Here is a 57,671-nt window from a genome sequence, read left to right as displayed (position 1 = left end):
GCTCGAGCTTGGTGCCGTGCGCCGACGCGCCGCCGACCGGTCGCATGCACCTGCCGAACACGCGCACCGTCCCGTCGATGGCGAAGGTCCACCGCTGAGCGTCGCTGTTGTCGCACCGCGACATGTGGATCGGGTTGCCGTTGCTGGTGAGGCTCGCGTAGTCGTGCAGGCAGAAGCCCCGTTGCACGAGGGCTCCGGTCGCGGACCGCCCCGCCGTGTCCGGTCGAGCGACCGCGGGGTCGGAGGCGGCTGGGCCGGCGCCGGGACGCCGCGACACATCGGTCGGCGAGCCGGTGGGCCGGGGGGAGGGGCCGCCTGATCGCGCGCCGGGCGGCGTCGTCCCGACGCTCGGGCTGGCGCTGTTGGTCGCCGGTCCGGTGACCACGGCGCCCGTGATCCCGATCGCCGTGGCGAGCAGGATCGATCCGCTGGCGATGACGACCTTCGCCACGATTCCGCGTGGCCCCCATCCGGCCCGATCCAGCAGGCCGCGGGTGCCGCCGGTGGGGGGAGGTGCCGACGGGGAGCCAGGCCGCCCCCGACGTGCTGCCCGCGGGGCGCGCCGGCTCTGATCGGACTGCGGCGGCGGCGAATCCGGCAGGCCGTCGCCACGCGCCGGCCAGTCGTCGGGACGGCGGTCGGGCCGCGACCCCGAGGGGGAGTCCTTGGAGTAGAGGTCCGGAAAGTTGACGAAGTTGCGGACCAGCGCCGCACCGCGGAACTCGTCCTCGCCCACGCAGTGCAGGCAGACATCATCGGCCAGCGCCCGGCCGCATCGCGGACACAGCCCGGCGCGCAGCGTCGGCTCCGCGTCGTCGCGGGGGACGTCCGCCTCCCGGCGGTCGTCACCGGTGGAGCTCGTCACGTGGTCCTCGGTGGCCGGGCGCCGTGGTCCGTCGTCACGCACGGGACCGTGGGGGTGTACGCGTCCTCGCTGATCGCGTGATTCGCGGCGCCGCAGTGGTCGGGGGTCGTAACGGTGACGGCGGCGGCTGCCGCGAGGATGGAGCTGCGCACGGTTAGGTGCACGCTGACCTCCGGTGGGTGCCGGGTAGCGGGCCAGCGAATAGTAAGTCGTTGTCATGGCGGTATCAAGATCGCTTGCTGCAAATTATGAAAGTGTCAAAAGCCGTTTGATCGGCACAATCCAAAAAGGTTAAACGCGTCCAGGCGTGCGGATCCCGTGACGACGCCCGACGGCAACGGCCGGGTGTCCAGTGGACAGACGGAAACCGGGTAAGGTCCGCCCGGCTGGACCGAAACAGTTTTCATGCGGCCGAAAAGAAGTTGTTGGTCATCGGCGAGCTGGGTCCTACGGTGGGTTGTCGTGAGCGTGTTCGATGCGGTGGAGTGGGACAGACGCCCGGTTGGCCGGTACCGCGGCCTGCACGGCGGGCCCGACGGGCTGCGCCTGACCGTGACATATTTACTGATTTCACTGGCAGGTATCGCGGTATATCCACTCCTGTCCGACACCGCGAAGATGGTCGATTACCTCGCCTTGTCGTTCGCGCCTGTGCCGGCAGTCATGATCGGGCTCAACCGCACCCCCGTCGGCGACCGGAAACCGTTCTGGTTCCTGCTCGCGGCGCTGGTCAGCTTCAACGCCGGCAACGTGGCGTGGTACTGGTACGTCTTCGCCATGGGCCTGCCCACGGGCGACGGCACGATCGCCGGCATTTTCGCCGCCCTGGGCCAGATCTTCATGTTCTGCGGGGCGATCACCATCGTGGCCCGACGCGGACGCAACGACGTCGGGGGGATGATCGACAGCACCATCATGTCGATGGCCCTCGGCGGGGTTATCTGGGACTTCGTGCTCCTGCCCCACATGCAGGACGTCGGCACCCCGCAGATGACGCAGATCGCGACCTGCGTGACCGTGTTCATGCTGACCGGCGTGCTCGGGTGTATGGCCCGACTGGTGTTGACCGCCAAGGAGTTCATCCCCGCGATGTGGCTGCTGGTGGCGGCCATGTCCTGCTCGCTCTCCGGCGTGCTCACCGTTTCGCTGGTGGTCGCCCCCGGCACGAGCGGACGGCCGGCGTACACCGACATGATCTATCTCGTGGGTTTCACCGCGCTCGGGTTGTGCGCGCTGGCCCGGTCGGTCGTCCGGCTGCTGCAGCCCGGCCCCGCGCCGAAGGACGATCTGACCAAAGGACGACTGGCGTTCCTCGGGTTCGCGCTCTGCGTCATGCCGGCCGTGGGCGGCGCGCGCGAGTTGTTCGGGCAGCCCGTCGACGTCGCGTTGCTTGCGGTCGGTACGGCCGCAGTCACGCCCCTGGTCATGGTGCGTATCTGGCGGGTGTGGTCCGAACGCGTCCGGGTCCTGCGGTACCAGGCCAGCCATGACCCCGTCACGGACCTGCCCAACCGTCATGAGTTCGCGAGCCGCCTCAATGCCGCGCTCGGTGGTGGCGTCCCGCTGGTGGTGCTGCTGTGCGAACTGGACGGGTTCAAGGCCGTCAATGACCGGTTCGGTCATGCCGGCGGCGATCAGCTACTGGTGCAGGTGGCCGAGCGGCTGGTCAGCTGCACGCGTGAGGACGACACGGTGAGCCGGTTCGGCACGGACGAGTTCGCCATCCTCTGCGTCGACGCGGAGCACGCCGACGCGCCGGAGCTGCGCCGGCGTATCGAACGGCTGTTCCGCGAGGCGTTCACGGTCGATGGCGAGCCGGTGTCGATGGGGGCGAGCGTCGGCGTCGTTTGCGATGACCGCGTCGAGGCGGGCGAGCAGTTGATCCAGCGCGTCAGCGACGCCGTGTCCGCGGCCAAGCGGGAGCGGCACGAGATGCCCGGCATCCCGAGGGGTTCGTCCTGACCGGTCGAGCGTGACCTCCGTCCGCGGATTCAAGGTTCATCGAAGGTCTACGCAATGGTTGGCGGCCACGCTTGGCCCAGGTATCGGTGTCAACCCGGAAGGAGGAGCGCCATGAACGCTCTCCGGCGGTGCCTGGCAATGCTGGCCCTGTTCGCCGTCGCCGCGGCGGCGAACCAGTTCGTGACCGCATCCCCGGCCCAGGCCTTTCCCAAGGCGACCTACTACCACGGCAACGACATGGGCGTCGTGCAACACTACGCCACCTACGACTCGCGCATCCTCTGGGACCCGGACGGGTCGGGCTACCGCGCCGGCACCATCACGTTCCAGGAGTACTACTCCGACGGCAACTACCCGGCGCAGTACATCGAGTTCGTCTTCGTCTGCGAAAACCGTAAGGGCTGCAACGGCCCCTATTACAACGGCGACTGGTCGTAGCGTCCCATCGCGAAGCGGCCGCGCCCGGCACCCGGGCGCGGCCGTTTCCGGTCGTCAGGACCGTTCTCCGTCGAGCTGCCGGAGCTTGTCGCGGATCCGGTCGGCGTCCGGATGCCCGAGCGCCTCGAGAATGTCGAGCGCCTGCCGCCAGGCCGTACGCGCATGGTGCCGCACCGGGGCGGGTCGCGGCGAACGCCCTGTATTCCAGCCGCTGGTGACACGACGTCGGCAGAGAAAGCGCGGGGGCCGGCCACGGAGGCCGGTCCCCGCTGGGCGGATGAACCGCCCCTATCCGCCGGACAGGAGCTGGTCGAAGGGGGTCGGATTGTCGAACGGGTCAGCTGGCGCCGGCTGCTCGCGTGCCGCGATGAGCGCGGACAACTCGCCGCCCGCCCGGTCGATCCGGTCGGCGAGCCCGCGGCTGGACGCCCCGTCGCCGGTGCCCCAGTCCTCCGCGGCCGCGAACACCCCGGTCGGCACGACGAGCGCCCGCAGGTAGGCGAACATCGGCCGAAGCGCGTGGTCCAGTGCCAGCGAGTGCCGCGCGGTCCCCGCGGTCGCGGCGATCAGCACGGGCTTGCCGACCAGGGCATCCTTCCCGAGCACGTCGAAGAAGGTCTTGAACAGGCCGCTGTAGGAGCCGGTGAAGATCGGCGTCACGGCGATGAGGCCGTCGGCGCGGACCACGGTGTCGATCGCCGCGCCCAGCGCGGGACTCGGAAAGCCGGTCAGCAGGTTGTCGGTGAGATCGTGGGCGTGGTCGCGCAGCTCGATGATGGTGACGTCCAGCGTTACGCCCAGGTCCCGTGACGCGCGCTCGGTCGCGGCGGCCAGCCGGTCGGCCAGCAGGCGTGTCGCCGACGGCTGGCTCAGGCCGGCGGTGACGACCGCCAGCGTACGGTTCGTCACCGGCTCCGCCCTTCCGTCGTCGCGTCGCCCGCCGCTGCTGCGGCCGCGACCAGGGTGGCGTGCGTGGGTGCCTCCGGTACGTGGGCCGGTCGCAGCGCGTCGAACTCCTTGCGGAGGACCGGCACGACCTCCTCGCCGAGGAGGTCGAGTTGCTCGAGCACCGTCTTCAGCGGAAGGCCCGCGTGGTCCATCAGGAACAGTTGGCGCTGGTAGTCGCCGACGTGTTGCCGGAAGCCGAGCGTGCGGTCGATGACCTGCTGCGGACTGCCGACCGTGAGCGGCGTCTGGGCGCTGAAGTCCTCGAGGGAGGGGCCGTGGCCGTATACCGGCGCGTTGTCGAAGTAGGGACGGAACTCGCGTACCGCGTCCTGCGAGTTCCTCCGCATGAACACCTGTCCGCCCAGCCCGACGATCGCCTGGTCGGCCTGTCCGTGCCCGTAGTGCTGGAAGCGTCGGCGGTAGAGCTCGACCATCCGCCGGGTGTGGTCCATCGGCCAGAAGATGTTGTTGTGGAAGAAGCCGTCGCCGTAGTACGCGGCCTGCTCGGCGATCTCCGGACTGCGGATCGACCCGTGCCACACGAACGGGGGCACGCCGTCGAGCGGCCGGGGCGTCGAGGTGAAGCTCTGCAGCGGCGTGCGGAATTTGCCCTCCCAGTCGACGACGTCCTCGCGCCACAGCCGACGCAGCAGCGCGTAGTTGTCGATGGCCAGCGGGATGCCGTTGCGGATGTCCTGGCCGAACCACGGGTAGACGGGGCCGGTGTTGCCACGCCCCATCATCAGGTCGACCCGGCCGTCGGCCAGGTGCTGCAGCATCGCGTAGTCCTCGGCGATCTTCACCGGGTCGTTGGTGGTGATCAGCGTCGTGGACGTCGACAGGATCAGGCGCTGCGTGCGGGCGGCGATGTACCCGAGCATCGTCGTGGGGGACGACGGGACGAACGGAGGGTTGTGGTGCTCACCCGTGGCGAAGACGTCGAGGCCGACCTCCTCGGCCTTCAGCGCGAGCCTCACCATCGCCTTGATCCGTTCCGCCTCGGTCGGTGTGCGACCGTTCGTCGGATCGGTGGTGACATCGCCGACGGTGAAGATCCCGAACTGCATGTGCGCTCCTTGACTTTCCTCGCGACAGGTTAGTTGACGCGGCAACTACTGCTGCAACACACCGTCTACAAGATCTATGCCCGCTGCGGCTGCCCGGAAACGACCGCGCCCCGGCCCGACGTACGGGTCCGGGGCGGGGTCGCTGTGGCTGGGCGCCCGGGAGGCGTGCGCATAGCGACGCTGCGGCCACGGCGCACCGCCCGCGCGCCGTTCCGACCGATACCTGCGACTCAGGTCGGTTCCGGTGCGGGGGTGGGGCGAGGCACGGAGCGACGCATGGCCCACCCGAAGAACATCAGGAGCGCGGCGGCGCCGGTGGCCGCGACGACCGGAATCGTCACCCGTGGGGCGCCATCCGAATGGCTCGCCCACGCGTCCAGTGCCATCGGCGCCAGGGTCTGTGCCGCCAGGACCAGCGCGGCGACACCGAGCGTCAGGGTGCCGGCGCGGTCAGCCGTGCCCGGCGGGGGCGTCTCGGGTTGCGCTGCGTCGGCGTGGAGCAGAGCCCGAGCGAACCCGAAGCTCAGGGCAAGCGGCAGGCCGAGAGCGACGAGTAACGCGTGCGCCGTCACCGTCCAGTCGTACTCCTGCCCCATCACCTCGGTTTTGAGCATCATCCCGCCGACGGCCACGCAGACGCCGAGTACGTCCCAGGGAAGGAGGCGATCGGCGTAGCGGGCGAGACCCGTCCCCACGATCGCGGCCAGCACCGCGACAACCCCGGCGAGGACGGCGTCGATCGGCCGGTACGCGACGACGACCGGCAGCCAGCCGATGGTGACGCCACCAACCGTGAACCCGAGCACCACCCATCGCGCGGCGGGGGCGCGGCCCCGGTGGTAGGCGTACAAGGTCAGCACGACGGCGACCACGACAGCGATCGCGATCATCGAGTAACGGGAGAGCAGTTCGACGGCTTCGCGGCGCGGTAGTCCCTCGAGGCCATCCGGGCCCGGTCCGACTTCTCGGATGATGACCCGGCGCAGGACTCCACCGATCACCGGCAGGATCGCGAGCAGAGCCACGACGAGCACCGGGCCCAGCCCAGTCCGGACGATCGCCGGGGACTGCGCCCGCTCGCGTCCGCGGGTGAGCACGGCGGCCGTGGCCACGACGACGGTCGCCGTGCCGAGTGGCAGCGTCGTAGGGGAGATCACCGCCGCCGGGTCGGGGCCCAGCACGGCGGTGACCAGCTCGGTGGTGAACGGGCCCAACAGCATGCCCGCGGCCAGGCCGCCCGCGATCCCGAGGCGGGCCGGTGCGGTGGCGTGGGCGGCCACGAGTACGGCACCACCGAGCGCGAACCCCACCCCGGCGGCCAGGAGCATCCCCGCCGAGGCGCATGCCAAAGAGCCGTCAAAGGCCGAGGCGCATGCCAAAGAGTCGTCAAAGGCAAGGCTGCCCAGGATCCCGGGGATGGGGAGCTGCGTCGCCACGACGGTGACGGCCAGTCCGATCGCAGCGACAAGCCATCCACCCAGCCGGGCGAGCGTGCCGACGAGGGCGACCGCGACCGCGAGCACGGCAGGCGCGAACGCGGCGTAGCGCTGTGGCAGGCCGCCGGGCAGCATTTCCATCAAACCCGACCAGGCGATTAGCGGCCACCCCGCGCTGGTGAAGGCGATCCCCACCGCGACCGCGGCCACCCCGTCGATCACCCATCGACGTGTGTCCTGCTCGCGCCGCGAAGCACTCTCGGTAACGACGTCATCAACCACGAAAGCTCCCCCGTGCCCAGGTCGGGTGCCGATGGTGCCACAGTGGTCGGCGCTCCACCGCCCCGCGCCGCTTCGCGCGGGGCGTGCGGCGCAGCGGGACGAACCCGGCGAACCGTTCATCGCAACGTTCATGCCGCTCATCGCCTGACCACGAACCTGAACCTCAACACACGAGGCTGCTCCTGGCAGGGTCGAGCGCACCCACCCCTGACGTTGGGAGGCGCGCCGATGCGTGACAGCGATGATTTCCGCAGCACGGCAGAGAATCCCGCCCCGTGGAGCCTCACCCGCCGCCGGGCGCTCCAGCTCGGCGGGCTGGCCGCCGGCACCGGCCTGACCGTCGGCGCGCAGCGCGCCGGCGCGGCGCAGGCTTCCGCCCCGTCGGGCTCCGCGGAGCTCACCGAGGGCACGAACATGATGGTGGCGGTGTCGCCGGACGGCCGGCGACTGGTCCTCGACCTGGTCACCGCTATCTGGGTGCTCGACGCCCGTGGCGGCGACGCCCGCCGACTCACCGACGACCTGCAGGATGCGACGCGACCACGCTGGTCGCCCGACGGCAGCGACATCGTGTTCCAGTCCTACCGGGACGGCAACTACCACCTCTGGGCGATCCGACCGGACGGGTCGGGCCTCCGGCAGCTCACCTCGGGCCGGTACGACCACCGCGAGCCGCACTTCACCCCCGACGGGCGCGGCCTGGTGTTCTCCTCGGATCGCGGCGGCACCGGCAGCTACGGGATCCACCGTCTGGACCTGCGCACGGGGGCCATCACGGCGGTCACGGACGCGGCCGCGGAAGAGGCCGAGCCCACCGTGTCGGCCGACGGTCGGCGGGTCGCGTTCACCGTCGACGCGACCTCCATCGACGAGGTCGACCTCGCCACCGGCCAACGCCGCACCCTGGTCCCGGCGCAGACCGGCGCCACCGTCTACGGGCCGGCGTACTCGCCGCAGACGTCGACCCTCGCCTACGTACGGCTGGCCGGCCCCCGCTGCGATCTGATCGTCGGCGACAGGACGGTCACCGTGGGGAAGGACGTCTTCGCGCTCCCGCCCGCCTGGGCGTCCGAGACCGAGCTCTACTACACCGCGGACGGCACGATCGTGCGTCAGCGCCTCGGCGGCACCGGCAGTCCGGTGCCGTTCGCCGCGATCGTGCCGGTCACTTCGCGGCGTCCGCGTCCGCGCAAGCCCGACATCGAGTCGACCGGGCCCCGTCCGGTGCTGGGCATCGCGAGCCCGACCGTGTCGCGGGACGGGCGGCAGTTGGCGTTCCGCGCGCTGAACGCACTCTGGCTCGCCGACCCGACCGCCCGGTCCCGGCCGCGGCGACTGGTCGCCGACGGCTACTTCAACTCCGACCCCGACTTCTCCCCGGACGGCCGCAGTCTGCTCTACGCGAGCGACCGTGCCGGCACGGCCGACCTGTGGCTGCGTGACCTGCGCACCGGAGCGGACCGACGGTTGAGCGGACTTCCGGGCGCGCAGACCGCGCCGCGGTTCTCGCCGGACGGAAACCGGGTCGCCTACCAGGACCAGGACGGCACCGCCTGGGTGCTCGATCTGCGGTCCGGGCAGGTCCGCCAGGTGACACCGACGTTGTTCCAGCCCGGCCGGGTCAGCTGGTCGCCCGACGGCCGGACCCTCGTGCTCGCCGCGGTGAAGCCCGTCTCGAAGCGGTTCCGCGAGGGCACCAGCCAGCTGCTGTACGTCGACGTCGCCTCCGCCGAACTCGAGTACGTCGAACCGATGCCGTCCCGGTCGCTGTCGACCCGCGGCGACGACGGCCCCGTCTTCTCCCCGGACGGCAGCCATCTCGCCTTCGTCGTCGAGAGCCTGCTCCACGTCGTCCCCGTCGACCGGGCCGGACGGTTCACCGGCGAGCCACGGGCGGTCACGTCCGAGGTCACCGACTCACCCGTGTGGCAGGACGCGCGCACCCTGCTCTACCTGAGCAACGGCCGGCTGCGCCGTACCGACCTGGCCGGTTCCCGGCCTCAGACGATCCGGCTCGACCTGAGCTGGCGGCGGGCCCAGGTCCGTGAGCACGTGACCATCCACGCCGGCGCGGTGTGGGACGGTCGCTCGACCACGCTGCGTCGCGATGTGGAACTCGTCCTGGAGGGTTCGACGATCGCGCAGATCCGTCCGCACCGCGGCGGGCGGGTCAACGTGGACGCCTCCGAGCTGACCGTGATGCCCGGCCTGATCGACGCGCACAACCACTGGCATCTGCGCGGTCGCGCGTGGGGGAGCCGGCAGGGTCCGCTCTGGCTGAGCTACGGCATCACCTCGACGCGCTCACCGGGCGACCCCGTCTACCAGATGCAGGAGACCCGTGAGGCGCTCGCGGCCGGCGCACTGGTCGGCCCGCGCTACTTCGCCACCGGCGAGGCGATCGACGGATCCCGGGTGTTCTACAACTTCATGCGCCCGACCCTCTCGGTCGAGCAGCTCGGGCGGGAGCTCGACCGGGTGGAGGGGCTCGCCTACGACCTGGTGAAGACGTACGTGCGGCTCCCGGTCGAGTTGCAGCGTCGGGTGGTCGCCGCCGTGCACCGGCTCGGGTTGCAGTTGTCCTCGCACTACCTGTACCCCGCGGAGCACCTCGGCATGGACGGGATGGAGCACACCGGCGCGACCAACCGGCTCGGCTACTCGCACACCGTGAGTCGGCTGGGCCGCGCCTACGCCGACGTCGTCACGCTCTTCACCCGCTCCGGCATGTCGGTGACGCCGACGCTGTTCAACTCGACCATGGCGCACGTCGACGATCCGTCGCTGCTGACGGATCGACGCACGACGGCGCTCTTCCCCGCCTGGGAACAGGCGATGCTGCGCAGCGAGGTGGCGGCGGCGTCGGGGCCGGCCGGTGAGACCACCCGGGCGCTGCTCGCCGGCAACGTGGACATGGTGCTGCGGATTCACCGCGGCGGCGGCCTGGTGATCGCCGGCACCGACGCGCCGCTGGACAACGTCGCGGTGTCGCTGCACGCCAACCTGCGGTCGATGGTCGCGGGCGGTTTCACACCGTACGAGGCGTTGGTCACCGCGACCGCCAACCCCGCGCGCTGGCTCAATCTGGCCGGCAAGCTCGGCGTTGTCGCGCCGGGGGCGCAGGCGGACCTGGCCTTCGTCCGGGGCAACCCACTGAGCGACATCCGGGCGGCCGCCGACGTCGCGCAGGTGATGGTGGGCGGCCGGCTCTGGACGGTCGACGAGCTGCTGGAGCCGTTCTCGTCCGCGCACGCGGCGGACGCGCCGCGACCGTCCGTCACGGCCGTCGGCCCGGCACCGTTGACCGCGGCCGCCGCGCACGCGCACGACGGCGAGCACTGGTGGCACGAACCGGAGTGGCTGCGCCGCGTCTGCTGCGAGGGCTGAGCGTCCGCCGCGAGCCGGGCGCGGGTCCGGTGCGGAACCAGGGTCAACCCGACGGAGGTCTCGGCGACAGCGTGGTCACGCCGGCGAGTCGGCGAACTCGGCCGGATTGAGATTGAGGGTGGCGAGGATGCCCGAGTGCTGGGCGGTGTCAATGCGCTCGGGCAGCTCCCGCTCGGCCCAATCCGCCCGGCTGTGCTGGCCGCGCTGGCGCAGAGCCTCAACGATCTTACTTTTGTCGATCTTCATCTTCTATGTCCGTTCTCTTCGCGTGCGATCTCCGATGCGGCCGGGCCCGTCGCGGCGGTGCCGCGCGCCGTTGGACGCGTCGCTGAACGGCGCCGACGGGGGAAACGCTGAGCGGTCAGCGCGATGCGTCTAGTTTGTCGGCTGCCGGAAGCCGGCGGCGCGAAACGCGGTCGTCACGGTCGGTCCTCGGGGCGCCCAACGACAACGTACCCACGCGTGTGCCCTTGCACCCTGTCCCCGCCGCGCCCGGCAGAGTTGTCCGGCGTACGACGCCGTGGCCGTGTCGTCCGGCCGCGCCGGTCGTCCACCTGGTCGCGTCGTGGTTTGAGCACGCTCGTCAGGTGGTGCTGCGCGTCTTCCGGAGCGCTACTCAGCGGCACCTGGTAGGTCGCGACCGGCTCGAGCCAGTCATGGGGCAGGTGGCCCCGGTCCGGATCGCCGACGAGGACCCGACCACCCTTCGCCGCGACGCGGGCGAGGAACGGCAGCATCCGGGTCGCCACGGACGGGTGGTAGAGCGCGTCGCCGGCCAACACCACATCCACGCCGGCACCGTCTCCGTCGAGCAGGTCGCTCGACGACACGATCAGGTCGACGCCGTTGGCGTCGGCGTTGGCGTTGATCGCCGCGACCGAGTAGGGATCGATGTCGTTGGCGGTGACCGTGGCGGCGCCGGCGATCGCCGCGGCGATGGCGACCAGTCCGGAGCCGGAGGCGACGTCGAGGACGTGGCGACCGGTGACGGTGTCCGGGTGATCGAGGATGTACCGCGCCAGCGCCTGCCCGCCGGTCCAGGCCGACGCCCAGTACGGCGCGGGAAGGACGTGCCCGGCCGCGGCTTCGAGCCGGGCCCACAGGACGATCGCGTCCTCCGCGAGGACCAGTCGCACCTCCGGCACCAGCGGCACCGGAGTCAGCCGGAGCCGGTCCAGGCTCGCGATATCGGGGGCGCTTCCGAGGGCGGAGAGCGCGTACAACACCAGCGGTTCGAGGCCGGGGACCGCGCCGTCGGACGGGACCGGTGTTCGCCGGGTCGTTGTCTCGGCCATCGCCGTGGCGACGGGCGAGGCCTCGTCGCCACGGCTTGGCGGAGTCAACGTCAGACCGGGCGGATGTTGGCGGCCTGGAGGCCCTTCTGGCCCTGCTCGACGTCGAACTCGACGCGCTGGTTCTCGTCGAGGCTGCGGTACCCGCTCGATGAGATGGCGGAGAAGTGGGCGAAGACGTCAGCCCCGCCGTCATCCTGTGTGATGAAGCCGAAACCCTTGTCCGCGTTGAACCACTTGACGGTGCCGAGTGCCATGTCTTCTCCTCTGAGTAGCTGATGGGGCCCCGTATGGACCCCTGGTTGTCGCCGCTGCTCGTCCGGAGGAACCGGCAGAACAAAAAGCGCCTGGCGGGTTAGATACCCACCAGGCGCTGGCAAAGTATGCGACAAACCAAAGCTTTTGACCCGGTCAGGCTAACACGGGCGCGCGGCCCGCGTGGTGTCAGCGCTGACCGCGTCGGCTGCCGACCCGGGTGCCGGAGGAGAACGCCGCCGCGCTGCGTGGCGCCGACGGGGTTTCCGCGACACCCGCCCGGCGACCTTCCGAGCCTCTTCCGCGGGAGGCGCCGGACGCTGACCCGCGCGTGCCGGGGGTCGTCCCGCTCGTGGTGGTGCGGTGCCCCGTACGCCCGGGGGCGCTGCGGTCCCGTCCGTTGTCCGGCGCCGCCGTTGTCACCGGAGGCGCCACGAAGAGGCGCTCGCCCGGGGCGAGCTCGGTGAGCAGCGAGTCGCCCGGCCCCAGCCGCGTGACCGTCGGCTTGATGCCGGCCTGGCGGGTGAGGTCACGCACGTCGTTGACCTGGTCGTCGGTCATCAAGGTGACGACCGTGCCGCTCGCGCCGGCGCGAGCGGTCCGCCCCGAGCGGTGCAGGTAGGCCTTGTGCTCGGCGGGCGGGTCGGCGTGGATCACGAGAGTCACATCGTCGACGTGGATACCTCGCGCCGCGATGTCGGTGGCGACCAGCGTCCGGGCGTCGCCGGTGGAGAACGCCGCCAGGTTGCGGGTACGGGCGTTCTGCGCCAGGTTGCCGTGCAGTTCGACCGCCGGCACGCCCGAAGCGACCAGTTGGCTGGTCAACTTCTTCGCGCCCCTCTTGGTGCGGGTGAACACGAGCGTGCGACCAGGGGCGGCCGCCAGGTCGATCAGGACGGGTAGCCGGTCGTCGTGACGCACCTGGAGCACGTGGTGGGTCATCGCGGCGACCGGGGACGCGGCGGAGTCGACGCTGTGGGTGACCGGGTTGGAGAGGTAGCGCCGCACGAGGACGTCGACGCCGGCGTCGAGGGTCGCGGAGAAGAGCAGCCGCTGCGAGCGGGCCGGGGTCTTGTCCAGGAGTCGTCGGACGACCGGCAGGAAGCCCAGGTCGGCCATGTGGTCGGCCTCGTCGAGCACGGTGATCTCGACGGCGTCGAGGATCGCGTGGCCGGTCGACACGTGGTCGGCGAGCCGACCGGGGCAGGCGATGAGGATGTCGACGCCGGCACGGAGCGCGCTCATCTGGGGCCGCGCGCTCACCCCGCCGAAGATCGTCAGGGTGCGCAGCGACAGGGCGGCGGCCAGCGGCGCGATCGTCGCTTCGATCTGGGTCGCCAGCTCGCGGGTGGGCGCCAGGATGAGCGAGCGCGGGCGCCCGGGCTGCCGCGGCGACGATGCGGCCGAGAGCCGGGCGAGGACCGGAAGCGCGAACGCGTACGTCTTGCCCGATCCCGTCCGGCCCCGACCGAGCACGTCGCGCCCGGCGAGTGAGTCCGGGAGCGTCGCGGCCTGGATCGGGAACGGCGTGCTGATGCCGGCCTTGTCGAGCGCGGCGACCAGGCGGCCGGGCACGCCGAGTTCGGCGAAGGAGGTGGGGATGGCAAGGGGTGTGTTGCTGGGGCGGCGTGCCGCCATGGAGGGTCTCCGAACGTGGAAGGGGTCGCCCTGCACGGCGCTGACCGATCGGTCGCGGCGCGTGGTGGTCGACGTCAGACGCAGGCCGTGGTGGGAACCGGCGGCCTTCTTGATCGATTCTACCCGGACTCGGGCCCAGGACGTACACTATGGCGGTTTTTGGCGTTAGGGTTGGCGCGCGGAGCGCAATGCCGCCCCCGCGAGCGGCCGGATCCACCCCGCTCGCTTTCCGCACCCGGCCCGCATGTGCGGGCGGTGAGCCGCGCATTGGCGCGCAAACTTTGGAGCAGTTGTTGACTGATGTAACCGCGCATGACTCGAGTCCATTCCGCGCGGGGCCGAGCGTCGATTCGCCCTCGGATGAGCAGCCTGCCGTCGACGTGAGTTCGGCGGCGATGAGCCGGCTGCGCACCCCGTTCGCTCCCGACGACGACGCCCCCCGGAAGCCGGCGACCGCGCCGGTCGGCGCCCGCTAAGCCTCTCGGATCCGACCGCCGCGACCCGTACCCTGAAGGTGCGCCGCTAAACGGCGTTCCGTCGCGATCACCGCACGGTGTGCGTGCTGCGCGTCGCGCGGCGGCCGATCACCACGTCTCCACGATCTGATCGCCCGATGGGGCCATGCCGGTGGGCCGCCGCTGGGCCTTGCCCGCGTACATCGTGGCATCGGCCAGCCCGATCAAGGTGTCCCGGTCGAGGGCGCTGCCGGGACCCGCGACCGCGCCGCCCATCGTGACCCCGACGCTGACCACGGTGCCGGGTAGCTGCACCGGCGCTTCCAGTACCGTTGCGATCCGGTGCCGCAGCTCGGGCAGCGCGCGCTCCGGTTCGCCCCGGCAGAGGATCAGAAACTCGTCGCCGCCCAGCCTGCCGACCACGTCGTCGTGGCGCACGCACCCGGCGAGGCGGGACGCCACGGCCTGCAGGACGATGTCGCCGGTCTGATGTCCCAGCCGGTCGTTGATGGGCTTGAAGCCGTCGAGGTCGCACAGGAGCACGGCTATTCCGTCGAGCTCGCCACGGCCCACCTGCTCCAGGGCGAGATCGATCTCCCGGACGATCTGCCGCCGGTTGTACAGACCGGTCAGTTCGTCGTGGCTCGCGTGGTGGGCCAGTGTCCGCTCGGCCTCGTCCCGTTGCGCGGAAAGTTGGCGGAAGCGCAGCAGCACCAGGGGAACGACCATCAGCGTGCCGACCGGGAGCAGCAGGCTCTGGCCGCCGCTGCCGTCGAGCGTCTGCACCGCCGCGATCAGGGGATTGACGCAGAGCGCGGCGCCGAGCCAGGCGAGCCGGGGGTGGCCGGCGGCGCGGGTCGCGGCGGGTTGCGGCACGGTGCAGTACGGGGCCGACGGGTGTACCGGGGCCGCGGCCAGGGTGAGATACGCCAGCATCATCAACTCGGCTGTCCACAACGCGGCGTCGTGCACCGTCAGGACGGCCAACCCGATCGCGGACAGGGTCAGGACCACGCAGAGGAGCATGTAGGCGATCGGGCCCCGGGCCTTTTTCGCCGTCAGTCCGATCCGTACGAGGACACCGACCACGGCGCTCAAAATGAGCAGGTCGAGCAGGAGCAGGACCTGTCCCAGCGGGGAGGCCTCCTCCGCCAGGTACGGCCGGATCAGCCATTCCCACAGCGGGCCTCCGCTGCACAGGCCGATCATGGCGGCGTCCATGATGCCGCCGAGGTCATTGGTCGCATGGCGGCGCAGCGCGGCGCCGCTGCCCAACAGGAGCAGCAGGTGGGCCGTCGCGACCATGAGGTCGGCCGGCGCCGCCTCGGCCCGGCCGAGCTGATGGTCGGTGATCCACGTCGGCCAGATCAGGTTGCTCAACGCGAGCAGGATGAGGCCGCCGATGGCGATGCGCCACGGCCGCCGGTCCGGCAGGTGACCCGCGCGGAGCGCGGTCAGGAAGGTGATGATGGGTACCGCCGTCACCAGCGCGTACACCACGGTGCGACCGGAGGCGTCGGCCAGGGCGTACGAGACGGTCGCAGCGACGGCCACGATGAGGAATCCGGCATGGACCAGGACGGCCGGCGACGCCCGGTGGGGCCAGCGCATGCGTCTCCTCTCCCTCGACCTCGCTCCTCTTATCGGCCGCGGTCAGAATCGGTTGAGCCGAGGTGGGGCGGACCCTGCGGGGGGTGGATCGGGCCGGTGACGTGTTGCGGCCAGGTCAGGAACGGTATAGCCGCTCCGCTCCGTCATCCATAACCATGCGAAGCACCGTAGAGCAAAGAGTCCAACGCCGCGGCCCGGCCCCTGACCAGCGCATCCAAGATTCATTGCAGGTTTTCGCCAGATCGAGCCACCACGTTGGCGGCCATTCCCCTGCAGAAGGCGAGCATGACGGCGGTGATCCAGGACGGCCTGTACCAGGCGGTCCGTCACGGCTCATGCAGGATCTTCAACTCCAGTGACCTGACGAACAACGGCAAGTCACTCGCGTGAGGGTCAGCGGCGACAGCCTCGTGCCCAACGGGGAGATCTTGTCTCCGGTCGGACCGGAGGACTTCTCCTACGGGGCGGGCCAACCGGGAGTTTTGGTCGGTCGCCGAGCACCTGCATCCCGGCCGAATGATCTATTCGTTCCCGACGTCCTACCTGAACTAAGGGGACGGCGGGTTCCGGGAACGGGCCGACCGGCCGTCACGCCCTCGCGGCGTGGCGGTCGGCTCGTTCTGCAGTTTGTCCATTGTCGATGGCCTTGTGTTCGAGGCGCGCGGCGTCGGCGTGTCCGGGTGGCGGGAGAAATCGACGGCGACCGCTTGACCCCATCGGAGGGGATGGATATTCTTCCGGAACACTTCCGGAAGTTTCGCGAGCGCAGGGGCCCCCGCCCCGTCCCCCACGGAGATGCGACATGAGACGCTCCGCCGCTCCCGCCCAGCCACCCCGGTCCGCATCGAGGTTCGTGAGGGTGTTCATGTCGGTCACGCTCGCGGCCACCGCCGCTCCCGCGCTCGCCGGTTCCGCCACCGCCGCGCCCGAGCCGACCGGCCGGCACGAACGCGGCACCTACATCGCGTATACGAAAACAGCCGGCGCGTTTCCGCTCGTGGCCGGCGGCGCGGGCGCGCCGTTGGTGGTCAGCGGCGTCGACCATCCCGGCGTGGTCCGGGTGGTTCACGACCTGCGGGCCGACATCAAGCGGGTCACCGACGTGGAGCCCACCGTCTGGGTCGACCGCATTCCCGCGCGGCGCGAGATCGTGCTGGTCGGCACGATCGGGCGCAGCCCGCTGATCGACGGGCTGGTCGCCGCCGGCAAGCTCGATGTCACCGGCATCGCCGGCAAGTGGGAGACCTCGCTGCAGCAGGTGGTGGACGACCCGTTGCCGGGCGTCGGCAGGGCGTTCATCATCGCCGGCAGCGACCAGCGGGGCACGATCTTCGGTGTCTACGAGACCTCGAAGCAGATCGGAGTGTCGCCCTGGCACTTCTGGGACGACGTCCCGTCCCGGCACCGGGACACGCTCTCCGTGCTGCCCGGCCGGTTCAGCCAGGGCACGCCGGCGGTGAAATATCGCGGGTTCTTCATCAACGACGAGAATCCGGCCCTGGGCACCTGGGCGCCCGGCCACTTCGGCCCCGGAAAGGCGCCCGGCTTCCCCAACGGCTTCAACTCCGACTTCTTCGCGACCGTCTTCGAGACGATGCTGCGGCTGAAGGCCAACTACCTGTGGCCGGCGGTGTGGGGTCGGGCGTTCGCCGAGGACGACCCGGCCAACCACGCGACCGCCACGGCGTACGGCGTGGTGATGGGCACCTCGCACGAGGCGCCGATGATGCGCGGCATCGAGGAGTGGAACCGGCACGCCGTGCCGGCCGTCCGGGACAGCAACGGCACGATCACCACGCCCGGCCGCGACCCGTACGGCGGCACGGGGGAGTGGAGTTTCCGCCGCAACGGCGACGCGATCAAGGCGTACTGGCGCGACGGCGCGGAGCGCATGAAGGAGCAGGGCTTCGAGGGCGTGGTCACCCTCGGCATGCGGGGCAACGGCGACGTGAGCCTGCCCGACGGCGACGGCATCGACCTGATGAGCACCATCATCGACACCCAGCGGCAGATCCTGGCCGAGACGGGGCTGATCGGGGCGCCGCAGGTGCAGACGCTCTACAAGGAGGTCCAGCGCTACTGGGACTCCGGTTACCGGCCGCCGGACGACGTCACGGTGGTGTTCTGCGACGACAACTGGGGCAACATGCGCAAGCTGCCGGACCGGGGCCTTGCGGCGCGCGGCGGCGGCTACGGCATGTACTACCACTTCGACTACGTGGGCGGCGGCCGCAACTACAAGTGGGCCGACACGGTCAACCTGGCCAACACGTGGGAGCAACTGCACCTGAGCTACCGGTCCGGCGTCGACCGGCTCTGGGTGGTCAACGTGGGCGACATGAAGAACGAGGAGTTGCCGCTGCAGTTCTTCCTCGACTACGCCTGGGACCCCGACCGCTGGCCGCTGGAGCGGCTGCCCGAGTGGGAGCGCCGGTACGCGGCGCAGAACTTCGGGCCGGAGCACGCCGCGGAGATCGCCGCCGTGCTGAACGCGTACGGGTTTCTGCAGTCGCGCCGTAAGCCGGAGCTGCTCAACCGGCGCATCACCCTCGACCCGACCAGGGACCCGGCGACGGACCGCGACGCGATCGTCTACGACGACCAGGGCAACCCGTTCAGCCTGACCGACTACCAGGAGATGGACCGCGTCGCCGCGGAGTGGCAGGCGCTCGCGGCGAAGGCGGAGCGGCTCCGCGCGAAGCTGCCCCCGTCCTATCAGGACGCCTACTACCAGCTCGTCCACTACCAGGTGAAGGCGAGCGCCAACCTCTACGCGCTGCGGCACGCCAACTTCACCAACCTGCTCTACGCCAAGCAGGGGCGCGCGGCCACCAACGACGTGGCGGCTCTGGCCGAGGCGCGGTTCGCCGAGGACCAGGCGATGTCGGACTACTACAACACCGAGCTGGCCGGCGGGAAGTGGGCCGGCTTCCAGACCCAACCCAAGATCGGGTACGGCAACGCGGCGCGCTACAACAACGCGTCCTGGCAGCAGCCGCAGACCGACAACCACGTGGCGCTGCCCGATGAGATCTACCCGTTGCTGAAGCGGATCGAGGTGCCGGTCGCCGCCGAGATGGGGGTGGCGATCGACGGCTCGGAGCAGTGGTGGACGGCGGCAGAGCCCCCGGCACCGCAGACGCCCGCCGTGCTGCCGACCTTCAGCCCGCACCAGAGTCAGCCGGCGCAGTACCTCGAGGTGTTCAACCGCGGCGCCACCGCCTTCGACTACAGCATCACCGCCGGAACGCCGTGGGTGACGGTGTCGCCCGCGAAGGGCCGGGTCGACAAGCAGGTGCGGGCCACGGTGCGTGTCGACTGGCAGCGGGCGCCGCACGGGATCACGCGGGTGCCGCTCACCGTCGCGGCGCCGGACGGTCGCCGCGTCGAGGTCACCGCCGTCGTCGACAACCGCCTGCCGCGCGGTCGGGCCCAGGGTTTCGTGGAGGCCAACGGCTACGTCTCGATGCTGGCCGACCACTACACGAGAGCGGTGAACGCGAAGGACGTGCAGTGGAAGCTCATCCCGGGGATCGCCAAGACCGGCAACGGCATGACGCTGTGGCCGGTCGACGCGGCCAGCCGGGGGCCGGGCGGCGCGGGCCCCCGGCTGGAATACCGGATGACGCTCACCTCGACCGGGCCGGTCACCGTGTCGACGATCCTGTCGCCGCGCAACAACGTGCGGCCCACGGACGGGCTGAAGTATGCGATCTCGATCGATGACGCCGAGCCGCAGATCGTGAACATTACCCGCGTCACGGGTGCGGACGACGGTGGCATGAACCGACAGTGGGAGAGGAACACGTCGGACAACGTCAATGTCACGTTCACCACCCACATGATCGACAAGCCCGGGGTGCACACGGTGAAGCTCTGGATGGTCGACCCGACCGTGGTCGTGCAGAAGCTCGTCGTCGACACCGGCGGCGTGAAGTACAGCTACCTCGGCCCACCGGAGAGCGTCCGCGTCGACAGGTAAGGGGCGCAGCCCAGCACGTGGCGATCCCATCGTCGGCTCCGGCCGGCGATGGGATCGCCGTAATCGGAAGGGGAATCGATGCTCCTGAATCGACGTCATCTCGCCGCGGTCGCCGCGCTGGGTGCGCTCGGCCTGGTCGCCGCGTGCGGCGCCCCCGAACCCGCCGGGGGACCGGCGCGGACCGGCGGGGCGGTGCCCGACAAGCCGGCGAAGGCGGTCGCCCTCAACATCCTCGACGTCGCCGGCAACCTCCAGCTCACCCAGTCAATGATCGACGAGTTCGTCGCGAAGAACTCCGACGTCGTCTCGCGGGTCACCTACAGCAAATCGCCCGCGCCCGAGCTGGTCGGCAAGATCAAAGCGCAGCAGAACGCCAACCGGGTCGACATCGACCTGGTCCTCACCGGCGTGGACGGGCTGGCCGCCGGCATCGAGCAGGGGCTGTGGACGCCGCTGCTGCCGACGTACGCCGACCGGCTGCCCGGCATGCAGAAGTATCTGCCGGGAGCGGCCGCGATGCAGAAGCTCGCCGGCGACCATGGCGTCACCGTCACCTACTACCCGTCGGGGCCGCTGATCGAATACCTGCCGTCGAAGGTGCCCAACCCGCCGACCACCGCGCAGGGGCTGCTCGACTACGCCAGGGCCAACCCGGGCGCCGTCCAGTACGCCCGCCCCTCCAACTCCGGACCGGGTCGCACCTTCCTGATGGGGCTGCCCTATCTGCTCGGCGACAAGGACCCGAAGGACCCGGTCAACGGCTGGGAGAAGACCTGGGCCTACCTCAGGGAACTCGACAAGCACGTCACCCTCTACCCGTCGGGCACCAGCGAGACGATGAAGAACCTGGCCAACGGCTCCGCGAAGATCATCGCGACGACCACCGGTTGGGACATCAACCCGCGCGTGCTGGGCACCGTGCCGAAGGAGGCCCGGATCGGGGCGCTCGACGGCTTCCACTGGGTGACCGACGCGCACTACGCCGTCGTGCCCAAGGGCGTCTCCACCGACAAGCAGGCCGCCGTGCTGGCCCTGCTCAACTCGATGCTCACGCGTGAGCAGCAGGCCAAGGCGTACGACAAGGGCTACTTCTATCCCGGTCCCGCGCTCTCCGGTGTGACGCTGGAGATGGCGCCGCAGGAGAGCCGCACGGCGATCGCGGAGTACGGCCGGCCCGAGTACGAGAAGCTCATCGCCGAGCACCCGATCGAGGTGCCGCTGGACGCCAAGGCGGTGGTGGCGGCGTTCGACCGGTGGGATCGCGAAATCGGCGGCGCGAAGGTCAGGAAGTGAGCTTCACGCAGCTCCGGTTGGACGCGGTGACGCGGCGCTTCGCCGGGCACCCCGCCCTGGCCGACCTGACCCTCACCATCACGCGCGGCGAGTTCATCGCCCTGCTCGGCCCGTCGGGCTGCGGCAAGTCCACCGCCCTCAACTGCCTGGCCGGGCTGCTGCCGCTCTCCGGCGGCAGCATCTGGGCCGACGACGACCGGCTCGACACGGTGCCGCCCGAGCGGCGCGGCTTCGGCATGGTGTTCCAGAACTACGCGCTCTTCCCGCACATGTCGGTGCGGAAGAACATCGCCTTCGGGCTGCAGATGCGCCGGCTGCCCCGCGCCGAGGTCCGTCGCCGCACGGACGAGGCGATCAAGCTGGTCCGTCTCGACGAGCACGCCGGCAAGCTGCCCGGGCAGCTCTCCGGCGGCCAGCAACAGCGCGTCGCCATCGCCCGGGCCGTCGTGCTCGAACCGGCGCTGGTCCTGATGGACGAGCCACTGTCCAACCTGGACGCAAAGCTGCGGCTGGAGATGCGCACCGAGATCCGCCGCCTGCACCAGTCGCTCGGCCTGACCACCGTCTACGTCACTCACGACCAGGAGGAGGCGCTGTCGATGGCCGACCGTCTGGTCGTGCTCCGCGACGGCCGGGTCGAGCAGATCGGCACCCCCGAACAGGTACACACCCGCCCGGCCACCCGGCACGTCGCCGACTTCATGGGCTACCGCAACCTGCTCCCGCTGACCGTCGCCGAGAAGGTCGGCGACCGCGTCGTCGTGGCCGGCACCGGCCTGCGTCTGAGCGGCACCTCGGTCGGGCCGATCGACCTCGGCGACGACGTGATCGTCGGCATCCGCCCCGAGGACCTGCGCCTCGTCGCATCCGATGGCATCCCGGCCACCGTCGAGGTGGTCGAATACCAGGGCCGCGAGGTCGCCGTCGAGGCGCGCACCGACAACGGCGTACGCCTGCATCTGCGTACCTCCGAAAGACCGGGACCGGGCGACAAGATCCTGGTGGCCGCGGACCCGGCGCGGGTCCTGGCCTTTCCCGCCGACGACGGGGCCGGCGGATGAGCCGGCCCACCGCGCTGCGGCACCGCCTCGCCGAGCGCGGCATCGACCGCCAACTCCTGCTGCTCGCGCCGGCCGCGGCGTTCGTCGTGGTGCTCTTCATCTACCCCTTCCTGTACGGCGTCGGCCTCTCCTTCCAGCCCACGACCGGCGGTCCGCTCGGGGCGTACCGGGAGTTCTTCACCGACGCCTACCAGCGCGACACGGTGCTCACCACGCTCGGCCTGTCGCTGCCCGCGGCGCTGCTCAACGTCGCCGCGTCGGTGCCGATCGCCTACCGGCTGCGCGGCCGGTTCCGTGGCAAGCGGCTGCTCACCACCGTGCTGGTCGTGCCGATCACCCTGGGCACCGTGCTCACCGCGCAGGGGCTGCTCAACTTCCTCGGCCCCACCGGCTGGTTCAACCGCATCCTGCTCTCGACCGGGCTGGCCGACGCGCCCGTGCGGCTGACCAACAACTACTGGGGCGTGTTCTTCTCCCTGGTCATCACCGGATTCCCGTTCGCGTTCCTGCTGGTGCTCTCCTACCTGTCCGGCATCGACCCGACGCTGGAGCGGGCCGCGGCCACGCTCGGCGCCGGCTGGGCGCAACGGTTCCGCCGGATCACCCTGCCGCTGCTCGCGCCCGGCCTGGCGACCACGTTCTGCCTGACCTTCGTGCTGGCATTCAGCGTCTTCCCGTCGGCGGTGCTGGTCGGCGACCCGGCGGGGGAGACCCGGGTCATCTCCATCGCCGCCTACGACGCCGCGTACGTCCGCTACGACTATCCGATGGCGTCCGCCATCGCCGTGATCATGGGCGTGGTCGAGTTGCTCGTCATCGCCGCGGTGCTCGGCTGGCGGGCGCTGCTCTACACCGGTTCGACGGCGGGAGGGAAGGGATGAGCCGTCGCCTTGTCGCCCGGCCGGCGGCCTGGTTGGTCTGGGGCGTCGTGGCGTTCTTCTTCGTCAACCTGGCCGGGGTCATCGGCTCGGTGGTGGTCAGCTCGTTCGGCACCCGCTGGTTCGACACCTGGCTGCCCCAGGGCTACACCGGCGACTGGTATGCGCAGGCGTGGCGGGAGTTCGGCCTGCTCCCCGTCTTCGGGGTGACCCTGGAGGTCTCGCTGCTCGTCGTCGGCATCTCCGTGCTGATCGGCGTGCCCGCCTCCTACGTGCTCGCCCGCCGCTCGTTTCCCGGCCGACGCCTGCTCTACCTGCTCTTCCTGCTGCCGATCCTGATGCCACCGATCACCTACGGCATCCCGCTCGCCACCGTCCTCTACAAATACGGCTTCGCCGGCCACCTCCCCGGCGTGGTGCTCGCAAACCTCGTGCCGTCGGTGCCGTTCGTCATCCTCACCATGACGCCGTTCATCGAGCAGATCGACCCGGCGATCGAACGGGCCGCCCGGATGTGCGGTGCCCGGACCAGCCAGGTCTTCACCCGGATCCTCGCCCCGCTGCTGGTGCCCGGCATCCTCGCCGCGTCGATCCTGGTGCTGGTGCGCACGGTCGGCATGTTCGAGCTGACGTTCCTGACCGCCGGGCCCGACTCGCAGACGCTGGTGGTCGCGCTCTACTACTCCATGTCGGCGGCCGGCATCCGCGCCCAGCAATCGGTCGACGCGATGGCGGTCATGTACACCACCATGATGCTGGTGCTGCTCGTCGTGGCGCTGCGCTTCGTCAACCCCACCCAGCTCGTCGCCCGGGTCAAGGAGGACATGGACTGACGGTCGGGACGTGCGGGCCGCGTGGCGTGCGATCGGGTTCGGGTGCGTTCCGTTGTCAGTACCGTCCCCGGATCGTGTGGTGCTGTACTGCCGGATGACCGGGGCCGCGGATCGCGGTCAGCCATGCGGTCGCCTCGGCCACGCTCGGACGTCCGCCGAGTTCGGCGGCAGCCAGCCGTCCCGGCGTCCAACCGGTGCCTAGGAGTTCGTCCCACTGCCGCTCGTTGAGGATGAGGACGCGCACGCTGCCGTATTCTGAGGGTGCCGTGACGCCACCCGAGCGACGCGGGACCAGCGCTCGCACCCGCCCGAATGGGGTAGGCGACATGATCTGGACGAGGCTGAGAGATCGCGGCGCGACTCGCCGAATCGACATGTCGACCGTTTTCCGTTCCCACCAGCGTGCGTCAGCGCCTCGGATCTGAGCACCCCGACCTCAGCGGCGACGGCATTTGCCTGGTCGAAACCGCGACCCGACAGTGGTTCCGCCTCGTCGCCCGGCATCCCAGCGCGAAGCTGTCGATGCCATCGGTGATCGTGGACAATCTGTGGCACGAGTTGGTCCTACACACGCGGGAGGCGGCAACCGCTACCTGGTCGATTGTGGAGGTCGGGGCGAATGCTTCGAGTCTCCCGGCATGGTCTGCCTGCAGCACCTCGGCGGGTCCGGCAAGCGGCGAGGCGGGCGCCGCATTCGCGGTTTCGGCCCGCCCACGAACGACGGCCGCGAGGGTTACGCGGGCGGTGCTGGTAGCGGTGGCGAGTACGGCTACTGAATCGCCGCCCGTGGTTGGGGGCGCACCCGCTGGGCGCATCGTCGCTGCTTCCCCGGCGGGGTGCACGATGCGCCCGCGCATCACAGGCGGCGGAGCGATCTAAATCAGTGCCAGATGCGGTACCGAATGTCCTGGGTGAAGTAGTCGATGTCGTAGAGAACCCGGTACACCGTGCCGTCAGGAACGTTCGATGCGAGCATTGTGCGGGTCTTCGCCGGCACCGAGCATGCCCTCACCGGTTCGGTGTAGGTCGCCTCGGAGCCGTCCGGCGGGAAGAATCCCACCAGGAAGGTCTGACAACGATCCGACGGGACCCTCGGGTCTTTGATGTGGGAAACGCTGATCGTCGTGCAGGCCGGGCCGGACACGGTCAGGGGGAAGCTCGCCATCCGCCCTGCCTCATAGAACTCGGTCTCCGGTCGCACCGACACACATCCGGGCCGCGCGTGTGCGGCTTGTGGTTTCGCTGCGGTAACCGCCGCGGACACGCTCGTGTCGCCGGCGACCAGTACCTGATTGTGTTTGTCGGTGTAACCGGTGCCGGCGGCGGACATGGCGAAGGCGCCGATTACCAGCGCGGCCAGGGCGACGCGGACAGGTCTTCTCGCTCGCCGGTGGCCCAGCCGACCACCGTCGGGTGCGCCGTCACTCCACGACGGCGCGCGTGACCGGGTCAGTCCTCGGGCGATGGTCCGGGAGAGCAGTTCAGAAGCAGAGAACACGGGATCCTCCAGCAATCGGTGGTATATGGCGAGCCGAGCGGCGGTCGATGCCGCGCGCGCTGAGGATGGGTTGATCACCGACAAGAGAGCGCGTGCCCGGGCGGTTGCGCGCAGTGACCGTCGGTGTCGGAGGTGGCGACCGTCGGTCGGCGGTCACAGCCGCATTCACATGCGGGGGAGCGGGTGGCGTCCCCAGTCAGAGCGGCATGTGCGCTAGTGGAAGGCGGCGATGAGATGACGGCCGAGGAGCTCCATCGACAACGCTGACTCTACGCTCCGTAGCGCAAGGACATCGATGCTGTCGCGCATCGGTCATTTCGCGCCGCGATATGTCAGCGTAAATCCTCGTCGCCCTGATCCTCGACGTCGCCGGGATCGGCGCCGAGCAATCCGCCAACGCAGTGACGCTGTCGCGGGCGACGCGCTCGGCGAGAACGCTCCCAACCATTTGAGTGCTGGGAGGCGCTGGGGAGGGTGAGGGGGTGCGTATGGGCGAGGCGGGCGAGTTCAACGGCGAGTTCCACCAGTTCGTGGTGCAGCGCTCCCGTGCCCTGTCGCGGACCGCGTTCCTGTTGACCGGCGACCACCAGCTCGCTGAGGACCTGCTCCAGGCGGCGTTCGCCCGTACGTACCGGCATTGGCGGCGCATCCGGGGTGACCAGCCGGAGGCGTATGTGCGGCGGGTTATGCACCACCAGCACATCTCGTGGTGGCGGCGCAGGCGCGTGACCGAGCGGCTGACGGCCGCGCCGCCGGAGCGTCCCGGTGACGACCCGAGCATCGCGGCGACGCTGCGGGTGACGGTGGCGGCCGCGCTGCAGCAACTGACGCCGAGGCAGCGGGCGGTGGTGGTGCTGCGGTACCTCGACGACCTGACCGAGGCGCAGGTCGCTGAGGTGTTGGGTTGTTCGGTCGGCACGGTGAAGCGACACGGCCACGACGCGCTGCGTCGTCTTCGCGCGATCGCGCCGAAGCTGGTCGACGCCCCGCGGGAAAGGAGCGTCCGATGACGGTACGGCTGCGCGAGGCGCTGCACGAGGCGGCTGATGAGGTGCCCGGCTACCTGGTGTATGAGCGGGCGCTGGCCACGGCGCGCCGCACCCGTCGGCGGACGGCGGCGGCCACGGCTGCCGTCCTCGTGGCGTTGGCCGCGATGGTCTGGTCGGTGCCCGTCGGGCAACCGGGCGGGCAACCCGGTGGGATGGAGCCCGGGAGCGGATCGGGCGCGCTGCCCGACCAGATCTGGAAGCCGCCGATCGGCGCGTTGCGGGTCACCGACCCGTTCCCGATGGGCTCCGCGGCGCTGCTGTTCACCGGAATGCGCACAATGGGCAGCGACGAAGATGGCACGGTCGGTGCGGTCGGCGCCGAGGCTGACCGGTACCGCGTTCTGCATGTCGGCTACATAAAGTCGGCGGGTCATGTGGTGCTGCTCTCCCCTGACGGCACGCGTCTGGCCTACCCTCCGGAAGGCGACGGCACCGCGCCACGGGTCGACATCGTCGACCTGACCGACGGGTCGGTCCAGCAGATACCGGCGGTCGCGGCCGGCAGCGTATCGACGCAACCGCTCGGCTGGTCACCGGACGGTCGAGGGCTCGTCGTGATCGACTCGGTGCGGGTCGATGCGGAACGCTCGAGTTACCGCAACGTCCTGAGTCTGGTGGAGCCGGACACGGGCACCACGGTCCACCTCGCCAGCGCACCCGACACGAGCAGCATCGTGCCGGGATATGCCGTCGCCTTCGCCCCGGACGGCCAAAAACTGGCGCTTCAAGTCGATGACACGCTCACCATTACCGATGTGGCCGGAACGCCGAGGCAGACTTTCCGCCTGCCTCCCGACGAGATCCTGGCCGGCAAGGGCGCCTGGAGCCCGGACAGCCGCGCCGTGACCGTGGCGAAGCGGCGGGGCGACGCGTGGACGCTGGCCACGATCGACCCGGCCACCGGCGCCCCCCTCGGGGACCTCGACGTGCCGGCGGTTTCCGGGGTCGCCGCGATCCGTCTGCTCGGCTGGGGACCGGGCGGTGCGGCACTCGTCGTCGCGTACCAGCCCACTCCCGAAGCCGCGCGCACCACGACGAAGATCGAGGAGCGCATCTTGTACCCCAACGTCCGTACCGTGCGGCTGCTGTCCCTCGCGCCGGGCGCGGCGGCGCCCATCACCCGAATGACCGCACCAATCGGCGTGTCCGCGGTGGACGTCGCCGACGGATTGGTCCGTTGGGGCGGTACTCGCGTCGCTGAACCACCCTTCGTCCGGCTCGGGCCGCGGTTCTGGTTCTGGCTGGTCGTGGCGGTCGCGCTGGGCGCCGCGGTGCTCGGCGGCCGATGGTACGTGCGGCGCCGCGAGGTCAGCCGGCGGTAAGGCGATCGGGACGTGTCCGCGCGGGTCAGGTGCGGTCGCGCCGTCGCAGCGCCGTGATGACCTTCAGGAGTACGACGACCGGCGCCGCCACCGTGAGAGGGACGAGCACGAACCCGCAGGCTGCCGGCCCGGCCATGCCGGCAGCGTCCAGCGAGAACATGACCACCACGATGACTTCGGCGATGAACAGCCCCAACCTTGCCGCCGTTGCCGACGACGGTCTTCACCACTATTCCGTTGCTCTTGCCCCGTTTTGGTATATGGCTCACCTATGAGGTCATTCATCTCACCCTGCCGTCCCGCCTGCCGATATGCGATGGCGCAGTCCTTCGAATGTTGCCTGCGTGACGGGAATGGCGAGATGAACAAGAACCCTCTACGGCGAAGCATCCAGACCCGGTTGATCGCCGCGTTCCTGGCCGTCGCGGCGCTGCTGGCCGCAGTGGGCCTGCTCAACACCCTGCAGCAGCGCGAACTCAAGGACCGCGCGACGATGATGGCGCAGCGGGACGTGACGCCGATGGCTGATCTGCGTGCGGCGCAGGCGCTGATGTACGACTTCTCGGTGACGGACCTGGTGCACGAGGTGGTGCCGGACCCACAGGCGAAGCAGGTCTACGCGGACAAGGCAAAGAAGCTGATGGCCGATGTCGACCCCGCGCTCCAGAAGCTGCGCGCCGACGCCCCGGCGGAGTTGAAGCCGCAGGTCGATGAGTTGACCGCGACGTGGCACGCGTTCCTGGCCTCGCACGCGAAGCGCGCGGCCAACACCGACCCGGGCAAGGGCAAGGAACTGAACGACACCACCACGGCGCTGTACACCAAGGTGAACGACGAAACCGCGGCCCTCGCCACGACGTTGATCAAGGACAGCGCAGAGCAGCGCACCGCCATCGTCGACCTCTACAACTCGTCGCGCAACCGCACCATCGCCTTCGTCGTGATCGGTGTACTGCTCGCCATCGCCCTCGGCGTTCTGGTCGCCCGCAGTGTCCGCCGGCCGGTGGCCGCGATGGTGACCGCCCTGGAGCGGCTCGCCGAGGGTGACCTCACGCACGAGGTCGACGTACGGTCCGACGACGAGATCGGCCGCATGGGGCACGCGCTGCGCCAAGCGCTGGGCAACGTACGCGAGACGGTCACGGCGGTGGCCCGCTCGGCCTCGATGCTGTCGGCGTCGGCCAGCACCCTGTCGGCCACCAGCCGGCAGATGAGCAGCGCGGCGCAGTCGACGTCCGACCGCGCGAGCCGGGTGTCGTCGGCTGCGGACAACGTGCTGGACAACGTGCAGACGGTGGCCGGCAGCAGCGACCAGATGGCGGCCTCCATCCGGGAGATCGCGCAGAACGCCGGCGAGGCGGCCCGGGTGGGCACCGAGGCGGCCGCGGTCGCGGACTCCACCAACGACATCATCGCCCGGCTCGGAGAGTCGTCGGCCGAGATCGGCAACGTGGTCAAGGTGATCACCTCGATCGCCGAGCAGACCAACCTGCTGGCCCTCAACGCCACCATCGAGGCCGCCCGCGCCGGTGACGCCGGCAAGGGCTTCGCGGTCGTCGCCAGCGAGGTCAAGGACCTCGCGCAGGAGACCGCCAAGGCCACCGAGGACATCTCGCGGCGGGTGGAGAAGATCCAGCTCGACAGCGACGGCGCGGTCGCGGCGATCGCCTCCATCAGCCAGGTGATCGGCCGGATCAACGAGTACCAGACGACCATCGCGTCGGCGGTGGAGGAGCAGGCGGCCACCTCCGAGGAGATGACCCGCAACGTGTCCGCCGCGGCGGACGGCAGCGGCAGCATCACGAAGGGGATCGCCGAGGTGGCCGACGCGGCCCGTTCAACCAACGCGGGCGTGACCGAGACCGAGCAGGCGGCCGGACAGTTGGCCGACCTCAGCGGCGAACTGGAGCACCTGGTCGGCCGGTTCCGCTACTGACGGTGGGTCCGGTGCGGGGAGACGGCGCGTCGGTGGCACGTAAGAGTGCCGCGTTGGCGTCTCCCCGTACCGGCACCCAGGCCGGACCCACGCCGCTTCAGCCTCGGCGTCGGAGCCGGTAGCGCCCGGTGGCGGCCAGCAGCCCGAGCAGGGTCGGCATGATGATCGCGACGGGCAGTGATCCGGCAGCGGTCAGCGTCCGCCGTCCCGCTACCGTCACGTGCACCGGCGGGCTCACCACCAGCGGGGTGGCCCCAGCGGAGGCGGAGCCGGCGGGCAGGACCACCACGTAGACGTCGAAGCTGCCGGCGTTGACTGCATGCAGCTTCCAGGACAGCGTCCTGCTGTTGCCCGGCGCCAGCGGTGACGCCGCTTGCGTGACCTCCGCCGACCAGTCCTCCAGGTCCACATACACGCCGTTCAGGCTCACGACGTTGACGTGCGCGACAAGTCGGTCCGTCGGCGCTTGGCCCGAGTTGACGATTCGGGACTCAACCGTCAGCACCTGCCCCACGACAGTTTCGATCTGGCTCTGGTCCAACGTCACCTCGACGGTCCCGGGCAGCCTCGATGGGGCGGCTGCCGCCGAGCCGGCGAGGCCAACCGGAGCTATTGCCGCCACCAGCAGCCCGGTGAGCACCAACATCGATCTCATTCTCCGCTCACCCCTCCGTGCAGGCGGACGATCCGGGAACCGGCGATGACCAGCGCGCCGCCGGCGAGGACTGCGGTGACAAGCGGCGACACGAGATAGGACAGATCACGGGTCCAGTCGTGGCCGTTGACCACGACGGCGGTCAGGTACCGCAGCGCCGCTCCGACCGGGTTGAGCCGGACGAGCATGTCTCCGAACCACCCCTTCGGTCCGCCGCCGGGCAACTGCGTCGGCGCGAAGAGCGCCAGGAGCAGGAAGAAACACACCGCGAGGCTGACCTTGTTCGAACTCGACAGGGCGCTGATCAGGAGACCGAGCGCGGAGAGCGCGACGGCCAGCAGCGTGCCGACGAGCAAACCGAGCAGGATGGCCGGCCCGACGATCGAGACTCCGCGGCCGAGCACCCACACGTACGGCACGCTCACGAGGAAGGTCGCGAGCCAGAGCGACAGCGCGGCGACCAGCTTGCCCATCACGATGGCACGGCGGGAGACGGGCGTGAGCAGCAGACTCTCCAACGTTCCCCGCTCACGCTCTCCGCTGATCGCGTCGGCGCTCACGACCAGAGTCACAAGGACGCCGACCGCCACCGCGACCTGCAGAGTGAGGTTCACGGCCTCCCGCTGCTCGAGGAAGTTGAGGACCTGGTTGGTCCCGGCAAGATACGTCATGACGCTCAGCAGGACGCTGAAGGCGAAGACCAACACCGGACCCCGCCCGCTCACCCACAGGTCCCGACACTCCTGCTCGGCGACGATTCGCCAACCCGGATCACGACTCCGAACGGGGCGCTCGCCGCCGTGGACGGCCCGCGGCCGTTCGCTGACGTTCACAGTCATCGGACACCATCTCCGGTCATCGTGAGGAAGGCGTCGCTGAGCCGGGCGCCTTCAACCTCGAAGGAGAGCACCGGCACGTCGGCGTTGAGCACCGCCCGCAGCGCCAGGTTCATGCCGCGCTCCGGGTGATCCTGCTCACCGCCGACTCCGGCCGGCAGCGAGATCCTGAGGACGTCCGGACGCTCGTCGGGTGCCTCGACGGTCAGGCCGGCAACCCCGGCAAGGGCCCTCCTGGCCGGACTGACCAGCTCAATCGGTACGCGCAGCTGCCCGTACCGCTGCGCCGCGACCGTCGCCGTCACTTCGCCGACCGTGCCGGAGATGAGGACCCTTCCTTTGTCGAGGATCAGCACGCGCGTGCAGACTTCCTCGACGTCTGGCAGCGCATGGGTGCTGAGGATGACGGTCGTGCCTCTACGCACCGCGATGTCGCGCACGATCCCGAGCACCTGGCGCTGCCCGGCGGGGTCGAGCCCGAGCGTCGGTTCGTCGAGAAACACGACAGGGGGGGCGTTCACCAGGGCGCGCGCGATACCCAGGCGCTGCCGCATGCCCCGGCTGTACGTCGAGATCCGCGACGAGGCGCGCTCCTCCAGACCCACGTCGGCGAGGAGACGGCCGGCGACCCGCGCGGCCTCCGGTCGTCCCAGGCCGAACAGCCGCGCGTGATACCGCAGGTAGTCCGAGCCGCTCTGGTGACCGGGGTAACCGGCGCTCTCGGGCAGCACGCCGACCCGCCGCCGGATCTCGGCCGGCCGGGTGAACGGAACTCCAGCCACCGAGAACGCCCCGCTCGTTGGTTGGAGCACCGTGGTAAGTAGTCGGATTGTTGTTGTCTTGCCCGCTCCGTTGGCGCCGAGCAGGCCAACGACTTCACCTCGATGCGCCGTGAAGCTCAACTCTTCGACCGCGGTACGGGGCCCGTACCGCTTGGTCAGGCGCACGACCTCGAGACTCACGCCGGCCATGGACGTCCTCCTCACCTGCCATGAGACATGACCGCCACCGTAGGGTCGGCGGGCTGAACGCAGGCTGAATGTGTGCCGCGCTCGCATCCGGCGGCGTTCAGCGGGCGGTAAGCCGGCGGATGGCACACTCCAAGAGTGCGAATCCTCGTGGTAGAGGACGACAAGCACCTCGCCCGAGCGATCAAGCGTGGGCTGGAGGCCGAGGGGTTCGCGGCGGACATCGCCCTCAACGGTGTCGATGGTCTGTGGCGGGCCAAGGAGGGCGACTACGACCTTGTCGTCCTGGACATCATGCTGCCCGGTAGGAACGGCTACCAGGTCTGCGCCGAGCTGCGGGAAGCCGGAAACTGGACGCCGATCCTCATGCTCACGGCGAAGGACGGGGAGCTCGACGAGGCCGAGGCCCTCGACACCGGAGCCGACGACTACCTGTCGAAGCCGTTTTCCTACGTGGTGCTGGTGGCCAGGATCCGGGCGTTGCTGCGCCGCGGCCTGCGGGAGCGGCCCGTTGCGCTCAATGCGGGCGATCTGCGGCTCGACCCGGCCGCCCACCGCGTCTGGCGGGGCGACACCGAGGTCTCGCTCACTCCCCGCCAGTTCGCGCTCCTCGAGTTCCTCATGCGACGTTCCGGCGAGGTGCTTTCGAAGAGGACGATCCTGGAGCACGTGTGGGACTTCGCGTTCGACGGCGACCCGAACATCGTCGAGGTCTACGTCCGACATCTCCGTAAGAAGATCGACGAGCCCTTCAGCCGTTCTGCGATTCAGACGGTACGACTCGTCGGCTATCGACTGGACCCCGATGGCGGCTGACCGCAAGAGATTTCTGCGGCGGCTCACCACGGTGCGGGCCCGCACCACGATGGCCGCCACCGTGGTCGTCGGCTTCGCTCTCGCGCTCACCGCGGTCAGTCTGGTGGTGTTTCTGCGGCATTCGCTGGTGGAACGCGTCGATGGCATCGCACAGGTGCGTGCCGAGGACGTCGCCACTCTCGCCCGGCAGGGCACGCTGCCCCCGGCTCTGGCGGTCGAAGGTGACGACGGCAGCATCACGCAGGTCGTGGACGGCGCCGGCCGGGTGGTGGCGGTCACCGCCGGAATTCCGCGAGACCGACCGATCGCCGACTTCACCCCGGCGGGATCGGCGCCGGAGGCACGTACCGTCAAGAACCTGGCTCTCGGCGATGGCGGCAGCTTCCGGGTCATCGCGTTGTCGAGCGCCACGCCGGACGGGCCGGTGACGGTCTACGTCGCGGCGAGCCTCTCGCCGGTCGACGACGCCGCCGATCTCGTCCAGGGCGCCCTTGCCGCTGGCGCGCCTCTGCTGCTGGTGCTCGTCGCGTTCACCACCTGGAAGGTCGTGGGACGCACGCTGCGGCCGGTCGACGCGATCCGGGCCGAGGTCGCCGACATCTCCGAACGGTCACTTGACCGACGCGTCCCGGTCCCCGCCACGGACGACGAGATCGGTCGCCTCGCACGCACCATGAACACGATGCTCGACCGGTTGCACGCGGCCGCGGAACGGCAACGGCGCTTCGTCGCCGACGCCTCCCACGAGCTGCAGACCCCGCTCGCCGCGGCCCGCACCGACCTGGAGGTCGCCCTCACCCATCCAGGCAGCACCGACTGGCGCGACACGGCCGCGGACCTGCTCGCGGCGAACCGCCGGATGGAGCGGCTCGTCCGGGATCTGCTGTTTCTCGCGAGGGCGGACGACGCCACCCCGCGCGCACCCGTCCGCCCTGTCGACCTTGATGACATCGTCCTGTCCGAAGCCGCCCGGATCCGCGGCAACGGCCAGGTGCAGGTCGATACCGGCGGGGTCTCCGCGGCGGCGGTCGACGGTCGCCGGGACGACCTCACGCGCGCCGTGCGCAACCTGCTCGACAACGCCGAACGCTACGCGTCCTCCCTGGTCACCGTCGACCTCTCCAGCGACGACGTCCAGGTCCGTCTGGTCATCCACGATGACGGGCCGGGTATCTCGTCGGGCGACCGTCAGCGGATCTTCAGACGGTTCGCCCGTCTCGACGACGACCGGAGCCGGGAAAGCGGGGGTACAGGTCTCGGACTGGCCATCGTCAAGGAGATCGTCGATGCTCACGGCGGCACAGTGGTGGTCGAGGACGCCGTGCGCGGCGCGCGGTTCGTCGTACACCTGCCGACGCGGTGATCGTGCCGGTCGCACACATCATCCGCACACAACACTTACGCCGTAGCCCGGCTTACGCAACGTATTCCTGGCTAAACTCTACACTGGACTTCTACACTGGACGAAAATGCGGCTCTGCGGTACGCGAAAGAGCTTTGACTGCTTCGGTGCGGGGATGCGTCTTGCCTTGAGCTATTTGTAAAGAATTGAGCGGAATGCCGATTCGCCTGCCATTTTCTGGCGGAGACGCGAATTTTGGTTGACACCGGGGCGGGTTGTCGATAGCAATTAAGTGGGTTGCGGTGGAAATTGTTCAGGTGGCGTTACCGCGGCTCGTACGTGTCAGGTGGTGGTGTCGCATGCGGTCGCTCGTCGAGTCCGGCTGGCAGGCCGAAGTCCTCATCCACGCTTTTCCACGCGCTTCCCACACGCCGGAACCGCCGCCCGCCATGGTGATCGCGGTTCCCATTTCCTTCGCTGCCTGCGTGGGCCGTGATACGACAGCCGCAGGCCGCCATCGACTTTGGACCGGGGTGAACCCACTGCATCGTGCGGGGGCGCTGTGGAGTTTCGGCTGTTGGGTGCAGTAGAGGCATGGTCGGGGGAGCGGCAACTTGACCTCGGACCCCGCCAGCAGAGATTTTTGTTGGCCGTACTGGCACTGCGGATCAATCAGCTTGTTCCCGTCGACTGGTTGGTCGATCTGACGTGGCCCGAGTCGCCACCACAGACCGCTCGGCACTCGATCCACGTTCGCGTCTCGCGGTTGCGCGCCGTGTTGGCGAACGCCGGCGCGGGTCGTGATGAGGTGGAGATCATCACCCACGGCGCGACGTACGTCCTGCGCGCCGATCCGATGTACGTTGACGCCCACCGCTTCCGCGCTCTGGTCAGGGCGGCTCGCGTCGCCCCCAACGACGACGAGAAGGGCTTGCTGTTGCGCCGTGCGCTGGACATGTGGCACGGCCCGCCGCTCGCCGATGTCGCGACACCGCTGACCGATCAGCTGTGCCGGGGGTTGGAAGAAGCGCGACTTGCGGCCTTGGAGGAATGGCTGGACGCGGAACTGCGGCTCGGCAGGCACTGCGACGTCATCGACGAGCTCACCGAGTTCGCGATGCAATACCCGCACCGCCAACGGCTGCTCGCCCAGCTCATGCTGGCCCTGTACCGGGCTGGTCGAGCCCCCGACGCCCTGGACGCGTATCGGATTGCGCGGAGCCGGCTCATCGAAGAACTCGGACTCGACCCAGGGAATCAACTCCAGCAGCTGGAGCAGGCCATCCTCTGCGCCGACCCTGCGCTTGAGCTGCCTCAGCAGAGGACCACCCCGCAGCGGACCGTTCGGCGCCGTCCGTCGGACGGCGCAGCCGACGAGTTCCGGGTGATCCGACCCGATCTCCGCCCATGACTCGGCAACCACCGACCGGACCTCGCGGGGCCGGAGCCCCGCGAGGTCGCGTTCATTCCGGCGGAGCGTGGTCAGGAATCATGCAGGAGACCTTCCGCGCCGCCAGTGCCCGCCGGGCCAGGCACGCCTCGCGGACCCTGACGCACGCCGCTGCCCGCCGAAACGCAGGTAGAGGGAGGGCGTCACCAGCAGATTCAGCAGGGTCGAGGTGACCAGGCCGCCGATGATCACGACTGCCATGGGGTGCTCGATCTCGTGGCCGGGAAGGTTGCCCCACACCACCAACGGGACGAGCGCCAGCCCGGCCGCCAACGACGTCATGAGGATCGGCGAGAGCCGCTCCTTCGCGCCGCGGATGACGAGGCCCCGGCCGAAGGGCTCACCCTCTTCCCGTTCCAGGTGCTGGAAATGGTTGATCATCAGGATGCCGTTGCGGGCGGCGATGCCCAGCACCGTGAAGAAACCCACGAGCGAGCCGAGCGAGAGGATGCCGCCGCCGACGTATGCCGCCAGCACGCCGCCGACCAGGGCCATCGGCAGCGTGAGGAGGACGAGGAACGCCAGCCGCCAGCTGTTGAACGCCGTCGCGAGGAGGAAGACGATCCCGGTCACCGCGACGCCGGCGAAGAGCAGGAGGCGGTCCTGCGCGGTCGTCGCCTCCTTGTACTCCCCGAGTAACTGGAGGTGGTAGCCGGGTGGGAAGTCCACGGTCGCCAGACGGCGCTGCACCTCGGCCGCGACGTCTCCGAGCGCCTTTCCCGTGGCCACGTTCGCGCCCACGTCGATGCGCCGCGACCCGTTCTCCCGCAGGATCTGGTTCGGCGTGGGGACCATCTTCACCTCGGCCAGCTCACCGACCGGGACCTTGCGCCCGTCCGGTGCGTCCATCAGCAGGTTGCGCACACTCTCGATGCTGTATCGCGCCTGCGGCACGCTCCACACGTGCACCTCGGTGTTCTTGCCGTTTCGCCAGATGTCACCCGCCTCCTCGCTGGCGATGAACGTGGCGGCCGTTCGCCGCACGTCGCCCGGCTTGATCCCGTACCGCGCCGCCTTGGCCAGGTCGACCTCGACATGCACCTGAGGAATGTTGGTCTGCAGCGTCAGGTGCTCCTCGACGATGCCGTCCACGCCGGCGATCAGGTCCTTGACCTCGTTGGCCTTCTCGCGGAGCACATCCAGGTCGTCGCCGAAGATCCGGACGATGATGGCGTCGCTGGAGCCGGTGAGCACCTCCTTGGTGCGTTCCTTCAGGTAGGTCTGCACGTCGCGCTGCAGCCCCGGGTAGCCGTCGACCACCTTCTGCACCGCGGCCACCGTCTTGTCGTAGTCCACGTTCGGGTCGATGCTGATCCAGTTCTCGCCGAAGTTCATGCCGACGACCTCGTCCGACAGGGTGCCCTGTCCGATGTGCGCGCCGAAGTTGCGCACGCCCGGGATCGCCCTCAGCTCCTTGCTGGCCTGGATGGCGATGCGGACACTCTCCTCCCGGGACGCACCCGGTTGGAGCACCCAGTGCATCAGGAAGTCGCGCTCCTTGAACGCGGGGAACAGGTTCTGCCCGAGCATCGGCGCCACCAGGGCGCCGCCCGCCATGACGAGGACGACGGTCGCGTAGGCCACGAGGGGACGAGGGATGATGCGCGCCAGCAGCACCGTGTAGCCCCGCTGCAGCCAGCGCACCAGAGGCGACTCACGCCGCTCGATCGGCGCCTTGGCCAGCAGCATCAGCGCGAGCGCCGGGATGACCGTCAGCGCCACCAGCAGGGAGGCCAGGATCGCCAGCCCGTAGGCGAACGCCATGGGCCGGAAGAATGAGCCGGTGAGCCCGGTGAGCATGAAGATCGGGACCGTGGAGACCAGGATGATCATCGTCGCCTGGACGATGGGCCCCCGCACCTCGATCGACGCCTCCAGAATGATCGAGGCGGTCGACCTGGTGCTCCCCTCGCGCCGATGTTGCCGCACGCGGCGCACGATGTTCTCGACGTCGATGATGGCGTCGTCGACGAGCACGCCGAGGGCAATCACCAGCCCCGCCAGGATCATCGTATTTATCGTGGCTCCGGTCCAATGGAGCACGAGCCCCGCTGCGACGAGGGAGAGCGGGATCGAAACGGCGCTGATCAGCGCCACGCGCCACTCGAAGAGGAAGAGTACGAGAATCAGCACCACGAGGATGAACCCGATGACCATCGCCCGGCCGAGGTTGTCGACCGAGGTCTCGATGAAGGTGGCCGGCCGGAAGATCTCCGTGTCCACGGTGAGGCCCTGCATGCCCGGCGCGAAATCCTTCAGCGCCGCCTCGACATCACGGGTCACCTCGAGGGTGTTGCCCCAGGGCAGCTTCTCGACGATGAGCATGAGGCCGGGGCCGTCGTTGATGACCGCGTCGCCGATGAGCAGCGACGGCGGCATGAGATCGTCCGTGATGTAGGCGACGTCCTTGAGGTAGACCGGCTTGCCGCCCTTCGGCACCTCGATCGGGATCTCGGCCAGTTGCTGCCCGGTCAGGGCGGGCAGTTGGTGCTGCACCTGGAACCGGTTGTTGGGGGTGTCGATGAACCCGCCGGTGCCGATTTCGAAGCCACCGCGGAACTTCAGCTGACCGACGTCCACCGCGTCTCCTGCGGCCTCCATGACCTGGGCCACCGTGACGTTGTGCTTCTTCATGAGCTCGGGGTCAACGAGAGCCTGCTTGACGTGCCAGCGGTCGCCCCAGATGCCCACGTTCGCCACGCCGGGTACCCGCATCAGGCGTGGCCGGAGCGACCAGTAGGCCAGCAGCGCCATCTCGACGTGTGCGGCGTCGGACTTGTCCGCCTGCGATATCCCGATCTTCATGACCCGGCTGGTCGACGACAGTGGCTGGATCATGAACGGAGCGTTCGCCCAGCGCGGCAGCCTCGGTGTGATGGCGGTGATGCGCTCCTGTACCAGCAGCCGGGCCTTCATAAGATCGGTCCCCGGCTTGAAAATCATAAGTATCGAGGAGAGCTGGGAGACCGATTTGGAGCGCATCACGTCCAGGCCCTCGATCCCGTTGAGCCCTTGCTCCAGCGGGACCGAGACCAGCTCCTCGACATCCTTCGCGGAGAGCCCGATGCAGATCGTCTGTATCTCCACCCGGGGCGGGGCGAACTCGGGGAAGGCGTCGACGGGCATGTCGCGAACCTGCATGACGCCGAAGAACATCGACATCGAGGCCCCGACCACCACGAGGAACCGGAGCTTGAGACTCGTTCCAACGATCCAACGCATCATGGTTCCGGATCCCTACCCTCGTACCGACTGGGTGGATTACTTGCCGACCCCGAGCTCGGCGCCGTACAGCTCCATCACGCCGGTCGCGACGATCATCGTTCCCACCGGCGGCCCCTCCGAGAGAACGGCCTCGGTCCCACCGCTCCCGCCCACCGTCGTGACCACGACCTTCTCGCGGACGTAGTTCAGGGGCCGCGGAGCGGTGTAAACCCAGGTGACGCCGCTCGGGTCGTACAGCACCGCGGAGTAGGGGACGACGCTGGTCGCCCCGCCCGGGCTGGCACCTGGCGTCGGCGGTGTGGCCGGAGCCGCCGTCGCTCCTGGCGCGTCGCGGACCGGCGTCATCTCGATGCCGAGTCGATCGAACGCCTGCCGCGTCAATTTCACGGTCTTCACCCCGTTGGCGTCGGCATCACCGATCACGGCAGGTGCGTCGTGACTGACGGGGCGTTCCGGAGCCGGAGAGCATCCTGCCAGGGCCAGACCGAAGGTGATCAGGATTGCGGCCGCCCATCGACCACTGTTTCGCATGTGGTCGCCTCCTTGTCTGTGCATGGCACTCTCCTGCGTTCGATCAGGCTGAAGCGGGGCTCGTACCCGGTTGCTGTCCCGCCGCATCTGGTTGTGGCCGCGGCGCGGGCACTGACCCGGCCGGCGGTTCGGGCGTGGCCGGCGGTTGCGACCCGGCCGGCGGTTCGGGGGCCGCGAAACGCAGGTACAGGGCGGGAAGGACGAACAGATTCAGCAGCGCCGTGGTGACCAGGCCACCCAGGATGATCAGGGCGAGCGGGCTCACGACCTCGAGACCCGAGACGCTGCCGTAGATCACGAGCGGAACCAGGGCCAGCCCCACCGCCAGCATGCCCGCGACGGTCGGGATGAACCGCTGCCGTGAGCCGAGTAGAACCAGCTCGGCGCGGCGGGCCTGACCCTCCTCCTCCAGTCGCTGGTACTGCTTGATCTGCAGCATGCCGCCCCGAACGGCCATGGCCAGCACGGTGAGCAGTCCGAGCAGGGCGACCACTGACACGGTGCTCCGGGCAAAGGCCGCCAGCAGCAGCCCTCCCGCCAGTGCCGGCGGCAGGAACAGGAAGTACAGCGACGCCACCCGCCAGCTGCCGAAGCCGGCCTGCAGCAGGAAGAAGATCAGGATCAGAGCGCCGATGACAAAGGTCCACACGCGGAAATCGGAGCTGGCCTGTGCCTGACCTTCTCCGAGCACCTCCAGGTGGTGCTCGCGGGGGAACGTCACCTGCCGGAGACGGTCCTTGACCTCCGTGGTGACCGCGCCCAGACCACGCCCGCGTACGTTCGCCACGACATCGATACTGCGGGAGACCTGGTCGTGCGTGATGACCTCCGGTTTCGCGGTGACCCTGACGTCGGCGACATCGCCCAGGCGCACCTGGGTCGGGCCGCCGCCCGGGCCGCCGACCGGCGCGTCGATCAGAAGATCCTGGATCGTCGACAGGTTCTGCCGCACCGCGGGGACGCCCCACACGACGACCTCGAACACCTTCTGGTCGTCGAAGAGGTTGCCCGCGACCGTGGCGGACACGAGCGTGGCGGACGCGCGACGCACGTCGCCCGGCTTGAGGCCGTACTTCGCCGCCTTGGCGACGGAGACCTCGATCTCCACGGTGGGCGCGACCTGATGCGTTCGTACGTGGGGTGAGGAGACGCCGTTGATCCCGGAGATGATCCCGAGCACCTCCTGTGCCTTCTGATTGAGGACGGCGTAGTCGTTGCCGTAGACGCGCACCACGAGGTCCTCCGCCACACCCCGCGTCACCACCTCGCCGATCCGTTTGTCCGAGTAGGTCATCACGTCGCTCTGCACCCCGGGATAGCCGTCGACCGCCCGCTGCACCGCGGCCAACGTTGTTCCGTAGTCGGCGGCGGGATCGATGCTGAGCCACACCTCGCCGGAGTTGATGCTGACGACCTGGTCCGACGCCAGGGCCCGCCCGGTGTGGGCGCCGACGTTGCGCACCCCGGGGAGGGCCCGCAGTTCGGCGGTGAGCGCGGATGTGATCCGGTTCATCTCCGGTCGGGACGCACCGGGCGCCGCCTCCCAGCTGATCAGCAGGTCCCGCTCCTGCAGTGTCGGGGCGAGCGGCCGCGCACGGAGGAACGGCAGGGCGGCCAGGCCGGCCACCACGAGGAGGCCGACGACCGCGTAGGACCAGATGGGCCGGCGCAGCAGCCCGGGCAGGAGCGCCGCGTACGCCCGCTCCAGCCCTCGCGCGACCGGCGACTCGCGGTGTTGCAGCGACGAGCGGGACAGCAGAATGGTCGCCAGCACCGGGGCGACTGTCAGCGTGACCACCAGTGAGACCGCCGTGGCCACCAGGAAGCCCTGCGCGACCGGCGTGAGGAACGCGCCGCGCACCCCGTCCAGGATGAAGAGGGGCACCACCGACACCGCGGCGATCACCGCAGCGACGAAGAGCGGGCCGCGCATCTCGAGGACGGCCGCGCCGATGACGTCGGCCACGGGCATGTCGGACTGTTCCTCGCGGCGCTGACGCAGCCGTTGCCTGATGTTGTCGACGCCGACCACGGCGTCGTCGACGAGGATGGCGAGCGCCATCACCAGCCCCGCCAGGGACATCATGTTGAGAACGATGCCGAACCACGACAGGACGAGCAGCGTCGCCGTTACGGACGCCGCGATCGTCACGAGGCTGACCAGCGCGGTCCGCCAGTTGAAGAGGAAGGCGCCGAGCACCAGCAGCACCAGGATGGCGCCGAGGACCAGCGTGGTGGTGAGGTTCTGGACCATCTTCTCGATGAAGGTGGCCGGCCGGTACACCGTCGTGTCGATCGTGACGCCCGGCATGGCGGGCCGCATCTCGTCGAGTGCGGCCTCCACGCCCTGGGTCACGTCCGCGACCTTGGCGCCCGGGAACCTCTCCACCACGAGCATGAGGCTCGGGGTGTCCTTGACGAGGGCGTCCCCGATGAGGAGCTGGTGGTCCTCGACGATCTGAGCGACGTCACCGAGCAACACCCCCCGGTCCTCGGCGCCCTGGACGGTGACCTTGGCGAGATCCTGTGCGGTCTTGATCGGCTGGTTGTGCTGGATCTCGATCCGCTGGTTTGCGGTGTCGATGAAGCCGCCCAGTCCGGGGGTCGATGCCTCCACAAAGGTCAGTGGCGAGGTCCACAACGCGTTCGCCGAGGTGCGCAGGACCTGGTCCAGCGTGACGCCCTTCTGCATCAGCTGAGCGGGATCGACCTGCACCTGCAGTTGCCGGTCGCGGAACCCCCAGATGGCCACGTTCGCCACGCCGGGCACGCTCAGCAGGCGGGGGACGATCGTCCATCGGGACAGCAACGACATGTCGATCAGTGAGCGCTCCTGGGACGAGAGGCCGATCATCATGAGCCGGCCCGTCGACGACAAGGGCTGCACCACCAGCGGCGGCTTCGACGAGGCGGCCGGCAGCATGGCGACCATGGTGAGGCGCTCCTGCACGACCTGCCTCGCCCGGATCGGATCGGTACCCGGCTCGAAGGTCATCTCCATCGACGACAGCCCCGGGATGGTGCGGGACTCAAGCTTGGCCAGCCAGGGGATGCCGTTGAAGAACTCGTTCTCCATCGGGTTGGTGATCAGATTCTCGACCTCTTCAGCGGAGAGCCCGAGCGCCTCGACCTGCACGTCCACCCGTACCGGCCCGAACTCGGGCAGGGCCTCGACCGATGTGTTGCGCAGCTGCACGAAGCCGACGGCCATCAAGGCCACGGCCGCGGCGAGCACCAGACGTTGATACTTCACGCTCGACCCGACGATCCACCGCATCATGGCCGGAGACCTCTCAGTGGGACATCCGTTCCGGTTGGCATCAGCCAAGATCCAAGATGCCGGGCCGCGCTCACAGCCGGCTCACGGCGGGCTCACAGCAGGCGCGGTCGCGGACTCCACCAACGACACCATCGGCTCGGCGGTGGAGGAGCAGGCGGCGACCTCTAAGGAGATGACCCGCAACGTGGCGGCCGCGGCGGTCGGCAGCGGCAGCATCACGAAGGCGATCGCCGAGCTGGCCGACGCGGCCCGGTCGACCAACGCCGGCGTAACGGAGACCGAGCAGGCGGCCGGGCAGTTGGCCGACCTCAGCGGCGAGCTGGAGCACAGGGTCGCCCGGTTCCGGTACTGACGCTCGATAACGGTGTTCTGGGGGACGGCTCGGCGAGCCGTCCCCCCGACCGCTGTCCGCGCCAACCTGCGTCAGCGGCAGTGAAGAACGAGGCTACGGCCGGAAGACGACCTCGGGGTAACGAGCCGAAGGGCCGTTCAGCAGCGGCGACGGCCGGTGCCGGAGGTGGCGGTCGACGAACGCCGCCACATACTGCCTCGTGATCTCCGCGCAGCGCTCGCCGGACAACGGCTGGAGCGGCAGGCCGACCTGGTCGCCGAGGACCGCGTAGTCGGTGAACGAGCTGTGCGTCGTCCCGGTGACCGTGATCCAGAGGCGGGACCCGGTCAGGTGCTCCCAGGTGACGTCCCAGGTCTGGTCGACACCGGGTTCACCGTGGCCCTCGGCGCCGAGCATCAGGAACGGACGCTTCAGATCGGTGGTGATCGGCGGGAAGAACGTGCCGTCCATGTTGACGCCGGCATCGACCCGGGAGTCCCGCAGCATCGTCTCGGCGGCGCTGGCCCCGCCGATCGAGTGTCCGGCCATGGCGATGCGGTCCCGGTCGATGCGGATGCCGGCCCGCGTCACGGCGGCCAGGGGGCCGGCGGGTCGCGGCGCGCCGATGAGATGGCGGCCGGTCACCTCGTCCAGAACGAAGGAGATATCGGCGGCGCGGCCGCGGGTGACGTCGGTCGGCTTCACCCGCTCCTCGTCGAGGAGCGTGCACACCAGGCACTGGATGAGTCGGTCGTCCGGGAACGTGACAGCCGCGGCCTCGTAGGTGTGGTCGACGCCGGCTACGACGTACCCCCTGCTCGCGAGATCCTCGGCGAGTGCGGTCAACGAGGTGCGCGGGAACGAGAACCCGGGCGAGAGCACCACGAGCGGCCAGCCGCCGTGTCGCGGCAGCGCGCGAACGCCGGTCACCCCATGGGTACGGACGGTGCTGAGCGCCTCGACCGGGACTCCCTCCGCGCCGAGGTGTTGCAGGATCAGCCGCGACTCCTCGGGGCTGGCGTATCGATCCGGTGCGCCGTGGCGGTTCGCGGCCGGATACCAGAGAGAAACCATCAGCTCGCGCCGTCGTTCGGGGACCCACGGGTCGGCACGGTCTTCGTCGACCAGGTGCAGGTCGGTGACGCCGACCGGGTACCGGCCGGTCGGGGCAGGGAGCGCGAGCGTGGCCTCCGGCGCCTCCGCCGCCATGACCGCCTGCGCCGCCGCCGGTGCGGTGACCGCCGTCGGTGCGACGAGGGCCGCCGTCGCCACCGCAAGAAGCACGGCCCCCGCCCTACCGATCCCGCTTCGCCCCGCCATCGCTTTCACCTTGGACACTCCTTCCCGTCGATGTCCCGAGCCTGTCGTCGCATGGGCCCTGGCACATCGGGGATGCCACCCATCCTCCGGTTGAGATCACCTACTCAGACCCCGTCGCGCCCAGGTTGTTCAACCCTCACGTGGTCAACCTGCTCGAAGCGGAACTCCCGGATGAAGCAGTCCCGCGGTTGACCGACCGCGAACAGAACACAGTCCGCGACGGATTGCGCCGTGAGCTCGCTGTGCGCTTCGCGCGGACCGTCCTGCACGAAGTCCGGCGGGAAGAGGGAGATCACCCGGATCCCTTCGGCCCGCAGACGATGCGAGACGATCTCGGCGAACCCGGCCTGGGCATGCTTGGCGGCGTAGAACGCCGGGTGCGCGCTTGAACGATGGTGGCCCACCTCGCCGCAGGCGGAGATCATGTTGACGATGTCGGGCCGTGCCGAGGCCCGCAGCAGCGGCAGCGCGTGCTTGGTCAGCAGCACCGTGCCGGTCGCGGCGCTGGCGATGGTCGCCGCGATGTCGTCGTCTTCGACGTTCCAGAGGTCTTCACCATGCAGGTAGCGGGCACCGTTGTTGACGAGGATGTCGAGGTGGTCCGTGCGGTCGGTCAGCGCCGCCGCGAACGCGCGCACCGAGTCAGGACTCGCCAGGTCGCAGACGACCGCTTCGGCCGTTCCCCGCCCGCGCTCTCTGATCAGCTCCGCGGTGCGTCCGGCCGCGGGCTCGTCGCGGGCCGAGACGAACACGTGCGCGCCGCGTTCAGCGAAGGCTATCGCCAGGAGGCGTCCAGAATCCCGTCCGGCGCCGGTCACGGCGACCCGCAGTCCATCGAAGTTCACCGCGAGATGACACCAGTTGAACCTGGGTTGAGGTCAACCGCGGAAACATCGGCCCGTGCATCCGATGCCGTACGGCGCGGCCCCGTCGCCGCGGTGCCGGCCACGAAAGGCCAGGTACGCGCCGTCGACTCCGGCGGCGACCCGCCCCGAACGGGGCAGGCGGCCTGCGACCCGTCGGCAAACGGTCGTCCTTCCGGATGCGCCTCACCGCCGCGGTGGGCCCCCGCCGTAAATGACTCCCCACGTGGTCCGCAATGGGGGACCATGACCGCTGGTATGACAGAGACTTCCACGCGCCGACGCCGGCGCCCCTCCGCGATAACCGAGGCAGCCACGCCGTCGGCTCCATCGGCCACTACCCCCGTCGTCGAACCCACCGACGAGCCACCCGTGTACGTCGCGTGCGGCGTGTACCGGCCGCACGTGCGTGGCTTCGGTTTCGTCGATCTGCCTGCGGAGGCCGCGGCCGACTCGTGTTTCGTTCCACCCCCGATGGCCGAAGGACTGCTCGACGGCGACACCGTCGAGGTCAGCTTCACCCTGGAGGACGACGGCCGGGCAACGGCGACCGTGCTCACTGTGCGGGAGCGGTCCCGCACCACACTGTTTGGTGTCGTCGAACGCCGCGAAACCGGCCTCGTGCTGCGCCTTGATCCGCACCTCGGCAGCGGCCGCTGGGCGGTGAAAGGCCGCCCGCGCGAGGGCCAGGCGGTCCGTGCCACCGTGACCGGCGACCGGCAGGCGACCGTCGAGCAGCGCTGGGCGGATCCGACCAGCGCCGACGCGCTGCTGGAGCGCATCCGGGTCCGGCACCGCATCCCCACCGACTATCCCGATGACGTCGTCGCCGAGGCCACCTCGCGTCCGAGGGTCGCTCGTCGCGCGGGGCGGGCGCAGCCGCCGCGCCGCGATCTGCGCGACCTGATCACGTTCACCATCGACGCGCCCGGCAGCCGGGACCTCGACGACGCGCTCAGCGTCTGGCCGGCCGACCCCGATGGGGGACTCCGTGTCGCCGTACACATCGCGGACGTCGCCGCGCACGTGCGGCCCGGCACCGCGATCGACGCCGAAGCGCGGCGCGCCGCGACCAGCGTCTACCTGCCTGGCTGGTCCCGACCAATGCTGCCCGCCGCCCTCAGCGAGGACCTCCTGTCGCTGCTGCCCGAGGTCGACCGGGACGCCATCACCGTCGAGATGCGCCTGGACCCCGACGGCGCGGTCACCGCCGCCGACGTGTACGCCACCCGCATCCGCTCCGACATGCGCCTGTCGTACGAGACGGCGGCGGAGGTCCTCTGCGGAGGCCAACCGGATGACGTGCCCGACGGGGTGCTCGAAGCGCTGCGCTGGCTGCGCACCGCGGCCGCACGGCTGGGAGTGCAGCGGATGCGGCGCGGCGGCTTCGAGGCGCGCCGGATCGAGCCGGAACTCACGGTGCGCGTCGTCGACGGACGCGCGGAACAGGTCGCCGCGCAGCCGTCCAACCCGGCCAACCTGCTCGTCGAACGGTTCATGGTCGCCGCGAACGAAGCGGTCGCCGCCTGGCTGGTCGCCCGCGGGCTGCCCGGCGTGTTCCGGGTCCACCCGCCGCCCGGCGCGGACGCCGGGCCGGTGCTGGACGCGTTCTGCACCGCGGCCGGCTTCCACCCCGGGTTCGGCACCACGCTGACCCCGCTGGGGCTTGCCGCGCTGGGCGCCCAGCTGGAACTCGCCGCCGACGAGACCGCCGCGGCCGTCTGGGACGTGCTGCTCGGCTACATGGGCCGCTCGCAGTACACCCCGCAGGCCGGTCGGCATTTCGGGCTCGCGTCCGAGGGCTACCTGCACTTCACCAGCCCGATCCGGCGGTACGCCGACCTGACCGTGCACCGCGTCATCCACGCGTTCCTCGCCGGCGAGCGCGACGCGGACGCGTACCCGAGTCCGGACGAGCTTGCGTCGCTGTGCGAGCACGTGAACAGCGCCACGCGCGTGGCGGGTCGTGCCGAGGGGCAGATGCGCAAGGCGCTGTGGCTGGTGACGCTCGCCCAGCTGGCCGCGCAGGACGGGCAGGCGATCGTGACCGGCCGGGTCAGCGGGGTGAAGCCGAAGGGCGTGTTCGTCACGTTGGACGCCTCCCGGGTCAGCGGGTTCCTCTCGGTGCGTCGCCTGCCCGGTCGCGGCTGGGCACCGACCGAGGACGGCCTGGCGCTCGTCAACGGGTCGGGTCAGCGGATCGGGTTTGGGGAAGCGGTCGAGGCGCTCATCGACAAGGCGGACCCGGAGTCAGGCGAGCTGGAGCTACGCCCCGCAACCCAGACTACGACCACGCCGCCCCGCGGCCGCCCGTCCCGGCGCGATTGACCGCTTCGCCGGGATTGGGGGAAGGCGCTGGAGCCGTGTCACCTGACGCCTCCGCGTCGTAGATCGCGGGACGTCATTAGCCCCTCTGTCACGCTCTGGGACGAGGTAGCGAACGGACTCGCTCTGTCTGGCTAGGTTGAGGCGGGTGCGGCAGCGTCCGAGTACCGGGCGCACTACCTCGTGAACAAGTCGAGCCGGTAGCGTCGCGACGTGGCCGATAACGGGGCGAGCGACCTGCGACCGTGGCGGATCTACGGCGAGCGGACCATCTACGACAACCCGTGGGTGAGGCTGACCCGTGTCGACGTCGAGCCGCCCGGTGCCGAGCGGTTCGAGCATCACGTCGTGCGGCTCCACCGCGTCGCGGTCTGCGCGGTGCTGGACGGGCAGGACCGCGTGCTCATGCTCTGGCGCTATCGGTTTCTACCCGACAAGTGGGGTTGGGAGCTGCCCGGGGGCATCGTGGACCAGGGCGAAGACGCGGCGACGGCCGCCGCCCGCGAGGTGGAGGAAGAGACCGGCTGGCGCCCTGCCTCGCTCTCGCACGTCATCACCTACGAGCCGATGATCGGCATGGTCGACTCGCCTCACGAAATCTTCGTCGGGCGGGGCGCGACGTACGTGGGTGACCCCACCGACGTAGAGGAAGCCGGGCGCGTTGAGTGGGTTCCGCTAGCCGATGTGCGAGACCTGATGGCGCACGGGGAGCTGGTCGGGTCCGTCACGCTCGTGGCGCTCTTGCACGTTCTCGCGTTCGGCAAGCCCCGTGCTACAGCCTTCCCGTGAGGCGCTCTATCCTCCGCCGATGTCGCACGGACCCCGTCCGTTCGCAGCGAGCCGCGCTTCCCGTAGCTGGGTGCGCGCGTCGTCCTGTTCGTGGCGGACGAGGTGCGCCTGCGCCAGGTCGCAGCGGACGCCCGCCTGCGCCCGGATGAACGTGTCGTCGATCGCGGCCAGCGCTGCGTAAAGCTCCGCGACGGCTCGTTCGTCGCCGAGCAGCGCGAGGGAGTGGCCGCGCCACCGGCTGAGGTGCGCTCCATTGAGGAACCGCCGCGAAGATCGGCATCACGGTCCTCCGTGCCGTGCGGCAGAGCACTGGTCGCTGCGTCGAGAGCGCGGCGGCAGTCGTCCGGTCGCCCTGCGAGCGCGTAAAGCTCAGCTTCCGCAGCCTTGAGCCACGCGCACAACCTGGGGGAAACGAGCGCTTGGGAAGAGTCGCGAGGGGCGGTCGCGTAAAGAAATATTGCTCGCATCTCCCTGACCTGCGTCGGAACTATAATGAACGGCCGGTTTGGCGCTCCAGAAACGCTGCGATGCGCTGGGCATGACGAGCGTCGGCGAGCGCGTCATGCACGCCCGATTGCTGATCGGGAAGGTCTGGTGATTGGGCTCGGACGATGACCTGCTGTAGATCGTTCGTCCACATCGGTACTTCGGGCGGGAGATCAACCATCCGGCCGAAGAGTTGGCATAGCGCCACGTGGTCGTACGCGCAGTACCACGCCCATAGATCCGGATTGGGCGTGGCGCGGATGAACGCGAGCACCTCGGCGGCGATGGCCGCCCTTGGCTTGACGAGGGGGTCAGTGAAGTTGATCAGCTGACTACCGTCGCCACGGACGCGGGGCAGGTGCGGCACGACGTTGGTCAGCAGCCAGTCGTGCTCCCGGATGCGGTCCCATGGCGCGTCACGGTTAACCGCGTACAGCTCGCGGCCGTCGTCGGCGACCATCCCGATGGAGATCAGCTCGATCGTGCGGCCGTCTTCCAGGAACTCTGTGTCGTAGAAAATCCTCATCCGTTGCCTCCTGCGGGCGCCTTCGCCACACATCGTGCCGACTGCAAGCGGCAGCGCCCGTATGGTGGCTACGTGGCGCGCACGATCGTCGATCCCCGGTTCGGTGACACCCTGCGTCGGCTGCGAAATGATCGTGCACTGTCCCTGCGCGAGCTGGCACGTCAGGCTATCTATGGCAAGAGCTATCTGCATGACCTGGAGACGGGCCTCAAGCAGCCAACGGCGGAGACCGCCAAGCGCCTGGACGAAGCACTCCAGGCAACCGGCGAACTCGCGCGGCTCGTTCACGAGTCTGATGCGGCGGACGGTGCCGACCGTGAACGACTGAGCTACGTGCTGCGCAAACCCGCCCACCTCGACGCTGCCTCGGTGGACTCGTTGGCGACGGTTCTGGCGCATCAACGCCGTCTGGAGGACGTCGCTGGTTCCGCGTCGTTGGTCGGGCCCGTCCTGGCGCAGCTGAAGCTCGTAGACCACCTCGTGGTCCGCGCGGCAGGGGAGCGCGGATGGCGCGAACTGGTGGATGTAGCCAGCCAGTGGGCGTATTTCGCGGGATGGCTGTGCGCAACGACCGGCAATCACACCGGCGGTCGGCGGTGGTATTGGCGCGCGGGGGAGTGGGCAACCGAAGCGGGCAACGCCAATATGTTCGCCACGTCGCTCCAGATCCGCGGACACCTCGCGTGGGTCCGCGGACGCTCCAAGGAACTCATTGAGTTGTCCCGGGGCGCGGCGGCGAAAGCCGCAACTCCGGGTGTGCAATCGCTGGCCGTTCAGCAGGAGGCGCGTGGGCTCGCCCTGATCGGCGACGCTGCCGGCTGCGACGCGCGGCTCGCGGAATCCGAAGCACTCGCGGTGCTCGCCAATGAGCGGCGCGATGACGAGCCGCCGTGGATGTACTTCTTCGACTCCGACTTCTTTGCTCTCCAACGCGGCCTCGCACAGCACTACCTCGGTCGCCATGACCGCGCCGCCGAGCTGCTGACGGCTGGGCTCGAAGGGCTCCCTCCGGACCTCCGACGCTCCGACTGGATCGGCTGGTACGTGCTGCAACTCGCCGCCGCGCACGCCGCCGCTGGGGATGTCGCGTCCGCCGTGGACGCCGTCGACGAGGCGCGCACCATCGCTCAGACCACCGGCGCGTTGCGCTTAGCCGGCGAGGTCGACGCGCTCGTCACCCAGTTCCGCCTGTAGCTCACCGCCCGCCCTCACGCGTTGTCCGCCGTCGATCGAGCGGACATGCGCGACCTTTCCATTGACCATCCCGCCCGGAAGGCTGATCAGAGGGCGTGGTCGTACGAACAACCTTCGTGCCAGCGCTCGTAGCGCGTCGCTTCATCGCGTATCCAACGCTGCTGGCAGGGCTGCCCCAGCACCTGGCGCCCCCTTGCGACCGCGACTCCGCTCCTGATCTGGGCACGGCGACTTTCCCCCGTGGTCGCCGTGCCCTCCCGACACCTTTCCGCCGAGGAGCGCCATGGGGATCACGATCGGCACGATCGCCGGCCTGTTCGTTGGTTTTCTGGTCGGGCTGTTGACGTTCAAGCAGAAGCAGCAGTGGTGCCACGTCTGCGGCGCGACGCTGCGTTGTCCGGCCTGCGCCGCCGCCTCCACTCAGGCCAACACCGCCCGCAACCGCGGTCCGGCTCAACGGCCGGTCACGGGGGAGCAGGGGAAGGCCTCGCGTGCGGGCCGGTGGTGGCGGTGACCGAGCTGCACGTACCCGATCGGCCGTCTTGGTCGTGCGCCGGATGCGGCGCCCCGCAGTGGCCGTGCGAGCACGCCAAGGCCGAGTTGACCGCGACGTACGACCCCGTCGGGCTGGCCATGTACGGCGCGGAACGCCTCGCCGAAGCCGCCCGTGACCTGCCGACCGCCACCCCCGAAGAGCTCTTCACCCGCTTCGTCGCCTGGACCAGGAACCCATGACCCTCTACGGACGCATGCCGGAGATCCCCACACCAAGGCCCGGCACCCGACTCGAAATCGCGGCTGGCGACTGGCAGTTCGGGCGCGGCCAGGACCCCGGTCAGCCGTTCACGTTGGTAGTGAGCGAGACGCGCACGGCGCTGGCGCAGCACTACGGCAACGAGTGGGTGTGGATCACGGGCCACGCCGAGGACTGCGCCGATGATCACCGGCCCTGCCGCGAGGCGCTGGTCCGCACCGCCAAACTGCGCCAAACACAGGAGGCCGTGAGTGCGGCTCACTGACCGCTTCTACTTCGCCGCCCACGACGACACGACCGGCCGGCCTCGCCTCCATCCCCGCGCCGTCCGGTACGGTCTCGCTGCCGCGCTCCTCGCCGAGCTGCTTTACGACGGCGGCATCACGATCGAGCGGGGACACATCAAACTCATCGAGCCGACAACGAACGATGCGCTCTCCACCATCGTGCTGCACCAGCTGCGCATCGAGCCGCTGCACACCGCCGTACCCGTCTGGCTGGGGTTTCTGGCCCACGACTCGCCCGAGCAGGTCGCCCGGCGGCTCTACCGGGAGGGGGCGGTGCGGCGCGAGCCGTACCGGCGGGTCATCCGTTCCGGCTCCCGCTACGTACCCCTCGATATGAACCTCGCGGCCTGGTCCTGGCTCGATCTGGTGATGAAGCTCGACCGCGGCGCGCCGCTCGAACCGCCCGACGTGGCTCTGGCCGGGCTGGTCACCGCGACCGGCCTCGACGGCTACGTCCTGGCCGGGGTCCCGGCGGCGGCCCGCGACCGGTTGCGTCAGCTCATCGACAGTGCCACGCCGCCGCTGCGTGACCTGTTCGCGCACACCGCGTCCGCTATCGCCGCCGGCGTTCTCGCCTATCGTTCCTGACCGGGAGGCCAGCCACCGTGACCACTATCTGCGACGCACCGTGCGTGGCGCTGACCGACCGGCAGCGCCAGGTGCTCCGTCTTGTCTGCGACGGCGCCACCGACCGGCAGATCTCCGCCCACATTGATGCCAGCATCCGCACCGTGCAGCGCGAGATCGCCGGCATCCGGGCCGCGCTCGGCGCGCCGTCGCGAGCGGCGATGATCGCCTCCGCGGTACGGGCCGCCGCCGGCGAGCCGCCACGGCCGACGTAGCGGATGCCCGTACCCCCGTCCAGCGTCGTCTCCGACGCGCTGCGCCGCCGCCGGCTCGGCGTGCCCGCGGTGGCGTCCGTCGTGCTCGCCGCCGCCGCGCCGCTCACGGTGGCCGTACCGATATCGGCTAATCGGCCATTGGGGGGTGATGCCCGGCGGCGTGAGAGTGACGGCAGTGCGCGAGGTCCCTCTGGGCACCGCGATATCTGCTAGCCAGGACCGAGGAGGAAAACGGATGGTTATCCAGCAGGAGCCCCCCGTACAGACCAAGGGCAGTGATAACGGTTCGCTCAACCGGCAAGCGAGCGTCCAAGAGCTGCTCGACCTGATCGTCGAGCACGCGTCTCGTCCGTTGGAGGAAGCACAGCTCCTGCCCTCCGCGTACTACACGAGCCACGCGCTCTACGACCTCGAGGTCGAGCGTATCTTCAAGCGCGACTGGCTCTATCTCTGCCGGACGGACGAGATCGCCGAGCCCGGCGACTGGTTCGCGGCCGAGGTCGCTGGCGAGCCGATCGTCCTCGTGCGTGGCAAGGACATGCAGATCCGTGCCTTTTCGCGGGTCTGCCCGCACCGGTTCATGGACCTTCTGTACGAGGACCGGCAACAGGGTCGCGAGCAGGGCCATGCGGAGTCGTTCGTCTGCCCGTACCACTCGTGGGCGTTCAACACGGAGGGCACGTTGACCGGTGCCCCCCTGATGCAGGGGAGCACGCTGTTCGAGCGCGAGCGTGCGTGCGGTTCCTACAACCTGGCGTCCTACGTCACCGAGGTCTGGCACGGTTTCGTGTTCGTCAACCTCGATCCCAACGCGGAGCCGCTCGCGCCGCGGTTCGCGGAGATGGAGGAGATTCTCGCCCCCTACCGGCTCGAGGAGTGGAAGCTCATCGACCGGCTCGACTGGCCCGAAGTCCCGACGACCTGGAAGCTCGCCATGGACAACGGCCGAGAGGCCTACCACCACCAGGGAGCGCACAAGGAGTCCATCGAGCCCCTGTGGCCGGCGAATCTGGTCGACGCCGAAACCACCGATTCGGAGTACTTCTACTACCAGCGGATGTTCGTCAGCGCCGAGGGCGCGGTCGGTGAGGAGGACGGGCACTATCTCCAGCCCGTGGTGCTTCCGCCGCTGGACGGGCTCACCGCCTACCAGCGCTCGCACTCCCTGTTGGTCGGCATCTACCCGACCATGTGGTTCTCGCCGGGTCCTGACGTCCTGCTGGTCGCCAAGTGGTGGCCGACCGGCCCTGACTCCCACAAGTTCGACCTCGCGGTCTGCGTCCACGAGTCCAAGCTCGACCACCCGGACCTGGAGAAGATCCGGGCGGAGACGAAGCAGTGGCTGCATCAGATCCAGGTCGAGGATTCGGCGATGGTGAAGGGCATTCAGGGAATGCTCAGGGCGGACGGGGCCAAGCGCGGTGGCGCCCTGTCCCCGCTCGAGCGGCCTATCTGGACGTTCCAGAAGTACATGGCCAAGCGACTCGCCGGGTTGGATGTGTAGGCGCATCCGCGGACGTACGCGCACGACGCGGCCCGGGTGCTCGTCCCCGGGCCGCGGCCGTCGCCGTCGACTCCAGACCGCGTTTCCCTGCGACGTCCGGTGCGCAGCCGGTCTTGACCCATATTTTCGCGGAAGCCGGGCGGCGCCCGAATTCTGTCGCTTTCCTGGGAGAACGACATGCCCTTACTGAAACATCATCGTGAACAGGTAGCGGCTTTCCAGGCGCATCGGCGTGGACGCCCCTCCCTCCACGCGCTCGTGGTCGAGGAGATCGCTCCTCTTACCGATGACGCGGTGATGGTGACCTTCGCCGTGCCGGGTCATCTATGTGAGGCTTACCGCTTCAAGCACGGGCAGCATGTGGCCATCGTGCACGACGACGGTGCCGGGGAGATCCGCCGATCGTATTCGATCTGTGCGCCGGCCGGCAGCGATACGTTGCGTATCGGCATCCGACGGGTGCCCGGCGGAGTCTTCTCCGGCTACGCGACCGAGCAGCTTCGTGTCGGTGACACGCTGCGGGTGATGACCCCGACGGGCCGTTTCACCACGGAACTCGATGCCACGGCGGCCCGGCACTATGTGGCCGTCGCGGGCGGGAGCGGCATCACCCCCATCCTCTCCATGATCGCCACTATCCTCCGTGCGGAGCCGCGCAGCCGGTTCACGCTGCTGTACGTGAATCGGACCCCGAGCTCGACCATGTTCCTGGACGAGTTGGAGCGGCTGCGGGCGCAGCACGATGGACGGTTGTCGGTCCAGCACTACTGGGACGCGGAGGTGCAGCCCGACGGGAAGCCTCCACGGCGGCTCGACGTTGACAGCGTGACGAGTCTGCTGGCCGCAGATGCGCGGAACGGCCCGGTCGATCAGTGGATCATGTGCGGTCCTGCCGGGCTCATGAACGCCATCACCGCCACCCTGCTGGAGCACGGCGTCACCGAGGAGGCGATCCTTCGGGAGTTCTTCACCGCTGATGCAACCGAGGACGTAGCTTCCGGGAGTGACCGACCGCTCGTGCAGAGCGAGGTGACCATCCGTATCGATGGCGAGGAGTTCAGCTTCGCGCTCTCCTCGCAGGGCGACACGATTCTCGCCGCCGCGCTCCCGGTGCGGCCGCAAATCCCGTACTCCTGCTCCGATGGTGTGTGCGCGACGTGCCGGGTGAAGGTCGTCAAGGGGGAGGTGGAGATGGATCGATGCTCCGCCCTCAACAAGGCCGAGCTCGAGGAGGGGTACGTCCTGGCCTGTCAGGCGCACCCGGTCACTGAACGGGTCGTCCTCGATTTCGACATGTAGGCCGTCAGCAGCGCAGCTTTCGCGGGCCTGGCAAGCTTTTGACGCTCGACTGGATGGGGCATGGCGAGGCGTCGCTGCGCCGCTTGGTGGATCGGTTCGCCGACCGGTCGCCGTTTGGGGACCTGGTGCGAGGCGTGGTCAGATGGGGCCGCAAGCTGCCCATCGGGCCGGGACATGGAATGAGTGACCGATCATGACTATCACCGCGCGTGAGCCGATCCTCGATCCCCACAGCGATGGCCCCGCCGCGCTGCGCGAGGTCGAGCAGCGGGTTCTGTGGCTCTCGACGGCGATCATCGACTACGCCAACCGGGTGCGCCCCAATCCCACCGGGCTGAAGGTCGGCGGGCACCAGGCGTCCAGCGCGTCCATGGTGACGATCATGACCGCGCTGTGGTTCAGCCATCTGCGCGCCGAGGACCGGGTATCGGTCAAGCCGCACGCCTCGCCGGTGCTGCACGCGATCAACTACCTGCTCGGTGAGCTCGACGAGCGCTACCTGACGACGCTGCGCGCCTTCGGCGGGCTGCAGAGCTACCCCAGCCGTTCCAAGGACCCGGACCCCGTCGACTACTCCACCGGCTCGGTCGGGATCGGGGCCACTGCGCCGATCTGGGGTGCGTTGGCGCGGCGGTACGTGGAGGCCACGGTCGGCGGGGCGGGCACCGGCCGGCAGTACTCGCTGGTCGGCGACGCCGAGCTCGACGAGGGCGCGTGCTGGGAGGCGATCCTCGACCCGATGGTCGGTGAGCTCGGCGAGGTCGTCTGGATCGTCGACCTGAACCGGCAGTCGCTGGACCGGATCGTGCCCAACATCGGCGGCACGCGCCTGCCCGGGATGTTCGAGGCCGCGGGCTGGCAGGTGCTGACCGTCAAGTACGGACGGCTGCTGCACGAGCTGTTCGACCGGCCCGGCGGCGCCGCGCTGCGGGTGCGTCTCGACGAGATGTCCAACCCGGAGTATCAGCGGCTGCTCCGCTGCACCCCGGCCGAGCTGCGCGAACGCCTGCCGGCCGGAGACCCCGACGTCGCGCGCCTGGTTGCCGGCCTCGACGACGCGACTCTCCTTGCCGCCATCCGGAACCTCGGCGGGCACGACCTCGCCGTGCTCGGCGACGCGCTGGCCGCCATCGACGACACCCGGCCCACGGTGATCTTCGCCTACACGGTGAAGGGGTACGGCCTGGCGAGCGAGGGACATCCGCAGAACCACTCGTCGCTGCTCAACGCCGCCCAGTTCGGTGAGCTCGCCGAGCGGGTCGGCGCCGACGTCGACGCGCCGTGGGCGAAATTCCCGGCGGGCGGCGACGCCGCGGCGCTGTGCGACGCGGCCGCCGTACGGCTGCGCCGCGAGCCCGTGACCGCGACGCCGGTGCCCACGCTGCCCACCGACATCGGGCGCACCCCGAGCGGGACGGCGACGACCCAGGCGGCGCTCGGTCGCGCCCTGCTCGACCTCACCCGCGAGGCGCCCGACGCCGCACGCCGCGTCGTCACGCTGTCGCCGGACGTCAGCTCCAGCACCAATCTCGGCGGCTGGGTCAACAAGGTGGGCGTGTGGTCGACGGCTGAACGCGTCGACTGGTTCGCCGACGACCCCGAGACGATCCTGCACTGGCGTGAGCGGCCCACCGGCCAGCACCTGGAGTTGGGCATCGCCGAGGTGAACCTGGTGGGCCTGCTGGGGGAGTTGGGAGCGACGTGGAGCCGGTGGGGACAGCCGCTGCTGCCGATCGGGGTGATGTACGACCCGTTCGTCGAGCGGGCGCTGGAGCCGTGGTCATTCGGAATGTACGCCGGTGGGCAGTCCATCCTGGTCGGCACGCCCTCCGGGGTTTCGCTGGCATCCGAGGGCGGGGCGCACCAGTCGATCACCACGCCGTCCGTGGGACTGGAGCAGCCGGGGTGCATCAGCTACGAACCGGCGTTCGCGGTCGATGTCGAGTGGACGCTGCTCGCTTCGCTCGCCCGGCTCGGTCGTCCGGACGGCTCGTCGGCGTACCTGCGCCTGTCGACCCGGCCGGTGGACCAGACACTGGCCGCGGTGCCCACCGATCCGGCCGCGCGTGAACGGCGCCGTCGGCAGGTGGTCGCTGGCGCATACCCGCTGCGCCGGGTCGACGCGCCGGTCGTGACGATCGCGGCGATGGGTGCGGTGGTGCCGGAGGCCCTGGCCGCCGCCGAGCGCCTCGGGGCGTCGGGTCTGCCCGCTGATGTGGTCTGCGTGACCAGCCCGGGCCTGGTGTTCGAGGCGCTTCAGGCCCGGCACGGCCGGGGCGAGGGCGACAGCTGGATCCTCGATGCCGCGTTCCCTGCCCGCCGGGCGACCCCGCTGGTGACCGTGCTCGACGGGCACCCGCACACGCTGGCGTTCCTGGCCGGGATCAACCAGGTGCGAGCCGCGCACCTCGGGGTGTCGCGCTACGGGCAGTCGGGTGAGCTCGAGGAGGTCTACCGCTACCACGCGCCGAGATGCGTTCCAGCCCGTCGACCGGCCGGTTCGCAGGGACGCGCGAGAGTGACTCCTCCATCTGCCGTACGAACTGCCGGGCCTGATCGA

47 protein-coding genes and 1 pseudogene (1 of these 48 running past the window's edge) are annotated in these 57,671 nt (G+C 69.7%); 27 read left to right on the top strand and 21 right to left on the bottom strand.

The window, feature by feature from the left end; translation table 11 throughout:
* Nucleotides 1–865: the 5' portion of a ricin-type beta-trefoil lectin domain protein gene (locus tag AB0J06_RS18455; protein WP_357430008.1), read on the bottom strand. 185 nt of this gene lie to the left of the window's left edge; only the first 865 of its 1,050 coding nucleotides appear in the window; it begins with the start codon at nucleotides 863–865; its stop codon lies beyond the left edge, outside the window.
* Nucleotides 866–1,327: 462 nt separating this feature from the next.
* On the opposite strand from AB0J06_RS18455, the gene AB0J06_RS18450 reads away from it, so the two are divergent.
* Both AB0J06_RS18450 and AB0J06_RS18445 read left to right on the top strand, forming a co-directional pair.
* Nucleotides 1,328–2,827 (top strand): GGDEF domain-containing protein, encoded by a 1,500-nt coding sequence (locus AB0J06_RS18450; RefSeq protein ID WP_357430006.1) that lies wholly within the window; start codon nucleotides 1,328–1,330, stop codon nucleotides 2,825–2,827.
* Between the two features lie 111 nt (nucleotides 2,828–2,938).
* Entirely contained in the window at nucleotides 2,939–3,265 is a 327-nt protein-coding gene (locus AB0J06_RS18445; protein WP_357430004.1) for a hypothetical protein, read from the top strand.
* Between the two features lie 288 nt (nucleotides 3,266–3,553).
* On the opposite strand, the gene AB0J06_RS18440 is transcribed toward AB0J06_RS18445, so the two are convergent.
* The 3 genes from AB0J06_RS18440 to AB0J06_RS18430 form a co-directional block, all read right to left on the bottom strand.
* Nucleotides 3,554–4,174 carry an FMN reductase gene (locus tag AB0J06_RS18440; protein WP_357430002.1) on the bottom strand — a complete coding sequence of 207 codons (621 nt, stop codon included), beginning with the start codon at nucleotides 4,172–4,174 and terminating at the stop codon, nucleotides 3,554–3,556.
* A complete protein-coding gene (locus tag AB0J06_RS18435; protein ID WP_357430000.1) occupies nucleotides 4,171–5,280 on the bottom strand; it encodes an LLM class flavin-dependent oxidoreductase in 1,110 nt (369 codons plus the stop codon). The genes AB0J06_RS18440 and AB0J06_RS18435 overlap by 4 nt, the downstream gene beginning before the upstream one ends.
* Before the next feature lie 230 nt (nucleotides 5,281–5,510).
* On the bottom strand, nucleotides 5,511–6,998 hold the full coding sequence (locus tag AB0J06_RS18430; RefSeq protein ID WP_357429998.1) for a hypothetical protein: 1,488 nt from the start codon (nucleotides 6,996–6,998) through the stop codon (nucleotides 5,511–5,513).
* 228 nt (nucleotides 6,999–7,226) lie between these two features.
* On the opposite strand from AB0J06_RS18430, the gene AB0J06_RS18425 reads away from it, so the two are divergent.
* Nucleotides 7,227–10,385, top strand: coding sequence for an amidohydrolase family protein (locus AB0J06_RS18425; protein ID WP_357429996.1), 3,159 nt, complete (start codon nucleotides 7,227–7,229; stop codon nucleotides 10,383–10,385).
* 75 nt (nucleotides 10,386–10,460) lie between these two features.
* Here AB0J06_RS18425 and AB0J06_RS18420 read toward each other — a convergent pair whose 3' ends face one another.
* The 5 genes and pseudogenes from AB0J06_RS18420 to AB0J06_RS18400 all read right to left on the bottom strand — a co-directional run bounded on the left by AB0J06_RS18420 (nucleotide 10,461) and on the right by AB0J06_RS18400 (nucleotide 15,636).
* Complete coding sequence (locus AB0J06_RS18420; RefSeq protein WP_357429994.1) at nucleotides 10,461–10,631, bottom strand: hypothetical protein; 171 nt, start codon at nucleotides 10,629–10,631, stop codon at nucleotides 10,461–10,463.
* A 413-nt stretch (nucleotides 10,632–11,044) separates the two neighbouring features.
* A pseudogene (locus tag AB0J06_RS18415) lies at nucleotides 11,045–11,614 on the bottom strand (50S ribosomal protein L11 methyltransferase); the annotation flags it as partial.
* Between the two features lie 116 nt (nucleotides 11,615–11,730).
* Nucleotides 11,731–11,934: a cold-shock protein gene (locus tag AB0J06_RS18410; protein ID WP_357429992.1), complete on the bottom strand. Its 204-nt coding sequence runs from the start codon at nucleotides 11,932–11,934 to the stop codon at nucleotides 11,731–11,733.
* A 187-nt stretch (nucleotides 11,935–12,121) separates the two neighbouring features.
* On the bottom strand, nucleotides 12,122–13,570 hold the full coding sequence (locus AB0J06_RS18405) for a DEAD/DEAH box helicase (RefSeq protein WP_357429990.1): 1,449 nt from the start codon (nucleotides 13,568–13,570) through the stop codon (nucleotides 12,122–12,124).
* 584 nt (nucleotides 13,571–14,154) lie between these two features.
* Entirely contained in the window at nucleotides 14,155–15,636 is a 1,482-nt protein-coding gene (locus AB0J06_RS18400) for a GGDEF domain-containing protein (protein WP_357429988.1), read from the bottom strand.
* Between the two features lie 255 nt (nucleotides 15,637–15,891).
* On the opposite strand from AB0J06_RS18400, the gene AB0J06_RS18395 reads away from it, so the two are divergent.
* From AB0J06_RS18395 to AB0J06_RS18370, 6 genes are all read left to right on the top strand, one after another.
* Nucleotides 15,892–16,026, top strand: coding sequence for a hypothetical protein (locus AB0J06_RS18395; RefSeq protein WP_357429986.1), 135 nt, complete (start codon nucleotides 15,892–15,894; stop codon nucleotides 16,024–16,026).
* A 475-nt stretch (nucleotides 16,027–16,501) separates the two neighbouring features.
* Nucleotides 16,502–19,618 carry a glycosyl hydrolase 115 family protein gene (locus AB0J06_RS18390; RefSeq protein WP_357430032.1) on the top strand — a complete coding sequence of 1,039 codons (3,117 nt, stop codon included), beginning with the start codon at nucleotides 16,502–16,504 and terminating at the stop codon, nucleotides 19,616–19,618.
* Between the two features lie 78 nt (nucleotides 19,619–19,696).
* Nucleotides 19,697–20,911 (top strand): extracellular solute-binding protein, encoded by a 1,215-nt coding sequence (locus AB0J06_RS18385; protein WP_357429984.1) that lies wholly within the window; start codon nucleotides 19,697–19,699, stop codon nucleotides 20,909–20,911.
* A complete protein-coding gene (locus AB0J06_RS18380) occupies nucleotides 20,908–21,972 on the top strand; it encodes an ABC transporter ATP-binding protein (protein ID WP_357429982.1) in 1,065 nt (354 codons plus the stop codon). Before AB0J06_RS18385 ends, AB0J06_RS18380 begins: the two co-directional genes overlap by 4 nt.
* Nucleotides 21,969–22,853 (top strand): ABC transporter permease subunit, encoded by an 885-nt coding sequence (locus tag AB0J06_RS18375; protein WP_357429980.1) that lies wholly within the window; start codon nucleotides 21,969–21,971, stop codon nucleotides 22,851–22,853. The genes AB0J06_RS18380 and AB0J06_RS18375 overlap by 4 nt, the downstream gene beginning before the upstream one ends.
* Nucleotides 22,850–23,683 (top strand): ABC transporter permease subunit, encoded by an 834-nt coding sequence (locus tag AB0J06_RS18370; RefSeq protein ID WP_357429978.1) that lies wholly within the window; start codon nucleotides 22,850–22,852, stop codon nucleotides 23,681–23,683. Before AB0J06_RS18375 ends, AB0J06_RS18370 begins: the two co-directional genes overlap by 4 nt.
* Before the next feature lie 55 nt (nucleotides 23,684–23,738).
* Here the strand turns inward: AB0J06_RS18370 and AB0J06_RS18365 are convergent, their stop codons facing one another.
* A complete protein-coding gene (locus AB0J06_RS18365; RefSeq protein ID WP_357429976.1) occupies nucleotides 23,739–23,927 on the bottom strand; it encodes a hypothetical protein in 189 nt (62 codons plus the stop codon).
* 636 nt (nucleotides 23,928–24,563) lie between these two features.
* Nucleotides 24,564–25,181 carry a hypothetical protein gene (locus AB0J06_RS18360; protein WP_357429974.1) on the bottom strand — a complete coding sequence of 206 codons (618 nt, stop codon included), beginning with the start codon at nucleotides 25,179–25,181 and terminating at the stop codon, nucleotides 24,564–24,566.
* 488 nt (nucleotides 25,182–25,669) lie between these two features.
* Here AB0J06_RS18360 and AB0J06_RS18355 point away from each other — a divergent pair, with 488 nt between their 5' ends.
* Together AB0J06_RS18355 and AB0J06_RS18350 are read left to right on the top strand one after the other, a co-directional pair.
* Nucleotides 25,670–26,191: a SigE family RNA polymerase sigma factor gene (locus AB0J06_RS18355; RefSeq protein ID WP_357430030.1), complete on the top strand. Its 522-nt coding sequence runs from the start codon at nucleotides 25,670–25,672 to the stop codon at nucleotides 26,189–26,191.
* A complete protein-coding gene (locus tag AB0J06_RS18350) occupies nucleotides 26,188–27,552 on the top strand; it encodes a hypothetical protein (protein WP_357429972.1) in 1,365 nt (454 codons plus the stop codon). Before AB0J06_RS18355 ends, AB0J06_RS18350 begins: the two co-directional genes overlap by 4 nt.
* A 25-nt stretch (nucleotides 27,553–27,577) precedes the next feature.
* Here AB0J06_RS18350 and AB0J06_RS18345 read toward each other — a convergent pair whose 3' ends face one another.
* Nucleotides 27,578–27,748, bottom strand: coding sequence for a hypothetical protein (locus AB0J06_RS18345; RefSeq protein WP_357429970.1), 171 nt, complete (start codon nucleotides 27,746–27,748; stop codon nucleotides 27,578–27,580).
* A gap of 165 nt (nucleotides 27,749–27,913) precedes the next feature.
* Here AB0J06_RS18345 and AB0J06_RS18340 point away from each other — a divergent pair, with 165 nt between their 5' ends.
* Nucleotides 27,914–29,488: a methyl-accepting chemotaxis protein gene (locus AB0J06_RS18340; protein ID WP_357429968.1), complete on the top strand. Its 1,575-nt coding sequence runs from the start codon at nucleotides 27,914–27,916 to the stop codon at nucleotides 29,486–29,488.
* Nucleotides 29,489–29,585: 97 nt separating this feature from the next.
* Here AB0J06_RS18340 and AB0J06_RS18335 read toward each other — a convergent pair whose 3' ends face one another.
* The 3 genes from AB0J06_RS18335 to AB0J06_RS18325 are packed head-to-tail and all read right to left on the bottom strand — an operon-like array spanning nucleotide 29,586 to nucleotide 31,881.
* Entirely contained in the window at nucleotides 29,586–30,143 is a 558-nt protein-coding gene (locus AB0J06_RS18335; protein WP_357429966.1) for a hypothetical protein, read from the bottom strand.
* Nucleotides 30,140–30,982 (bottom strand): ABC transporter permease subunit, encoded by an 843-nt coding sequence (locus tag AB0J06_RS18330; RefSeq protein WP_357429964.1) that lies wholly within the window; start codon nucleotides 30,980–30,982, stop codon nucleotides 30,140–30,142. The genes AB0J06_RS18335 and AB0J06_RS18330 overlap by 4 nt, the downstream gene beginning before the upstream one ends.
* Nucleotides 30,979–31,881, bottom strand: coding sequence for an ABC transporter ATP-binding protein (locus AB0J06_RS18325; RefSeq protein WP_357429962.1), 903 nt, complete (start codon nucleotides 31,879–31,881; stop codon nucleotides 30,979–30,981). Before AB0J06_RS18325 ends, AB0J06_RS18330 begins: the two co-directional genes overlap by 4 nt.
* A 204-nt stretch (nucleotides 31,882–32,085) precedes the next feature.
* Here AB0J06_RS18325 and AB0J06_RS18320 point away from each other — a divergent pair, with 204 nt between their 5' ends.
* The 3 genes from AB0J06_RS18320 (at nucleotide 32,086) to AB0J06_RS18310 (ending at nucleotide 35,516) form a co-directional block, all read left to right on the top strand.
* Entirely contained in the window at nucleotides 32,086–32,763 is a 678-nt protein-coding gene (locus tag AB0J06_RS18320; RefSeq protein ID WP_357429960.1) for a response regulator transcription factor, read from the top strand.
* Entirely contained in the window at nucleotides 32,753–34,126 is a 1,374-nt protein-coding gene (locus AB0J06_RS18315) for an ATP-binding protein (RefSeq protein WP_357429958.1), read from the top strand. Before AB0J06_RS18320 ends, AB0J06_RS18315 begins: the two co-directional genes overlap by 11 nt.
* A 625-nt stretch (nucleotides 34,127–34,751) precedes the next feature.
* Nucleotides 34,752–35,516, top strand: a complete 765-nt coding sequence (locus AB0J06_RS18310) for an AfsR/SARP family transcriptional regulator (RefSeq protein ID WP_357429956.1) — start codon at nucleotides 34,752–34,754, stop codon at nucleotides 35,514–35,516.
* Nucleotides 35,517–35,594: 78 nt separating this feature from the next.
* Here AB0J06_RS18310 and AB0J06_RS18305 read toward each other — a convergent pair whose 3' ends face one another.
* The 3 genes from AB0J06_RS18305 to AB0J06_RS18295 form a co-directional block, all read right to left on the bottom strand.
* Nucleotides 35,595–38,780: an efflux RND transporter permease subunit gene (locus AB0J06_RS18305; RefSeq protein WP_357429954.1), complete on the bottom strand. Its 3,186-nt coding sequence runs from the start codon at nucleotides 38,778–38,780 to the stop codon at nucleotides 35,595–35,597.
* A 36-nt stretch (nucleotides 38,781–38,816) separates the two neighbouring features.
* Complete coding sequence (locus tag AB0J06_RS18300) at nucleotides 38,817–39,203, bottom strand: hypothetical protein (protein ID WP_357429952.1); 387 nt, start codon at nucleotides 39,201–39,203, stop codon at nucleotides 38,817–38,819.
* Between the two features lie 151 nt (nucleotides 39,204–39,354).
* Nucleotides 39,355–42,564, bottom strand: a complete 3,210-nt coding sequence (locus AB0J06_RS18295) for an efflux RND transporter permease subunit (RefSeq protein WP_357429950.1) — start codon at nucleotides 42,562–42,564, stop codon at nucleotides 39,355–39,357.
* A 61-nt stretch (nucleotides 42,565–42,625) separates the two neighbouring features.
* On the opposite strand from AB0J06_RS18295, the gene AB0J06_RS18290 reads away from it, so the two are divergent.
* Nucleotides 42,626–42,943, top strand: coding sequence for a hypothetical protein (locus AB0J06_RS18290; RefSeq protein WP_357429948.1), 318 nt, complete (start codon nucleotides 42,626–42,628; stop codon nucleotides 42,941–42,943).
* A gap of 93 nt (nucleotides 42,944–43,036) precedes the next feature.
* Here the strand turns inward: AB0J06_RS18290 and AB0J06_RS18285 are convergent, their stop codons facing one another.
* Nucleotides 43,037–44,242 (bottom strand): hydrolase, encoded by a 1,206-nt coding sequence (locus AB0J06_RS18285; protein WP_357429946.1) that lies wholly within the window; start codon nucleotides 44,240–44,242, stop codon nucleotides 43,037–43,039.
* Between the two features lie 104 nt (nucleotides 44,243–44,346).
* Nucleotides 44,347–45,087, bottom strand: coding sequence for an SDR family oxidoreductase (locus AB0J06_RS18280; RefSeq protein ID WP_357429944.1), 741 nt, complete (start codon nucleotides 45,085–45,087; stop codon nucleotides 44,347–44,349).
* 423 nt (nucleotides 45,088–45,510) lie between these two features.
* On the opposite strand from AB0J06_RS18280, the gene AB0J06_RS18275 reads away from it, so the two are divergent.
* Both AB0J06_RS18275 and AB0J06_RS18270 read left to right on the top strand, forming a co-directional pair.
* Nucleotides 45,511–47,433: an RNB domain-containing ribonuclease gene (locus AB0J06_RS18275; protein WP_357429942.1), complete on the top strand. Its 1,923-nt coding sequence runs from the start codon at nucleotides 45,511–45,513 to the stop codon at nucleotides 47,431–47,433.
* 210 nt (nucleotides 47,434–47,643) lie between these two features.
* Nucleotides 47,644–48,219 (top strand): NUDIX hydrolase, encoded by a 576-nt coding sequence (locus AB0J06_RS18270; RefSeq protein WP_357429940.1) that lies wholly within the window; start codon nucleotides 47,644–47,646, stop codon nucleotides 48,217–48,219.
* Between the two features lie 487 nt (nucleotides 48,220–48,706).
* Here AB0J06_RS18270 and AB0J06_RS18265 read toward each other — a convergent pair whose 3' ends face one another.
* A complete protein-coding gene (locus AB0J06_RS18265) occupies nucleotides 48,707–49,231 on the bottom strand; it encodes a hypothetical protein (RefSeq protein ID WP_357429938.1) in 525 nt (174 codons plus the stop codon).
* Between the two features lie 72 nt (nucleotides 49,232–49,303).
* Here AB0J06_RS18265 and AB0J06_RS18260 point away from each other — a divergent pair, with 72 nt between their 5' ends.
* The 9 genes from AB0J06_RS18260 to AB0J06_RS18220 all read left to right on the top strand — a co-directional run.
* Complete coding sequence (locus tag AB0J06_RS18260) at nucleotides 49,304–50,425, top strand: helix-turn-helix transcriptional regulator (protein ID WP_357429936.1); 1,122 nt, start codon at nucleotides 49,304–49,306, stop codon at nucleotides 50,423–50,425.
* A 283-nt stretch (nucleotides 50,426–50,708) separates the two neighbouring features.
* Nucleotides 50,709–50,939 (top strand): hypothetical protein, encoded by a 231-nt coding sequence (locus AB0J06_RS18255; RefSeq protein WP_357429934.1) that lies wholly within the window; start codon nucleotides 50,709–50,711, stop codon nucleotides 50,937–50,939.
* A complete protein-coding gene (locus AB0J06_RS18250; protein WP_357429932.1) occupies nucleotides 50,936–51,160 on the top strand; it encodes a hypothetical protein in 225 nt (74 codons plus the stop codon). The genes AB0J06_RS18255 and AB0J06_RS18250 overlap by 4 nt, the downstream gene beginning before the upstream one ends.
* Complete coding sequence (locus AB0J06_RS18245) at nucleotides 51,157–51,444, top strand: hypothetical protein (RefSeq protein ID WP_357429931.1); 288 nt, start codon at nucleotides 51,157–51,159, stop codon at nucleotides 51,442–51,444. The genes AB0J06_RS18250 and AB0J06_RS18245 overlap by 4 nt, the downstream gene beginning before the upstream one ends.
* Complete coding sequence (locus AB0J06_RS18240) at nucleotides 51,431–52,054, top strand: GPP34 family phosphoprotein (RefSeq protein ID WP_357429929.1); 624 nt, start codon at nucleotides 51,431–51,433, stop codon at nucleotides 52,052–52,054. Before AB0J06_RS18245 ends, AB0J06_RS18240 begins: the two co-directional genes overlap by 14 nt.
* Nucleotides 52,055–52,071: 17 nt before the next feature.
* Nucleotides 52,072–52,308, top strand: coding sequence for a helix-turn-helix transcriptional regulator (locus AB0J06_RS18235; RefSeq protein ID WP_357429927.1), 237 nt, complete (start codon nucleotides 52,072–52,074; stop codon nucleotides 52,306–52,308).
* 235 nt (nucleotides 52,309–52,543) lie between these two features.
* Nucleotides 52,544–53,812, top strand: coding sequence for an aromatic ring-hydroxylating dioxygenase subunit alpha (locus AB0J06_RS18230; protein ID WP_357429925.1), 1,269 nt, complete (start codon nucleotides 52,544–52,546; stop codon nucleotides 53,810–53,812).
* A gap of 177 nt (nucleotides 53,813–53,989) precedes the next feature.
* Entirely contained in the window at nucleotides 53,990–55,111 is a 1,122-nt protein-coding gene (locus AB0J06_RS18225) for a 2Fe-2S iron-sulfur cluster-binding protein (RefSeq protein WP_357429923.1), read from the top strand.
* Between the two features lie 193 nt (nucleotides 55,112–55,304).
* Nucleotides 55,305–57,671, top strand: a 2,367-nt coding sequence (locus AB0J06_RS18220) for a pyruvate dehydrogenase (RefSeq protein ID WP_357429921.1), incomplete at its 3' end; no start/stop codon positions are given.

The organism is Micromonospora sp. NPDC049679 (genome assembly GCF_040659735.1).
Taxonomy (GTDB): domain Bacteria; phylum Actinomycetota; class Actinomycetes; order Mycobacteriales; family Micromonosporaceae; genus Micromonospora_I.
The sequence above is the reverse complement of the archived record's forward strand: the minus strand, read 5'-3'. Positions and strand labels throughout refer to the sequence as shown.

Coding starts and splice junctions, on each gene's coding strand:
- AB0J06_RS18445 (WP_357430004.1), top strand. CDS start 2,939: ATGAACGCTCTCCGGCGGTGCCTGGCAATGCTGGCCCTGTTCGCCGTC.
- AB0J06_RS18435 (WP_357430000.1), bottom strand. CDS start 5,280: ATGCAGTTCGGGATCTTCACCGTCGGCGATGTCACCACCGATCCGACG.
- AB0J06_RS18425 (WP_357429996.1), top strand. CDS start 7,227: ATGCGTGACAGCGATGATTTCCGCAGCACGGCAGAGAATCCCGCCCCG.
- AB0J06_RS18420 (WP_357429994.1), bottom strand. CDS start 10,631: ATGAAGATCGACAAAAGTAAGATCGTTGAGGCTCTGCGCCAGCGCGGC.
- AB0J06_RS18410 (WP_357429992.1), bottom strand. CDS start 11,934: ATGGCACTCGGCACCGTCAAGTGGTTCAACGCGGACAAGGGTTTCGGC.
- AB0J06_RS18405 (WP_357429990.1), bottom strand. CDS start 13,570: ATGGCGGCACGCCGCCCCAGCAACACACCCCTTGCCATCCCCACCTCC.
- AB0J06_RS18400 (WP_357429988.1), bottom strand. CDS start 15,636: ATGCGCTGGCCCCACCGGGCGTCGCCGGCCGTCCTGGTCCATGCCGGA.
- AB0J06_RS18390 (WP_357430032.1), top strand. CDS start 16,502: ATGTCGGTCACGCTCGCGGCCACCGCCGCTCCCGCGCTCGCCGGTTCC.
- AB0J06_RS18385 (WP_357429984.1), top strand. CDS start 19,697: ATGCTCCTGAATCGACGTCATCTCGCCGCGGTCGCCGCGCTGGGTGCG.
- AB0J06_RS18375 (WP_357429980.1), top strand. CDS start 21,969: ATGAGCCGGCCCACCGCGCTGCGGCACCGCCTCGCCGAGCGCGGCATC.
- AB0J06_RS18370 (WP_357429978.1), top strand. CDS start 22,850: ATGAGCCGTCGCCTTGTCGCCCGGCCGGCGGCCTGGTTGGTCTGGGGC.
- AB0J06_RS18355 (WP_357430030.1), top strand. CDS start 25,670: ATGGGCGAGGCGGGCGAGTTCAACGGCGAGTTCCACCAGTTCGTGGTG.
- AB0J06_RS18350 (WP_357429972.1), top strand. CDS start 26,188: ATGACGGTACGGCTGCGCGAGGCGCTGCACGAGGCGGCTGATGAGGTG.
- AB0J06_RS18340 (WP_357429968.1), top strand. CDS start 27,914: ATGAACAAGAACCCTCTACGGCGAAGCATCCAGACCCGGTTGATCGCC.
- AB0J06_RS18335 (WP_357429966.1), bottom strand. CDS start 30,143: ATGAGATCGATGTTGGTGCTCACCGGGCTGCTGGTGGCGGCAATAGCT.
- AB0J06_RS18330 (WP_357429964.1), bottom strand. CDS start 30,982: ATGACTGTGAACGTCAGCGAACGGCCGCGGGCCGTCCACGGCGGCGAG.
- AB0J06_RS18315 (WP_357429958.1), top strand. CDS start 32,753: ATGGCGGCTGACCGCAAGAGATTTCTGCGGCGGCTCACCACGGTGCGG.
- AB0J06_RS18305 (WP_357429954.1), bottom strand. CDS start 38,780: ATGATGCGTTGGATCGTTGGAACGAGTCTCAAGCTCCGGTTCCTCGTG.
- AB0J06_RS18285 (WP_357429946.1), bottom strand. CDS start 44,242: ATGGCGGGGCGAAGCGGGATCGGTAGGGCGGGGGCCGTGCTTCTTGCG.
- AB0J06_RS18265 (WP_357429938.1), bottom strand. CDS start 49,231: ATGAGGATTTTCTACGACACAGAGTTCCTGGAAGACGGCCGCACGATC.
- AB0J06_RS18255 (WP_357429934.1), top strand. CDS start 50,709: ATGGGGATCACGATCGGCACGATCGCCGGCCTGTTCGTTGGTTTTCTG.
- AB0J06_RS18245 (WP_357429931.1), top strand. CDS start 51,157: ATGACCCTCTACGGACGCATGCCGGAGATCCCCACACCAAGGCCCGGC.
- AB0J06_RS18230 (WP_357429925.1), top strand. CDS start 52,544: ATGGTTATCCAGCAGGAGCCCCCCGTACAGACCAAGGGCAGTGATAAC.
- AB0J06_RS18225 (WP_357429923.1), top strand. CDS start 53,990: ATGCCCTTACTGAAACATCATCGTGAACAGGTAGCGGCTTTCCAGGCG.